The sequence below is a fragment of the Azospirillum thiophilum genome (assembly GCF_001305595.1).
GTDB classification, from domain to species: Bacteria; Pseudomonadota; Alphaproteobacteria; order Azospirillales; family Azospirillaceae; genus Azospirillum; species Azospirillum thiophilum.
The window spans coordinates 1,219,576-1,274,890 of sequence record NZ_CP012401.1 but is presented as its reverse complement, the minus strand read 5'-3'; the positions used below and the strand labels follow the sequence as shown (position 1 = coordinate 1,274,890).

The following is a 55,315-nucleotide window of genomic DNA, read 5'->3' as shown; positions in this document are numbered from 1 at the left end:
CCATCCGCCGCCACACGGGCGCTGAGCGTCATCACACCGTCGGCCGGGGTGAACTTCACCGCATTGGACAGCAGGTTCAGCAGCATCTGGCGCAGCTTGCGTTCGTCCGCCCGCAGCGGCGGCAGATCCAGCGGCACATCGGTGGCGATACGCACGCCATGGCGTGCCGCCCGTTCGGCCAGCAGCCGCGCGGTGCCGATCGCCACCCGCACCACATCCACCACCCCGTCCACCAGTTCCAGCCGGTCGGCGTCAGCCTTGGACAGGTCGAGCAGATCGTTGACCAGTTCCATCAGGTGCCGGCCGCTCTCGGCGATGTCGCGGGCGTATTCGCGGTAGAGCGGAATGGCGTGCGGGCCCAGCACCTCCTGTTCCAGCAATTCGGCAAATCCCATCATCGCGGTCAGCGGCGTGCGGATCTCGTGGCTCATGTTGGCCAGGAAGGCCGTCTTGGCGCGGATCGCCCGTTCGGCCTGCCGGCGCGCCTCCTCCAATTGGCGGGCGCGCAGTTCCGTCTGTTCGGCCGAGCGCGCCATCAGCACGGTCACTGTGCCGACGCCGAGATAACGCCCTCCCTCGACCACCAGGAAACCGGTCACCAGCGCCGCAGGCTTCAGCCGGGCCAGCCGCCGCCCGATCTCCGGCAGCGGAGTCGCCCCCTCCACCAGCAGCGGACTGGCATCCATCAGCGAGGATACCGGCCTCCCGGAAAGCCTCTCCCCACTGTCCGGCTCCCCGCCGGGCAACAGGCTGCTGCGTTCCAGCAGTCCGGCAACGAGCCCGTCCCCGTCGACCACCGGCAAGGCCGGCAGGTCGGGCTGGCGGCCGAAGCGGGCCAGAGCAACCGCACAGTCCTGGCCGGGTGCCAGCGGCGGCACCGGCACGGCGAGCCCGGCGGCGGTGAAGGCAGGCTCCAGCCCGTTAAAGTCCGCGGCGGGACCGGCGGGCCTGAGGGGCGGCGGATCGAATGGCGTCATGGCATCTCCCCCTCCCTGTCCGGCGGTATCATGTCCGATGCGGGCAACCGTCGCCGAATGCGCAGTCCCCGTTTGGCAAAACCTAGCAGTGGATTATGAGCAATTGGTTTCCACCTTGGCGCCCCGCCCCCCGTGACGGACATGGCTGAAATGCCTATGACCTTGGCCGGCAAGGTGTTTGCACGATCGGCCGTCCGAAGGAAAGCTGGGCATTTGTGAATGCATCCGAAACACAGTATGATGCTCGGATATTCGGGGTGCCGCGATCGGCCGGCCCGGTCCGTCCGTGCGGTCGGGAATCGGCGCTGGCTTTCCGAGCATCAGGGAGACCGGAAGGGTGAACCGCCGCCCGCCACAAGAGATAGGATCACAGGGGATGTCCATGCCCTCGCGCCTCGAAGAATTGTGCGTGAAAAAGGGGTTGAAGATGACCGACCAGCGCCGCGTGATCTCGCGCGTGCTGTCGGAGGCGACAGACCACCCCGATGTGGAGGAGGTGCACCGCCGTGCATCGGCCATCGACCCGCGCATCTCCATTGCCACGGTCTACCGCACCATGCGGCTGTTCGAAGAGGCGCATGTCATCGACCGGTTGGATTTCGGCGATGGCCGGGCGCGCTACGAGGAAACAAGAACCGACCACCACCATCATCTGATCGATGTCGATTCCGGTGAAGTCATCGAGTTCACCAACGATGAAATGGAACGGCTGAAGGAAAGCATCGCCCGCGAACTGGGCTATGACCTGATAGGCCATCGGCTGGAGCTGTACGGCGTTCCGCGCAAGCGCCGCCCCGACAAATCTGAGTCTTGACTTTAGAGCGGCCCCACAGGCAATGCGCACAAGGGGTGTCGGCTGAACAGACACCTCTCCGGAATCGTCAAGCCCTCGACGGGCGGGTCAGGCGGACATCGCTTGCGGGGTGCATCGGGTGCCGGTCTGGACCTTGCGGCCCGCTGGCCCAAGGTTAGGCGAGGAGCAAACCTCACTGACCGGAACCGGCCACACCATGGATGACCGCCACGACGACCGCCACGAAAGCCGGCCTGAAAGCGCAACCGGCACACCGGGGTCCGCAATGCCGGGTCCGGATCCCGTTCTCGCCCGTCTGGACCGCCTGTCGGAGTTGCTGATGCGCCGCATCGACCGCTTGGAAGAGCGGGTCCGCAGCCTTGAGCAGGACAATGGCGAGATCATCAATTTGCTGATCGCCGTAAAGGCCGGGCTGGAGGAAGCGTCAGGCGACCTGATCGCCCAACTCGAGGAAGGCGACGGCCATGTCGCCGGCCCCGAGGACGGTACCGGAGACGATCAGGAGGACGGGCCGCTCTTCGAAGTGCCCTGCGGCCCGATGCTGCATTGATCGGAACAGCGGCGGACGGCATGCTGGCGGGTGCCATACCGGCCGCAGGCGAAAAGCCTTGCCCGCCGGAGCGCTACGGTCGGATAAACGCCTCCATGCAGATAACCTCCGCTCCGGCCTCCGGCACCGCTCCCCGGCCAAGCCTCACGCAACCGGCCGCCCCGCCGGCCTTCCCTGCTGATTCGCCGGCTGCCGTGACCGCTGTCCATGGTCCGTCGGGCGTCGCCTTCTTCGATTTCGACGGCACCCTGATCCATGGCGACAGCCTGCCGATGTTCGTCGGCGAAGTGATCGGCCGGCGCCGCGCCGCGCTGGCGCTGGCCGACGCCATCCGGTCGGGGTTGCATCGCCATGTCCGCGGCCGGGGACCCGGCTGCGATTTTCCCGGGTCGGTCAAGGCGATCTTCCTGAAGCGCACGCTTCGCGGCCTGCCGGTGGCCGAGGCGATGGCCGCGGCGGAGCGGATGGTTCCGCGCATCCGCTGGCACCAGCCGATGCTGGAGGTGCTGAAGGACCACTGCCGGCAAGGCCGCCGCGTGGTGGTCGCCACCGGCGCGCTCGACCTCTATATGCCGGCGCTGCTGCGCGGACTGGGGGTGGCCGACCTGCTGGCCACCGGAATGGAGGTGGTGGACGGGACGCTGACCGGGAGGCTCAGCACCGCCAACTGCGTGCGCCGCGACAAGGCGGAACGGGTGACCGCCTGGATCGCCGGTAACGGCCCGGTCGCCGCAACCTGGGGCTACGGCAACCACCCCAGCGACCTGCCGATGCTGGCGCTGATGCACAAGGGCGAGGTGGTCCGTATTCGACGAAGGTCGAACCACAGGTAGCGGCCGTTTACAACCCGGCTGCCCACCCTCATACTCCGTCCGTCCATAACGAAAAGATGATGGACGGAGGAAAAGCGTGGCTTTCAGCATCGATGCCGACATTCGGCCGCCTGGCTATGGCGGACGCCGGGCCGTGGTCGCCGATGCCGACCGGGTGCAGCGCGAGGCCCTGGCCGGCCATCTGTCCGGCCGCGGCTTTCAGGTCTCGCAGACCGCCGATGCGCTGGAGGCGCTGGCCATCATCGGTGCCGAGGCGCCGGTCGTCGCATTGCTGCCGTTCGACCGCGAAGGGGACGAGGGCGATCGCGCCGCGGCACTTGCCGCCATGCTCTATCCGCAGACACGCATCCTGATGACCGGCCGCCGCATGCCGAACGGTCCCTTCCCGGTCCTGCCCTGCCCGGTGGACCTGACCGCGCTGGACCGCTGGCTGGATGAGGTCGCCGCCTGACGGTCAATGGCCGATGCCGTCGGCCCGAACCTCCGCCACATGCCTCAGCTTGTCCGGGTTGGCGATCTGGTAGACGCGCTGGATGCGTCCACCGGCGATGTCGAGCGCCCAGACACTGCGAAACGTCCCGCCCAAATGGGTCAGGAAACCCGGCCCGCCATTCACCCGCACGGGGACGAAGCCGAAGCCGGCATCCCGCTTGCGCTGGACACCCAGCAGGAAACGGGCGATGCGGTCGGCGCCATGCAGTGTGTTCACCGCGGTCAGCACCATCCCCCCGCCGTCGCTCAGCCACTGGGCGTCGTCGGCCAGCAGCGCCACGATGGCCGCATAGTCGCGCCGGGCACTGGCATCGGCGAAGGCGTCGGCCAGCCGGCGGCCTGCTCCGGCATCGGTACGGGCAGCGGCAGGCTCGGCCAACCGCGCCCGCGCGCGCCGCATGATCTGGCGGCAGGCCTCCACCGACTTGCCGAGCGTCGCCGCGATCTCCGCATAGTCCAGGTCCATCGCCTCGCGCAGGACAAAAACCGCCCGCTGTTCCGGCGCCAGCCGTTCCAGCAGCAGGAGCATCGCCATCGGCACCGACCCGGTCCCTGCGGCATCTTCCGCCTCGTCGCACCAAACGGCGACCTCCGGTTCGGGCAGCCACAGCCCGTAATAGCGTTCCCGCACCACCCGGGCGGAGCGCAGGCGGTCGAGCGCCAGCCGCGTCACCAAGGTGGTCAGGAATGCCGGAGCCGACTCGACGCTGCCGGGCGCCACCGCGGACCAGCGCAGCCAAGCGTCCTGCAGCGTATCCTCCGCCTCCGCCACCGACCCGAGCAGCCGGTAGGCCAAGGCGCGCAAGCGCGCCCGCTCTCCCGCGAAGGCGGCGAGCGCACTGCCCGGGCCGGCCTGCACCGTCACGCGGCGACGCCGACGGCGGTGCCCTCGACATGCTGGGCGATGCCCACACGGTTCCAGGCGTTGATCTGCGCCACCGCCACGGTCAGCGCGGCAATCTGCTCCGTACCGAAGTGCCGCTGCATCTCGCGGTGCGCCGCATCGATGCGGTCATGCCGGTTGCGGGTCAGCACCTCGGCCCAGGCGAAGGCCGCGCGTTCGTCAGGCAGGAACAGGTCCAACCGCTCCCAGCCGGACAAGGCGGCGATCCGCTCGTCGGATTGGCCCTCATTGCGGGCTTCCTTGCTGTGCATGTCGATGCAGTAGGCGCAGCCATTGATCTGCGACACGCGCAGGTCAACCAAGTGGATCAGGCCGGCCGGCAGGCCGCTGGACCGGATGGCTTTGGTGGTGGCGTACATCGCCGCATAAAGGGCGGGCGCGCCGGTGGCGACGGTGAGACGGAAAGCCATGGTTCGCATCCTTGTTCGGAGTGTCATCGCCCACTTGACGGGGGCGACGCCTCCGGCGTGACGCATGGCTGGCTTGCTCTGCCGTCACTCCTCTGCAAGCAGGTCCGCCGCCTCGCGCAGGATGGCGATCTTGGACGCGAAACGTCCGTCGGGCGCGCTCTCGCCGATCAGCCCGATCATCACACCCAACGCATGGGCGACCTGTGGCGCCACCCCGGGCTGCACCCGCACCCGGCGGGCAAGCTCGACCAGCGCCGGGCGATAGGGACGTCCTTCGAACCCGTCGGCGGCGATCGCCTCGAAGCGGTTTGCGAAGTCGAGAATGTCACGGTTGTCGCTCATGCCCACCGGCCGTGTCAGACGAACAGCATGGCGCCGCCCTTCGGCGCCTCGTTCAGAAAGGTGACGACGCCACCGGTGGCGACCGGTACGTCGGCGCGCAGCCCGACGCCCGGTGGCAGCCCAAGCGCCCGCAACCCCATCTCGCACGCCATCACCGTGACGCCCAGGGCGACGCAGGCCTCCAGCAGTTCCTCGAAGGTGGCGAGGCCGTGGGTGGCGAAATAGCGGTCCCGCGCCACCGGCGTGCTGCCGTCGTCCGCCGGGTCCAGATCGTGCCAGCCCAGCACCCCCGGCTCCGCCTCGTGCACCAGCGCACGCAGCGCGCGGCCGGTGAAGAACAGCGTGACCTTGCGGTTGGTGGCCGCCGCCGCGCTGGCCATCACCAGCGCATAATGGACGCGGTCGAAGCCGCCGGCAAACAGGACGATGGACAGGGCCGCGGTGCCGTCGACCGCGGATTCGGACATGGTGGTGGACATGTGGGCCGCCTCCCGTCTTTCTCGTGGCGCCCGTCAGTGGGCGGAGAGGTCGTGGATCGTCGGATGATCGCCGCAAAGCGGGCAGTCGGGATCCCGCTTGATGGCGATGCGCTGATAGGACGCATAGAGCGTGTCCATCATCAGCAGGCTGCCCGACAGGCTCTCGCCCAGGCCCAGCAGTTCCTTCAGCACCTCCGTCGCCTGGAGCGAGCCGACGAAGCCGGCCAGCGCCCCCAGCACACCGCCTTCCGAACAGGACGGCACGGTGCCGCGCGGCGGCGGTTCGGGGAAAAGGCAGCGATAGCAGGGATGCGGCGCCCCGAGATGCGCCTTGAAGGTGGTCAACTGCCCGTCGAAGCGCAGGATCGCCGCCGACACCAGCGGCTTGCCGGCCAGGAAGCAGGCGTCGTTCAACAAAAAGCGCGTGGAGAAATTGTCCGAGCCGTCGGCGACCAGATCATAGCCGCCGATCAGATCCATCGCATTATCGCGGGTCAGCCGCACCCGGTGCGCCTCCACCCGGACGTCGGGGTTCAGCATATGGATGCGGGCAGCGGCGCTGTCCACCTTGGGCAGGCCCAGGGTCGACTCGTCGTGGATCACCTGCCGCTGCAGGTTCGACAGATCGACCGTGTCGTCATCGACGATGCCGATGGTTCCGACGCCGGCCGCTGCCAGATAGAGCAGCAGGGGCGCGCCCAGGCCGCCGGCACCGACGACCAGCACCTTGGAGCGCAAGAGCTTTTCCTGCCCGATGCCGCCGACTTCCGGCAACACGATGTGACGGGAATAGCGGTGAAGCTGGGTATCCGTGAAGTCCATGGCCCGCAGCATACCCCATGGCCAAGCCGGTGCAGCAACATTCCGCAGGAAGGTTTCCGATCCGCGGCATGGACCGGCCAAAGATAAGGCGGCGTGGGCTCGCGCTGCCCAAGACCGTTCAGGCGGACGTCTTGGTCGTCTTGGCTTCCGACGCCCATTGTTGCAGGCGGGCCTGCCGTTCGCGCAAGGTCTTGGAAATGGCGCTTTCCTGGCTCGTGCCGGTTTCGGACAGGCTCGGGTCGCGGGGCACGAAACTCATCTGGAAGTCGGTGGGCGTCTTCAGCTTCGATGGCGGGACCAGCACCATGCTGTATTGGCCGGGCTCGAGCTTGTAGGTCGGCTTCTGCAGGAAATTCTCCTGTTCGTCGGGCTTGAGCGAGTCGCTTGAGGCGACGACCTTGCCATCCTTGTCCATCATCGCCCAGCGCGTGTCGGGCAGCGTCAGGTTGGCGGTGAAGGTGCCGCCTTGGACCACGTTGAAGGTATGCTTCTGAACGCCGGTATCGCCATTTCCCGGCGGCTGGGCCGTGCCCTTCAGCATGGCCCCGGCGCCGGTCACCAGGATGTTCTGCTTTTCCGAGATGTCCAGCGAATAGTCGCGCGCGCCGGCCGCACGGTTGGCCTGCGAGATGGTCGCCGTGTAGGTTCCCGGCCCCAGCCGCGCGCTGGCGTCCGTCGCCTCCGCCTGCGACTTGAGGATGGTCACCACCTCGTTGCGGTCGTTGCGGATCTCGACGTTGGTGAAGGTGTCGTTGACCTTGAAATTGTATTCACCGGCCTTGCTGACCGTGAAACTGCGGTAATCGGCGTTGGCCCCGTCGGCCCCGACGCGGGTCGTCGTCCCCTTCAACTGCGAAAAGGCGCTGCTCGACAGGTTGGGAACGGAAACGGTCAGGTCCGCCATGGCGGTCACTCCCCCTTCGGCGCGGACAAAAACGGCGCGATGGTCACGCGGAAAGAGTAGCGGAAAAGAGGAATTCGGTCAAATTTCGGGATGGAATTTCGCGGGAAGGATGCGGAAGACGGGGGGGCGCCCGCCCGATCGGGAAGACGCCCCCGGTGCCAAGCCGTTACTCCGGCACCGTTATTCCAGCCCCTCGAACAGCGCGGTCGACAGGTAGCGTTCGGCGAAGGACGGCAGGATCACGACGATCTGCTTGCCCTCATTCTCCGGACGGGCGCCGATCTCCAGCGCGGCGGCAAGCGCCGCGCCCGACGAAATACCCACCGGCACGCCTTCCAGGCGGGCGACGGTGCGGGCGGTCTCGAAGGCACGCTGGTTGGAGATGCGGACCACCTCGTCGATCAGATCCTTCTTCAGGATGTCGGGCACGAAGCCGGCGCCGATGCCCTGGATCTTGTGCGGGCCGGGCATGCCGCCGGACAGGACCGGGCTGTCCTCCGGTTCGACCGCCACCGCCCTGAAGGACGGCTTGCGGGCCTTGAGGACCTCGGCGGTACCGGTCAGCGTGCCGCCGGTGCCGACGCCGGAGATCAGGAAATCGGCCTGCCCGTCGGTATCCTTCCAGATTTCCTCCGCGGTGGTGGCGCGGTGGACGGCCGGGTTGGCCGTGTTCTTGAACTGCTGGAGCAGATAGGTGTTCGGATCGGCAGCCAGGATCTCCTCGGCCTTGCGGATGGCGCCCTTCATGCCTTCCTGCGCCGGGGTCAGCACCAGCTCGGCACCCAGCAGCTTCAGCATCTTGCGCCGCTCGACCGACATGCTTTCCGGCATGGTGAGGATCAGCTTGTAGCCCTTGGCGGCGGCGACGAAGGCCAGCGCGATGCCGGTGTTGCCGGAGGTGGGCTCGACCAGCGTGGTGCGGCCGGGCGCGATGGTGCCGGCAGCCTCCGCGGCCTCGATCATGGCGCGGCCGATGCGGTCCTTGACGCTGGCCAGCGGATTGAAGAACTCCAGCTTGCCGAGGATCTGCGCCTTGACCCCGGCATCGTCCGCAAGCCGGTTCAGCCGCACCAGCGGCGTGGCGCCGATCGTGTCGAGGATGCTGTCGTAGATCCTGCCGCGGAATTCGGGTGCAGCCATGATTCCACCTCTAAGATTTGTGTTATGCGTGAGTTCAACACCCCGAGCCGAGCTTTATCCAGCTCGGGGAGCCTGTCAAACGGGAAGTGGGGACGCCGGGTCATCCGAACGACCCCACCGGCGGTCTCGTGCCGTCCGGTCGGCATCAGATGGTGAAATCGATCCGGTCCTCGGTCTCGCTCTCCACCCCGGCGCGGCGGGCACGCATGCACAGATCCTCGATGGTGATGGTATCGAGCTTGGCCATGCACTCCTCCTGCAATTCGCCCCACAGCGGGCGCACCACCTGATGGCCGAGGATGGATCCCGCCGGCTCTTCGATCGGATCCGTGGCGGTCTCCATCGAACGGACGACCTTCACGATCTCGCCCAGAGTGATCCGCCGCCGTTCGCGCGCCAGCCGATAGCCGCCGCGCGGCCCCCTCACCCCGGCCAGCACGCCGTCGCGGACCAGTTGTTGCAACACCTGTTCCAGGTAGCGCTTCGGGATGCCCTGGCGCCGGGTGATCTCTCCGGATTGCACCGGCTCGGTGCCCGCGTTGTAGGCGATGTCGAGGACCGCCTCGATGGCGAACATCAGCTTCTTGGAGATGCGGAGCATCACGAGCGACTCCCGGTGTTCTGACTGTGCGTGTTCTGGCCCCCCAGGTGTCGGTCCCGGACGTTCGGACGGAACGTCCAGGCGTCGGCCGGTCCGAGCCGGTCCGCCGGTGGAAACGCCATCATCTCCCCCAGTTCCACCTGTTGGTTAAGATGTTTTTACACCTTTACTGCGGGAATTCACAACAGGATTTGTCGCAGGCAGACTCGGGAAAACAAACGCACCGCGGCCGCGCCGGCCGCCATCACGGCACCGGCGTCCACACCACCTCCCCCAGATCCTCGCGGAAGGCGAAGCGCTTCAAGTGGTCGATCACCACTTGCTGCATGCGCTCCAACTGCCCGGCATCCTCCACCTCGACGGTCAGGGTCACCCCCTCGGCATCGGCCGCCATCCGGCAGCGGCAGTCCGGAGCAAAGGGAACGAGCCCCTGGTTCTCGTCATGGACGACTTCAAACTTGTGCGCCCAATGCTTGCACAGCTGGATCATGTAGCGACGCCCGTTGGCGGTGGCGACGCGTGCGGTCGATGCGGTCATATCGTTGTCTCCTCAATATGGTCAGATGCGTTCGACGGCGCGGGCGGCATCGTCGATGGCGTCGGCGATGGCCTGGGTCTGTGCGGGCGTCAGGTCGCCGCGCGACAGCCGCAGCCGCAGGGCCAGCTTGAAATTCTCGATGGCGCGGACGATCTGCGGCGACGATTCGCGCTTCTGGCGGGCGTGGGCATGGGCGATGCGCTCGCGGACCGCCGCAACCATCGGCTCCGCCGCCTTCAGCGCGGCCTCGCCCTCCGGCATGATTTCATAGAGCTTCTTGTTGCCCTCGGTGGAGCCGACGCGGATGTGCCCCTGCTCCTCCAGCAGCGTCAGGGTGGGGTAGACGACGCCGGGGCTGGGGCTGTAGGCGCCGCCGACCATCTCCTCGATCGTCTTGATCAGGTCATAGCCGGAGCGCGGCTTTTCCGCGACCAGCCACAGCAGGACGAGCCGCAAATCGCCATGGTCGAAGACGCGACGCTCACCACGCCCCCCCTTGCCATGGCCACCCCAGCCTTCCCAGCCGCCGCGATGACCGTGGCGGCCATGACGGCCGCGCCCCTCAGGAGTCTCGTCGTCGAAATCCGGACGCGAGAAGCGACGGCCGTGGTTGTGAAACAGATGCCGAAACATAAAACCCTCTCTCGATGCAGTTTCGATATAACGAAAACTTAGATATATCGAAACTCGCTCTTTGACAAGAGGGAAGCCGTCCGATTGGTGGAGCGGCGGCGGACGGACCGCATGGCGGTGCGGACACCGGCACGGCTTCCGCAAATCACTGTCGCCCGCGTGGCCGAAGGGGCTATAACCGACGCCCTGGATTTGCTTTCGCGCGTGTGTGCCCAGATGCCCCTTCGGATCGAGACATTTTCCAACGTCACCGGCGGCTCCAGCTTCTTCAAGGCGGCGGGGCACCCGCTGGCGGCCCCCAAGGCCGCGATCCTGATCGCCCGGCTGGCATCCTTCGGACCGGTGGCCGTCTATGACCCGCTTGGCCTGTTGTCGGGGTTGGCCGAGTTCTACGATCTGTCGGCGATCCCGGTCTGCGGCATCTACGTCCAGGACGTGGAGCAGGTCGGCAAGGAGGTCTTCGGCCATGCCGCCCGCCCGGTGACCGACCTGCCATCGAGCGGCGCCCGCACCGTCTTCGTCGTCGCCTTCGATTCGCAGCGCTTGGAAGGACACATCGCCCACCTGATCCCGAAGCAAGCCGGCGTCGTCTCGCTGGACGCCATGCGCGTGCCGGAAGACATGTTGAACGATCCCGGCCATTACCTGTCGAAATTCAACTGGGCGACCAACTTCGCCTGGTTCCGCGACGGCGACGGCCACCACACCCGCGTGGTGTCGGCCAACTACTGGCCGCGCTACGGTGCCAAGGGCACCCGGCTCTGGGCCTGCCTGTTCGACGGCGAGGGCCGTCCGATCGCCGATTGGACGGAGCCGATGCCGCCGACGGACGGCACCGTGGTGATCGACAGCCGGCAGGTGCGCGAGCGCTTCGGCCTCGCCCCCTTCTGCGGCTCGCTGTTCCTGCACATTATCGGCGCTGCCGGCCACGACGTGGTGAAATACGCGCTCGACACCTATGGCGACGACGACACGGTGCTGTCCTGCACCCACGACGCCAATGCCTGGCCGGCCGACCTCTATGCCGGCCTGCCCGCCCCGCGCGAGGGCGAGCGGGTGTCCCTGTGGATCCAGAACAGCCATCCGACCCCGATCCCGGCCGGGGCGGTCGGGCTGAACCTGATGGGATCGCCGGAAATCCGGACGCTCGCCCACCCTGTTCCGGCATTCGCCACCCTCGAACTCGACATCGCCAGCCTGTTTCCCGAAGCGCGCTGGCCGCAGCAGTTCGAGGTTCAGGCCGGCAAGCATTTCGTCCGTCCACGCTATGAGATCGTCGCCGCCGACGGCAGGCGCCGCATGGCCCATGCCAATGTCGAGCGCACCGACCTGAAGCCGGATCCCAGGCTGCCGCTGCTGACCGGCGGGGCCGTCGACAAGGGCATGGTCGGCAAGGGCTTTATCCTGCCGGCGCCGCTGCTGCCCATGAAGCGCTGGCGCACCACACTGCTGCCGACACCGATGAGCACGGCGCAGACCGACTTGCCGGTGAAGGCCGTCGTCTACGACCGCAACGGCGCGGCGGTGGCTGAACACCGCTTCGGCAACCTCAAGCGTTCCGACAGTGTGGCCCTGGACGTCACCGGTCTGGTCGCCGACAAGACGGTTGCCGACGGCTGGGGCCATGTCGAACTTGTCTATGATTTCGAAGCCGGAACGATTGCCGACGGCTGGCTGCACGCCCTGGTCCGTTACGAGGACGTAAAGACCGGCCATGTGGCCGAGACCAGCTTCGGCAGCCACATGTTCAACATGGCAATGGTCTATCGCAACGAACCGCAGAGCTACCATGGCCACCCACCCGGCCTGTCGACCCGGCTGTTCCTGCGGCTGGGTACCGCCCCGTGGGACACGCTCTGCCATCTCGTCTACCCAGCCTCGACGCCGTGGCATGCCACCTCCGACACCAGCCTCGTCCTGGTGCGCCGCGACGGTGTCGAACTGGCGCGCAAGCGGCTGGCGATCCCCCGCGGCGGTTCACGCTTCTGGCGCCTTCACGAGATGTTTTCGGAGGCGGAACGCATGGCGGCGGGCGATCACGCCTATGTGCTGGTCCGCGATACGACCTGCCGCCTGTTCGGCTACCATGGCTGCCTTGCGGGTGACAGCGCCTTCAGCCTCGACCATATGTTCGGTTTCTAGAAGCCTTCAAATCGCGTCCCCCTTCTGCCGATACACTGCGGGATCACACCCATGGCCACCACGCACCACACCAAGGTCCTCATCATCGGCGCCGGCCCGGCCGGCTACACCGCCGCCATCTATGCAGCGCGCGCCAACCTGGAACCGCTGATGGTCCAGGGCATGCAGCCGGGCGGCCAGCTGATGATCACCACCGATGTGGAGAACTTCCCCGGCTTCGCCGATCCGATCCAGGGCCCCTGGCTGATGGAGCAGATGCAGAAGCAGGCCGAGCATGTCGGCACGAAGATGGTGTTCGACCTGATCACCGACGTCGACTTCACCCGGCGCCCCTTCGTCTGCAAGGGCGACAGCGGCGACACCTACACCGCCGACAGCGTCATCATCGCCACCGGCGCCCAGGCCCGCTGGCTCGGCATCTCGACCGAAGAAATCTATCGCGGCTTCGGCGTGTCGGCCTGCGCCACCTGCGACGGCTTCTTCTTCCGCGGCAAGGAGATCGCGGTCATCGGCGGCGGCAACTCCGCGGTCGAGGAGGCGCTGTACCTGACCAACCACGCCACCAAGGTGACGGTCATCCACCGCCGCGACAGCTTCCGCGCTGAACGCATCATGCAGGACCGCCTGTTCCGCCACCCGAAGATCGAGGTGGTGTGGGACAGCACGGTCGAGGAGATCGTCGGCGAGGGCGACGGCACGATGGGCAACCCGCGCGCCGTCACCGGCGTGCGGATCAGGAACGTCAAGTCGGGCGAGGAGCGCGTGATCCCGGTGGCCGGCGTCTTCGTCGCCATCGGCCACGAGCCGGCGACCGGCATCTTCAAGGGCAAGGTGAAGATGGACGAGTCGGGCTACATCGTCACCATCCCCGATTCGACCGCCACCGACATCCCCGGCGTCTTCGCCGCCGGCGACGTGAAGGACAAGGTCTATCGTCAGGCGGTCACCGCCGCCGGCATGGGCTGCATGGCCGCGCTGGAGGCGGAACGCTGGCTCGCCCACCACGAGCCGGCGGCCGGCGCCCACGGCGACCCGAGCCCAGCCGGAACCTGGTGAACTGAGGGTTCAGTCCAAGCAACGGATGCCCCCTCCCTAACCCTCCCCCACCTTCGGTGGGAGAGGGAACTCCGTTGTTTGTTTACAGAGTGTCACGCCAACAAACGTCCAATCCCCTCTCCCGCAAAGCGGGGGAGGGATAGGGAGGGGGCAACCGCAGCATCCACTTCCCATCCCCCTATGCCCTCGACAGGCTTTGCACAATGCCCCGACTGTGATTCCCTTTGGCGTCCAAGCGCGAGGGAGTCCTCTTGCCTATGCTGAAACGCGGCCTGACCTTGCTGGTCACAGTCGCCGCCACCCTGCTGGGCCTGCTGCTGGTCACCTTCCTGATCGGCCGCGTGGTGCCGATCGATCCGGTGCTGTCGGCGCTGGGCGACCGCGCCAGCGCGGAAAGCTATGCGCAGATGCGTAGCCAGCTCGGGCTCGACCTGCCGCTGTGGCAGCAGTTCATCCGCTATGTCGGCGACGTGGCACAGGGCGACCTCGGCACCTCGGTGCTGACCTCCCGCCCGGTGCTGGAGGATGTGCTGCGCGTCTTCCCGGCGACGCTGGAACTGGCGACCGTCGCGGCGGTCATCGGCGCGGTGCTGGGCATCCCCGCGGGGGTGTTCGCCGCCACCAACCGCGGACGCTGGCCCGACCATGCCATCCGCCTCCTCGGCCTGATCGGCCATTCGCTGCCGATCTTCTGGCTCGGGCTGATGGCGCTGCTGCTGTTCTATGCCCGGCTGGACTGGGTGCCGGGTCCGGGCCGGGTCGACGTCTTCCATGAGGGGATGGTCGACGCCGTGACCGGCATCGTCACGGTGGACGCCCTGCTGGCCGGCGAGGCTGACATCTTCTGGAACGCGGTGCATCATCTGGTGCTGCCGTCCACCATCCTGGGCCTCTACAGCGTCGCCTACATCGCGCGGATGACGCGCGGCTTCATGCTCGACCAGCTGCGCCAGGAATACATCACCACCGCAAGGGTGAAGGGGCTGTCGGAGGCTCGCGTGGTCTGGCGCCATGCGCTGGGCAACATCGCCGTGCCGCTGATCACCGTCATCGCCCTATCCTATGCCAGCCTGCTGGAAGGGTCGGTCCTGACCGAGACGGTGTTCGCCTGGCCGGGGCTGGGACTCTACATCACCAATTCGCTGCTCAGTGCCGACATGAACGCGGTACTGGGCGGGACGCTGGTGGTCGGCGCGGTCTTCATCGCGCTGAACCTGCTGTCCGACCTGCTCTACCGCCTTCTTGATCCCCGGGCCCGATGACCCTGCGCACCGATCATTCCTCCCCCGGCTGGCGGGACTGGCTGACCACCGACACGCCGCGGTCGCGCGGGCAGGCCCGGCTGGGCCGCGCCTGGGCCGGCTGGACCGCGTTTCGCTGCAACCGGCTGGCGGTGGCCGGGCTGCTGATCGTGCTGGCGCTGGTCGTGGTGGCGGCGCTGGCCCCGGTGCTGGCGCCACATCAGCCCTATGCCCAGGATCTGGGCAACCGGCTGCAACCGCCCAACGCCGCCCACTGGCTGGGCACCGACTCCTTCGGGCGCGACATCCTGTCCCGCCTGATCCATGGCGCACGGCTGACGCTGATGATCGTGGCGCTGGTAGCGGCGACGGCACCACTGGCCGGACTGGTGATCGGCACCGCCGCCGGCTATTTCGGCGGCTGGGTCGACAGCGTGCTGATGCGCATCACCGACATCGCACTGGCATTCCCCAAGCTGATCCTGGCGCTGGCCTTCGTCGCGGCGCTCGGCCCCGGCATCGAGAATGCGGTGATCGCCATCGCCATCACCTCCTGGCCGCCCTATGCCCGCATCGCGCGGGCGGAGACGCTGACCGTGCGCCGCGCCGACTTCATCAGCGCCGCCCGGCTGCAGGGCGCATCGAGCCTGCGCATCATCCTGGGCCATGTCATGCCGCTCTGCGTCGCCTCGCTGATCGTACGGACGACGCTGGACATGGCGGGCGTGATCCTGACCGCCGCCGGGCTGGGCTTCCTCGGGCTCGGCGCCCAGCCGCCGCTGCCGGAATGGGGGGCGATGATCGCCAGCGGCCGGCAATATGTGCTGGAGCAATGGTGGGTCGCCGCCATGCCCGGTTTCGCCATCTTCATCGTCAGCCTGGGCTTCAACCTGCTGGGCGACGGGCTGCGCGACGTGCTGGACCCGAAGGGGGACTGAGGCATGACGGACGACACCCCCCTGCTGGAGGTCGCCAACCTCCGGGTCGCCTTCCCCACCCGCACCGGCATGGCCGAGGCGGTGCGTGGCGTCTCCTTCACGCTGGGACGCGAGAAGCTGGGCATCGTCGGCGAGTCGGGTTCCGGCAAGTCGATGACCGGCAGGTCGATCCTGCGCCTCGTGCCACCCCCGGGCCGGGTCACCGCCGACCGGCTGGCCTTCCGCGGCGAGGATCTGCTGGCGGCGTCGGAGAAGCGGCTGCGCGGCATCCGCGGCCGGCGCATCGCCATGGTGATGCAGGATCCGAAATACTCGCTCAACCCGGTGATGACCGTCGGCAGCCAGATCGCCGAAGCCTACCGCGTCCACAGCAAGGCGGGTGCGGCGGAGGCGAAGCGACGGGCGCTGGAGATGCTGGCCGCCGTGCGCATCCGCGATCCCGAGCGGGTCTATGACCGCTACCCGCACGAGGTGTCGGGCGGCATGGGCCAGCGCATCATGATCGCGATGATGCTGATCCCCGACCCCGACCTGCTGATCGCCGACGAGCCGACCTCGGCGCTCGACGTCACCGTGCAGATGCAGGTGCTGGCGATCCTGGACGATCTCTGTTCCCAACGCGGGATGGGGATGATCTTCGTCAGCCACGACCTGAACCTCGTCGCCTCCTTCTGCGACCGCATCCTGATCATGTATGCCGGCCGGGTGGTGGAAAGCTGCCGCGCGTCGGAACTGCAGGCGGCGACGCACCCCTATACCCGTGGCCTGCTGGCCAGCCTGCCCAGGATCGACGAGCCGCCGGACGACCTGCCGGTGTTGAGCCGCGACCCCGCCTGGTTGGAGGGTTGAGGATGATGATCGACATCCAGGATCTGCGGGTCGCCTTCGGCAAGGGCGCCGACGCCATCGCCGCGGTGGACGGCGTCACCCTGTCGGTGCGCGAGGGGGAGAGTTTCGGTCTCGTCGGCGAGTCGGGATCGGGCAAATCCACGGTCCTGCGCGCGGTCAGCGGCCTGAACGACGACTGGACCGGCCGCATCGCCGTCGACGGGACGGTGCAACGGCCGAAACGGCCGAAAGGTTTCTTCAAGCTCTGCCAGATGGTGTTCCAGGACCCCTACGGGTCGCTGCATCCGCGCCACACCGTCGACCGCATCCTCTCCGAACCCGTCGCCATCCATGGGCTGGGCGAGGCCGATGCCCGCATCGACCGGGTGTTGCGTGATGTCGGGCTGGATCCGGCCTTCCGCTTCCGCTACCCGCACCAGTTGTCGGGCGGCCAGCGCCAGCGCGTCGCCATTGCCCGCGCCCTGGTTCTGGAGCCGCGCGTGCTGCTGCTGGACGAGCCGACCTCGGCGCTCGACGTCTCGGTCCAGGCGGAGATCCTGAACCTGCTGCGCCGGCTGCGGGCCGAGCATGGGCTGACGATGGTGCTGGTCACCCACAACCTCGCCGTCGTCGCCAACCTGTGCGACCGGCTGGCGGTGATGAACCGCGGCCGGCTGGTCGAGGAGATGACGGTGGAGGAGTTGCGCCGGGGGGCGGCGCGCGAGCCCTACACGCTCCAACTCCTGCGCGCCAGCCGCGGCTACGACCGGGCGGCGGCGGAAGGGTTCCGCGACTACGCCTGAGGCGCAGGAGCGTCGCGGCCGGTCGCCGTCAGCAGCAGCGACAGCCCGGCCGCCACCGCACCGGCCAGGAAGACCGGCGCATAGCTCCCCTCCGCCACCAGCAGGCCGGCGGCGGGAGCCGACAGGGCGAGCGACAGGTCGAAGAAGGCGACATAGGCGCCGAGCGCCGCACCGCGGCTTTGCGGCGGCACCCGCTTCACCGCCTCCACCCCCAGCGCCGGGAAGACCAGCGAGAAGCCGAGCCCGGTCACCGCGGCGCCCGCGACCGCCAGCGCCGGGGAAGAGGCGCTCCAGATCAGCAGCTGACCGGCGGCCTCGACCGTCAGCGACAGCACGGCGACCCGGCGGCCGCCCAGCCGGTCGGGCAGCCCGCCGGCCACCAGCCGGGCCAGGATATAGGCACCGCCGAAGGCGGTCAGCGCCGCCCAGGCCCCCGGCCAGCCGCGCGCCGCGAACAGCAGCGGCGCGAAGGAGGCCAGCACCGCGAAGCCGACGCTGCCGAGTGCCAGCCCGAAGCCGGGACGCATCACCCGGCCGATCACCGCGGTGAAGGGCATGCGCACCCCGCCCGGGACCGGCACCGCCGGCACCAGCGCCGCGACCAGCAGCCCGGCCAACGGCGCCAGCGTGGCGGCCACGGCCACCGCGCCAAAGCCGCCGGCCTGCAGCAGGGCCAGCCCCACCGGTGCGCCGGCCGCCATGGCGCCATACATGGCGATGCCGTTCCAGGCCATCACCTTGCCGGCATTGTGCGGCCCGACGACCGTGATGGCCCAGCTGAGCGCCCCGGTCAGGAACAGGCTTTCGCCGAAGCCCAGCACGAGACGGCCGAGCAGGATCGCCGCCAGCCCGAGGGCCGGATCGGTGATGGCCAGCGACAGCGCGTAGCAGACGCCGGCCAGCGCCGAGGCGGCAAGGCCGCCCAGCACGGCACGTTTCGGCCCGCGCGTGTCGCACAGCACGCCGGCATGACGGCGGGTCAGCACCGTCGCCAACGATTGCAGCCCCACCACCGCACCGACCATCGCCGCTCCCCAGCCGAGCGTGCCGTGGACATGCAGCGGCAGCACCGCCAGCGGCAAGCCGATGGCCGAGAAACCGAGAAAGACGATGGCGACTAAGGGCAGCAGCCGCGGCAGTACGGCAGCATGTCCTGCCGGGGATCGGGAAGCGACGGTGTCGCTCATGACGGAAACCTCGCGACTGGAATGGATCGCCCAATCCTTCGCCCGGCCCAGCCATGATTTACAGTGCAACGACCGGACTTTATAAGTGCATAGAACGCACGCAACCGCCCGGGCATGCAGCCATGGACATCGGCCTTCTGGTCGCGCTCGACGCGCTGTTGAGCGAAGGCAGCGTCGCCCGTGCGGCCGAACGCATGAATCTCAGCGCCCCGGCGATGAGCCGGACCCTGGCCCGCCTTCGCCTTGCGGTCGGCGACCCGCTGCTGGTGCGGGCCGGGCGCCGGATGGTGCCGACCCCGCGGGCAGAGGCGATGCGCGAGCGGGTCCGCGCCCTGGTGGCTGACGCCCAGGGGCTGCTGCGACCCGACAGCCTGGATCCGGCGACGCTGGACCGCCGCTTTACCCTGCGCACCGGCTTCGCCGGGAGCATCGCCGCCGACCTGCTGGCGGCCCTGCGCCAGCAGGCGCCCAACGTCACGCTGCGTTTCGTCGGCGAGGGGGAAGAGACCGCCGACGCCCTGCGCGACGGTCTGGTCGACCTCGACATCGGCGTCATCGGCGCCATGGGGCCGGAGGTGCGGGTGCAGACGCTCTACCGCGAGACCTTCGCCGGCGTCGTCCGCCGCGGCCATCCTCTGCTATCCGAAGGCTCCCCGGACGCGGCCTCCTATGCCGCCGCCGCCCATGTCACAGCCTCACGCCGCGGCCGGACGCGCGGACCGGTGGACGACGCGCTGGAGCGGATGGGGCTGGCACGGCGGGTCGATCTGGTGGTGCCGGACGTCCACGCCGCCCTGTTCGCCGCCGCGCAGACCGATCTGGTCGCCACCGTCCCGCCGACCGCGGCACGCCACGCCATCGAACTGGGACTGGCTCTGGAGATTTTTCCCCTGCCGGTCGCGGTGCCGGAGGTCGCCGTCGCCCAGGCCTGGCACCCGCGCCACGATGCCGACCCGGCACACCGCATCCTGCGTGACTGCGTACTGGCAGTCGCCAGGCGGCTGACGCAGCAGCGCACAAACAGCGCCTGAAACCAGAAGCTCAGCAGGGGCTCAGGCCAGCCGCACGACGCAGAGCTTGTCCTCCGCCCCCTTGGCGGCGGCCTTGTGGTCGGCGATGGCGGCGTTGACCGCATCGGGGGTCAGGCTGCCGCCCTTGCCATCGAGGGGACGGCCCGGAGGGATCACCACGGCGACGCCGCTGGCGGCCAGCAGGGGGAATCGGCGGACGGCGCCATAGCGGTCCTTGGCAAGGAAACCGCCGCTCACCCGCGTTTCCGCGTCATAGAGGCTTTCGGCGTCGGACCGGAACAGCGCCAGCAATTCGGCCAGCCGGGCCAGCACCTCGACCTCCTCGCCGCCGCTGACGCCCAGGAAGAAATCGTCGCCGCCGATATGGCCGGCGAAGGCGTCGGCATCGATGGCGGCCCCGGCGCTGCCGGCCCAGGCCTTCAGCCGCTCGCTGAACATCAGGATGGCGCGGTCGCCCTGGCGGAAGCCGAAATTGTCGTTGAACGGCTTGAAGTTGTCGAAGTCGAGATAGGCCAGCACATGGCCGCGCCCGTCATCGGCCAGCGCCGCTTCGATATGGCGCTGGATGGCGGCATTGCCGGGCAGCCGGGTCAGCGGGTTCTGGTCGGTCGCCATCGCCAGGTTGCGTTCATGCACCAGCCGCAGCAGCGCGCCGCCCGACAGCACGCCGGCATAGGCCCCGCCCTCCACGATCACGATGCCGTCAGCGGCGGATTCGGCGGAGAAGGCCTCGATCACCCGGTCCAGCGGGGTGGAGATGTCGCAGACCGGCGAGCGGATGACCAGATCGTCCAGCCGGTCGCCCAGGCCGCGGTTGCGCAGCAGCTCGCCGCCGAAGCGCGAATAGACGAAGCGCTTCAGGTCGCGCTCGCGGATCAGGCCCAACGGCCGGTCATGCTCGTCGACAATGGGGACGATGGACGCGCTGCCGTCGCCGCGGAAATAATCCAGCAACTCGGTCTTGCGCGAATCGCCGCGCAGCGGCGGCAGCCGCTCGATCACCTCCGACAGGCGGCGGTGCGACTCGCTTGGTTGGCGGCGGTCGCGGCGGTTGAGTTCCTCGACGATGGGATAGCGGTTGGGCAACCCGGTCAAATCCACCCGCGGCCGGGCGATCAGGAAGCCCTGGGCGAAGTCGCAGCCGAGATCGCGGCAGGTGTAGAATTCAGTAACGGTCTCCACCCCCTCCGCCACGATCTGGATGCCCAGCGCATGGGCGTGGCCGGCCAGCGCCGACACCAGCGCCCGCTTGCGCGCATCGGCATCGATGCCGGCGATGAAGAAGCGGTCGATCTTCACATAGTCCGGCCGCGCTTCGTACAGGGTGCGCAGGCCGGAATGGCCGACGCCGAAATCGTCGATGGCGATGCAGGCCCCGCTCTGCCGGTAACGCTCCACCGCCGCATCCATCGCGACGCCGGCGGCAACAGGGCGGTTTTCCGACAGTTCCAGCACGATGCCGCTGTTGCGGGACGTCGCCGGATCGCGTCCGATCCAGGGCGAGTCGGCCCGGCCGATCAGCCTTGCATCCAGGTTCAGGAACAGCTTCGCCTCGCTCCAGCCGGCCAGCGCGCGATAGGCGGCGACCGCCTTGGCGTGCAGCGCGGTTTCCACCGTCGCCAGCATGCCGGCGGTCTCGGCCTCGTCCAGCAGTTCGGCTGCGGTGGTGAAACCGGTGCGCTCGAACCCGCGCAACAACGCCTCGTAGCCATGGCAACGGCCGGACCGCAACTGGACGATGGGCTGGAAGGCATAGCGCAGGGCGGCGACCGCCGAGGCCCAGTCGAATTCCGCACCGATGCCGGCCCCGGACCGCGCCGCGTCCCGGCTTACGCCATGGGTGTCTGGCCGATCCGTTTCCGGCCGTCCGGCTTTGGTGGTCGTCAGCACAGTCATCGGTCAGTCCGCCAGCGCCGATCCCGCATGAGACCGGCACTCTTTTGTAACAGAGCTTGTTTGCGTTTTCATGACCACACGAGCCACGGTGTCCCGCGCCCCGAATCGAATCCTCGTATCGCCGCGCCCGCCTGAGCTATAGGAAGTCCCCCCTTGTGGGAATTGGAAGCGGTTCGGGTCAGCGGGAGACAGGCGGAATGAAGGTCGGCATCGACATGGGGGCGACCAATGCGGGCGGCGCCGCGACGCTCGACCTGGAGGAGTTGCTGGCGACCCGCCTGCTGGTGCAGGGCAATTCCGGCTCCGGCAAGTCGCACCTGCTGCGCCGGCTGATCGAACAGAGCGCCCAATGGGTGCAGCAGGCGATCATCGACCCGGAAGGCGACTTCGTGACACTGGCCCAGCGGTTCGGCCATGTGGTGGTTGAGGCGGACGAACACAGCGAGGCGGCGTTGCAGTCGGTCGCCGCCCGCGTGCGCCAGCACCGCGTCTCCGTCGTCCTGAACCTGGAGGGGCTGGATGCGGAGATGCAGATGCGCCACGCCGCCGCTTTCCTGGGCGGGCTGTTCGATGCCGACCGCGATTTCTGGTATCCGATGCTGGTGGTGGTGGACGAGGCGCAGCTGTTCGCCCCCTCGGCCGCCGGCGAGGTGTCGGACGAGGCGCGCAAGGTCTCGCTCGGCGCCATGACCAACCTGATGTGCCGCGGGCGCAAGCGCGGGCTGGCCGGGGTGATCGCCACCCAGCGGCTGGCCAAGCTGGCCAAGAACGTCGCGGCCGAGGCCTCCAATTTCCTGATGGGCCGTACCTTCCTCGACATCGACATGGCGCGCGCCGCCGACCTGCTGGGCATGGAGCGCCGGCAGGCGGAGATGTTCCGCGACCTGGAGCGCGGGCATTTCATCGCACTCGGCCCCGCCCTGTCGCGCCGGCCGCTGCCGCTGCGCATCGGCGCGGTAGAGACCCAGGGCCGCACCGGCAGCCCCAAGCTGATGCCGCCACCGGCCACCCCGACGGAGGATGCGCGCGACCTGATCTTCACCGCGACCGAGCCGGAGCCGCCGCGCTACCCGGTGCGCCGCCCCTCCACCTCGGCCAGCGCCGACCTGATGGCGCAGCTGGCGCGCGGACGCACCGCCGCTCCGCCGCCGTCCTCCACCGATACCGCCAATATCGCCGCCGAAGCGCCGGTCCTGCCGCCGCCGGAACCAGAGGAAACGCCCGAACAGGAGGCCGAGCGCGAGGCGCACTATGAAGCGGTGCTGGCCGAGGTGCTGGCCGACCCGGAGGCGTCCTACCGCTCGCTGGCCGTGCTGTACCAGGATTTCCTGGTGCGCTGCCGCAGCCATGGGGTGGATGGCGACCGGCTGACCCTCTCCGCCTTCCGCCGCCGGCTGGCCACCGCCCGCGCCGGAACCGGCAGCGGCGACGATCCCGCTTGGCAGCGCGCGACCGAGGTCGCCGCCACGCTGGCGGAGGACATCCAGCCGGTCTTCCTGCTGTTGGCCCGCGCGGCGCTCGACCATGCCCCATGCCCGTCCGACGCCGACGTGGCGCGCACCTGCGGCAGCCGGTCAAAGGGGCGCGGCCGGCGCCTGCTGACCTACATGGAACAGCGCGGCTTCATCGCCAGCCGCAGCGGCCTGGGCAACACCCGCGCCATCGGTCTGCCCGCCTTGGGATGGGAAACCGCGCTGGGCGACCCGAACGCCGACGATGCGGCGGATGCCCCCGAGCCCGGCGGGCTGTTCGCCGCCGGCTGAGCGGCCGTCAGCTTCCGGCGGTGGGGGCGCTCACCGGCTTGCCCCTCCGGCCCCAGCTGTCGACGAACTCGCTCACCCCGGGGACCGCCATCATGTGGGAGTCCTTCACGTAGACGAAGCGCTTCGGACCGAAGCCGTATTCGGTCAATGCGATGCCGCCGCTGCGGCAGCGCTGGTATTCGGCGGCGGCGATCGGACGGTCGGATGCCACCATATCGGGATGGTCCAGCCCCACCCCGGCACAGAAGGCGCGGAAGCCGGCGGCAGTGCCACGGGCGTCGAGATGCGGCTTGCTGTCGGGGCCGCCGTCGAATTTGGCCGCCGCCTGTTCGATGGAGCCTCGCAGGGCCGAACTGCCGACGATCCAGATGCCGCGTGTCTCCGGCGGCGGCTTGGGGAGTGCCGGCGGCGGCAGGGCGGCGGTCTGGGTCGGCGGCGGCGTGAAGCCCGGCATCTGGCAGCCGGCGAGCAGCGCCGCGGCGGCCAATGCAAGGACCAGGTTGCCGGCCGGTGCGAAGGAACGAGTCATCGGGCGTGTCTCTCCAAGGTTCATCCGGCATCCGGGCCGCAAGGCCCGGAGGCGTGACAATGAGAACGCCCTCGCCCCAATTCAACAGTCCGGCCGACGCTTGTCCCAATGGGCCACTGGCCATCCATAACGGTATGCGATAGGATTATGAAAATCAATCGACATCCGGAATGCTTCACCGTGTCATTGCCCGATCTGGAGATCGACGCGCTCCGTGCCTTCGTCACCGTGGCGGATGCCGGCGGCTTCACCGCGGCGGCCGAGCGGTTGGGCCGCACCCAGTCGGCGATCAGCGTGAAGATCAAGAAGCTGGAGGATCTTCTGGGCCGCAGGGTGTTCGAGCGCACCAGCCGGTCGCTGGCGCTCACCCATGACGGCGAGTTGCTGATGGGCTATGCCCGCCGCCTGCTGGACCTGAACGACGAGACGGTGCGCCGCTTCGCCGAGCCGGCGGCGGAAGGCGACTTGCGGCTGGGCGTGGCGGAATATTTCCTGACCGACCATCTGCCCCATGTGCTGGGCCGCTTCGCCAAGCTGCACCCGCGCCTGCACATCGATGTGCGGGTCGGCCTGTGCCGCGATCTGGTGACGGCGCTGGACGGCGGCGAACTCGACCTCGTCATCTCCCGCCGCGATGCCGGGGACAGCCGGGGCCGCGGCATCTGGACCGAGCCGATGCGCTGGGTGGCATCCCCCGGGCTGGAGATCCCCACCGAAGGCTCCCTGCCCTTCTGCACCCTGCCGGCACCCTGCGTCTTCCGCAACCGCGGCCTGGCAGCCCTGGGCGAGGCCGGGCGGGCGTGGCGGGTGGTCTACACCAGCGGCAGCGTCATGGGGGTGCAGGCCGCCGTCCGCGCCGGGCTGGGAGTCGCGGTGCTCAGCGAGTCGTCGGTACCGGAAGGGGTGCGGCGGCTGGGGGTGGAGGACGGGCTGCCCGAACTGGGCGACGTCGAAATGGCGATCTTCGGCGAGACGCCGCGCAACCGCCGCCTCGCCGAACCGCTGGTCGGCTTCATCCTCGACAGCCTGTCGGCGATGCGCCCGCTCCGCCCGCCGCTTGCGCTGGCGGGCGGAACGCGGGACGCGGCCTGACCCAAGCGGTCGAACCGGACGACCGGTCAGAAGCCTTCCAGCACGACCTTGCCGCGGGCCTTGCCCGACTCGATCAGGGCATGGGCCTTGCGCAGGGTGGCGGCGTCGATGCGGCCGAGGGTTTCGGTCAGGGTGGTGCGCAGGATGCCGGCATCGACCAGCCGCGACACCTCGTTCAGCAACTCGTGCTGGGCGATCATGTCGGCGGTCTGGTAGAGCGGCCGGGTGAACATCAGCTCCCAATGGAGCGAAACGCTCTTGCGCTTCAGCACGCGGATGTCGATCGGCTCCGGATCGTCGATCAGGCCGATGCGGCCCTGCGGCGCCACCAGTTCGACCAGATCCAGGAAATGACGGTCGGTCGCGGTGGTGGAGAAGACATAATCGACCCCCGCCACGCCCAGCGCCTTCACCTGATCCGCCATCGGGCGGCTGTGGTCGATCACGTCATGGGCGCCCAGCTCTCGCACCCAATCGGCCGTCTCGGGGCGCGACGCGGTGGCCAGCACGCGGACCCCGGTCAGCCGCCGGGCCAACTGGATGGCGATGGAGCCGACGCCGCCGGCCCCGCCGACGATCAGCAGCGACCTGCCCTCGCCCCCCTTCCGGTCACTGGCATCCAGCGGCAGGCCCAGGCGGTGGAACAGCATCTCCCACGCGGTGATGGCGGTCAGCGGCAGGGCGGCGGCCTCGGCGACGTTGAGGCTGGCCGGGCGGGCGCCGACGATGCGCTCATCCACCAGATGGAACTCGGCATTGGTGCCGGGACGGTCGATGCTGCCGGCATAGAACACCGCGTCGCCGGGACGGAACAGGGTCGCGTCGGGACCGACCGCCTCGACCACGCCGGCGGCGTCGAAGCCCAGGACGCGCAATGCGCCGTCGGCCGGCGCGGCGTTGCGGCGCAGCTTGGTGTCGACCGGGTTGACCGACACAGCCTCCACCCGGACCAGCAGGTCGCGGCCTACGGGGACCGGGCGGTCGATCTCGACGTCGACCAGCGAGTCGATGTCGGCGATGGGCAGGGATTTGCGGTAACCGATGGCTTTCATGATGGCTTCGCCTTCGCGATTTCGAGGAAGTCGAAGCACAGGATGACGCCATCGTCTGGATTTTTGAAATTCATAGTTCTTGTTTCATCCATCCCGATTGATGATGAATCGGCGCGCCGACCAGATGGCACCAAAGGGGTATGGAATAGCCGGGCGGGCTGGGGTGTTTCTACCGATGAGCGTTTCCGCCGTCCGCCAGCCAGGAAGTCGAAGGCCATGAGCACCAGCCGCCCCGCCATTCTGACCGCCCTGCTCCTGGCCGCGGCCGGCGCCGCACTGTCGGGCTGCGTCGCCTATGATCCCTACTATCCCGCTTATGGGGAGCCGGTGCTGGTGCCGCCGCCGACAGTCTATGCGGTGCCGCCGCCGGTGGTGGTGCAGCCGCGCTACCCCTATCGGACATGGCGCGATAACGGGTGGTATGGCAATGGATGGCGGGGCGATGGATGGAGAGGCGACCGCGGCTGGCGCGGCCGAAATCACCACCATGGCTGGGGACATGGCGGCCCCCATGGTCCGCGGGGCTGGCGCTGATCCGAGGTCAACCGGCGGAGGCGGACACGCGGTCGATGCGGTTGCGCAGCACCAGGACGGTATGATCGTCTTCTCGCACCACGCCATCGCGCAGCAGGACGAGCGCCGCCAGCGTCGGCTCGACCTCGTGCAGATCGCGGTGGATGAACAGGGCGGGCAACCGGGCACAGCCGGCGGTATGCAGAACCACATGTTCGCCCGGCCTCCACAACAGATGGACCGAGGCGGGTGCCTGCGGGTTGAAACCGACCATTGCCCAGCGGGCACCGAGCGCCAGGATCTCCTGCCGGCGCACGATGGCGCCGGCCAGGGTGCCGAGCGCGGTATAGTCCACCGCCGTCCCGTCGAACCGCAGGACCGCAAGGGCGCTGCGGCCGATCCGAGTGAGTTCCCGGTCATGGGAAAGCCCGAGTTCCGGTCGCCCCATCAGGTCGCGGCGGATGGCGTTGACCACCATCGGTGCCGGCAGGCCGGGGACCGTCGCGGCGACAACCGCCTCCACCTGCCGGACCACGGCCGGGGTCATCGCCGTGGCCGGTTCCCCGCCGTTCCCGGTCCCGGTTGCGGTCCCTTCGCCGGCAGCCTTGCCGTCGACCGCAGCATCGCCAAGCACCTTATCGCCAGCCACCGCATCGCCATCGATCAGCAGCGCGATTCCGCAGGGACCGTCCTGCCCGCGGGCGGGAGCACAGCCGACGAACCAATGGTCGATGAAGGGGCCGCACCGCGCGGCCTCGCCGCCGGTCCGTTCGATGGTCACCGCACCAACCTGCGCCATGGCATCGGCCGGCGGCGCATCGGTCGCACCGGGCCGCAGCACACGGGCAAGCAGCGCCGACCCTATACCCGGCGTGACGTGGATGTGGAAGCGGTCAGCAAGCGCCCGCACGGCTTCAAGCCCGGTGCCCGGCGTGCTGGGTGTGGCTGCCGGCAGGTCGGTCGTGTCGGGATCGCGGTCGTAGGCCAGGCACTCGATCCCGGCCCCGCTGCGCATGCGGGCAATCAACAGCGTCCCGTCGGGGCGGCCCAGCGCATGACCGGCAAGTGCCGCGACGAGGCCGTCCAACCGGGCCGCCTCATCCGCAGCCAGGACTCCATCGGCCCGTTCCTCCGCAATTCGTCGTGCCGTGGCGATATCACCGGGCGACGCCACGGCAATGCGACGGTGACCATGGTCGGGGAACATCTGGCCGCTCCTGTCCGCGTTCCGGTTGCTCTTTTCCGGAACTTTACAATTCTCTGCCGGCCGAACCCAATGATAAGGACTCGGCCGACGTCACTTTTCAACGAGATAGTCCCTGCAACATCGCATACTGGAAGGTTCCACGTCCCGAGCGATGTCAGGATGCGACGGCTTCCATCATCGCCGGCCGGCGGACCATCGGTGGCCTCGGCATCTCGCGCCCGCGCAGCATCTCCGCAGCTTCCCACAGGCGACCAAGCCCGACGATGGACCGGCTCCCGGTCTTTTCCATGATGCGGGCGCGGTGGACTTCCACCGTCTTGATGCTGATGCCGAGTTCCCAGGCGATGGTCTTGCTCTGCTTGCCTTCGACGATCAGTTCGAGAACCTCCGACTCGCGGCGGCTCAGCAGGGTCAGCCGACGGACGGCATCGCGGCTGCGGTCGCGCTGTTCGGCTTGGGGGCTGCCGTCGGACAGGCAGGCGCGCAGCCGCTCCAGGAAGGCAGGGACGGCGAAGGGAGAGGCGATGCAATCCGTCGCCCCGGCCTTCATCGCGGCCACCGCGGCATCGACGTCACCCTGTTCGGTAACGACCAGCACCGGCAGGTCATGGCCATGCAGCGAGGCTTCGGCCATGAACTCGATGGCGGTCATGTCGGGCAGGTCGTTGCGCACGACGAGACAGGAGGACGCGGTGCCCAGCACGGCCAGCGCATCGGCGCCGGTGCTGTGGACGCGGCAGGCGACGCCAACTGCGCCCAGCGCCCGCGCGAGCGTGCTGCGGGATAGCAGGTCGCCGTCGACGATATGGACGAGGCAGGCGGATTGTGTGGAAACGGGCATGGACATTTGCAGGGGCATCTGGGGACCTCCACCACAGCGGGCCGGCGAACAGCGCCGGCTCCTTATGGCGACCGATCCGTGACCGAACCGCCGCCATGCCACGCATTTTAGCGGTCATTCCCTATTGACCGCCGCAGGCGCGAGGGATAGCGGCGCTGTCTAAAGGGATATCGGGGATAGTATCCGCGCGAAGAACTCCGCAATAAATCAAGCCAGATGACCACCATGCAGCAAATTGCGAAACCATTTGGCGAATTGCAAAAGTATTTTTGCGAATCGAAAACCCTTTAGATCAATTCAATCGACGATGTTTGGCGCTTTGTTCTGGCAGAATGAAAACGATATCTAAGTTGATATATTATTTCACGATCATGGAAAGAAAAAACTCGCTCTTTGGTTTTTCATTCCTCTGCTTTCCGCCATCCCGACTCATGTGCAGAAACCGGCCTGTCAGGCCCGGCGGCGGGTCGCCAGGAGGATACCGGCGGCGATCAGGGCGATGCCGATGCCGTGATAGATGTGCAGTTGTTCGCCCAGGAACAGGATCGCCAGCAAGCTGCCGAAGACCGGCACCAGATGGATGGCGAGGCCCGCCGTGTTGGCTCCGAGCAACTCCACCGCCCGGTTGAAGCAGAGATAGGCGGCGATGGACGGGAACAGCACGGTGTAGCCGACTGCCAGCAGCGTGAGTCCGCTGGCCTGCACCGGATGGCCGCTCAGACTTTCCCATATGTAGAAGGGCAGCAGTTCCACCGCGCCGATGGCGAAGGTGACGACGACGAAGCTCAAGCCATGGATCGCCGGCCGCCGGCCCAACAGCGTGGTGTAGGCGGCGTAGATCACCACCGCCGCCAGCATCCAGACATCGCCCGTGTTCAGTTCGAACCCCAGCAGGGTCGCCGGGTCGCCGTGGGAGATCAGCGTCATCGCCCCCACCAGCGACACGACGATGCCAAGCCCCTGCATCGCCCCGACCTTGTCGCGGAACAGGACGAGGCTCATCAGGACGATCATCACGGGCATCGACGACTGCAGCATCACGCAGTTCAGCGCGGTCGTCGTGTTGAGCGCGATGTATTGGAAGGTGTTGTAGATGCCGATGCCGAGCGTACCCAGCAGCAACACGCTTTTCCAGCGCGCCAGGATCGGCGTCACATCGTGGCGCAGATGCGGCCAGGCGAAGGGAAGCACGATCAGCATGCCCAGGAACCAACGCCAGAACGCCAACCCGATGGGCGGGACAGACCCGGCGACCGCGCGCCCCAGCACCGCGTTGCCTGCCCAGAACAGCGGCGGCAACATCATCAGCAACCAGGCCTGATCGGCGAGGCGGAATCCTTTGGCGGGAGCGGCGCGGTCGGAGGGCATGGTTCGGTGCGTCCTCAGCTGCGACGGCGCGGCGAGGCGAAGACCTCGGCCGCGGCGGCCGCGGCACTGCGCTCGCTGCCGCCGTCATCGGCACGGAAGACGCTGGGCCGGGATTCACGGCGAGGGGGACGCGGCGCGTCCTCGCGACCTTCCCGGCCCTCGCGGGGCGGCTTGGCGGGCTGGCGCAGTTCGGCGTCGAGTTCGGCGATGCGCTTGACCAGCGCTTCACGAATGGCGGGGGCCGCGTGGGCTTTCAGCGTCGCCAGCTGCTCCTTGAGCTGGACCAGCTGACGCTGCTTCTGCTCGCGGGTGCGCTTGATGGCGACGTTGTCGGAATGCTGGCCCTCGAAGGAGCGCATGGAACAGGCCCTCGTTCAAAAAAATACGGAAGACAGAGGCCGGCCCCCAAATGGAGGGAGCCCGGCAAGAGGGGCGGATTATTGGGAGGCGCCCGCCCCAAAGCAAGGCGGAGTTCACCTTGACTTTTCGGGCTCGCCGCGGATGTGCGAACCGTCGCGTCGCCGGCTCCGCCGCTGCGCCCGACCAAAAGAAGAAGGGCGCCTCCCTGCGGAGGCGCCCCTTTCCGAACCGTCAGGCGGCGAACCGCAAGACGGGGGGAACGGACGGGCTATCAGAAGCCCATGTCGTCCATGCCGCCCATGCCGCCCGGCATGCCGCCCGGAGCAGCCTTCTTCTCCGGCTTCTCGGCGATCATCGCCTCGGTGGTGATCAGCAGACCGGCGATCGAGGCCGCATCCTGCAGGGCGGTGCGAACCACCTTCACCGGATCGATGATGCCGGCGGCGACCAGATCGGTGAACTCACCCTTCTGGGCGTCGTAGCCGTAGTTGGGGTCGTTCTGGTCCAGCAGCTTGCCGACCACGATCGAGCCGTCGGTGCCCGCGTTGTAGGCGATCTGACGGACCGGAGCCTGGAGGGCGCGGCGGATGATGTCGATGCCGACGCGCTGCTCGTCGTTGACCGGAACCAGCTTGTCCAGCGCCTTGCCGGCATACAGCAGGGCCGAACCGCCACCGGCGACAACACCCTCTTCCACCGCGGCGCGGGTGGCGTGCATGGCGTCGTCAACGCGGTCCTTGCGCTCCTTCACCTCGACCTCGGTCGCACCGCCGACGCGGATGACCGCGACGCCGCCGGCCAGCTTGGCCAGACGCTCCTGCAGCTTCTCGCGGTCGTAGTCCGAGGTGGTCTCCTCGGCCTGGGCGCGGATCTGGCCGCAACGGGCCTCGATGTCGGCCTTCTCGCCGGCGCCGTCGACGATCGTGGTGGTCTCCTTGGAGATCACGACCTTCTTGGCGGTGCCCAGCATGTCGAGCGTGACGTTCTCGAGCTTGATGCCGAGGTCTTCCGAGATGACCTGGCCGCCGGTCAGGATGGCCATGTCCTCCAGCATCGCCTTGCGGCGATCGCCGAAGCCCGGGGCCTTGACGGCGGCGATCTTCAGGCCGCCGCGCAGCTTGTTGACGACGAGGGTGGCCAGGGCCTCGCCCTCGATGTCCTCGGCGATGATCAGCAGCGGACGCGACGACTGCACGACGGCCTCGAGGACCGGCAGCAGCGGCTGGAGGCCCGACAGCTTCTTCTCGTGCAGCAGGATGAACGGGTTTTCGAGGTCCGCGATCATCTTGTCGGCGTTGGTGATGAAGTACGGCGACAGGTAGCCGCGGTCGAACTGCATGCCCTCGACGACGTCCAGCTCGGTGTCCAGGCTCTTGGCCTCTTCCACCGTGATGACGCCCTCGTTGCCGACGCGCTCCATCGCCTGGGCGATCATCTTGCCGATTTCGACTTCGCCGTTGGCGGAGATGGTGCCGACCTGGGCGATCTCGTCGTTGGTCGTGACCTTCTTGGCGCGGGCCTGGATGTCGGCGACGACAGTGGCGACGGCGATGTCGATGCCGCGCTTCAGGTCCATCGGGTTCAGGCCAGCGGCGACCTTGGTCACGCCTTCGCGGACGATGGCCTGGGCCAGCACGGTCGCGGTGGTGGTGCCGTCACCGGCCAGGTCGTTGGTCTTCGAGGCGACCTCGCGGACCATCTGGGCGCCCATGTTCTCGAACTTGTCGGACAGTTCGATTTCCTTGGCGACCGACACGCCGTCCTTCGTGATGCGCGGAGCGCCGAAGGACTTCTCGATCACGACGTTGCGGCCCTTCGGACCCAGCGTGACCTTCACGGCGTCGGCCAGGATGTCGACGCCACGCAGCAGCTTTTCGCGCGCGGAGGGGCCGAACTTGACGTCTTTGGCAGCCATGTCTCAATTCCTCTGAATATCGAATGTCGAAGGGAAATGGGCGGAGGTCTTCAGGCCTCGACGACGCCCATGATGTCGGATTCCTTCATGATCAGGTAATCGACGCCTTCGATCTTCACTTCGGTGCCCGACCACTTGCCGAACAGGATGCGGTCGCCGGCCTTGACGTCGAGCGCCACGACCTTACCGGACTCGTCACGAGCGCCGGGGCCGACAGCGATGATCTCGCCTTCCTGCGGCTTTTCCTTGGCCGTGTCGGGGATGATGATCCCACCCTTGGTCTTGGTGTCGGACTCCAGACGCTTGACGACGACGCGGTCGTGCAGCGGGCGGAACTTCATGGGAATGCCTCCTTGGATCAAGGCTTGGTTCTGACTGACGAGAATTGGCGCGGGTCGGATGCTTGTTAGCACTCACGCCCGGCGAGTGCCAGACAGCTAATCGAAGCGGTTTTCGGATTCAAGAGGCTCGTTTCGGAATTTGTCGGGGCTGCAGGCGACGTTCACGCAGGATAGCATTTAAATTATTGAAAAATATCATATTTCTTTGGAGTGGCCCGCATCGCTCCTGCGCAGAAATTCATCAAGCGGTCACAAGGGGACGCAGAGCTCCGGCGGCAATTCCGGTGGAAAAGGCCGCTGAACGATACCGCCACCCCTTCCAGCCGCAGTCCTGTGACTGGCGTCACAGCGTCCTCAGGGCGGGATCGCTAAAGTTTTATCGAATACCCCTGAAGGAATGCGAGGAACGCAATGACGGCAAAGCGCGGGGCTGAAAGTTGGAAGAATCAGGGTATCCGGCGCGTATCGGCGCGCCGCCCCATCTGGCGCGGACGCACGGCCAAGCTGGTTGAAGCGTTGTTGGAGTTCACCACCTTGGCCGGGCTGTTGGCGCTGCTGTTCGCGCTGTTCGTCCTGTTCGACGCGGCGCAGAATCCGTCTCCCTGACGTCATCCGCCCGTGCCATGCGCCACCGACGATGACGGTTTTCGTCTGCTTTGGACATTTTGCAACAAAATATTCCCGCATAGGGCGTGCATGACATACTAGCATGCACAAGCAGGGCGGAGACGGTCCGCCCCGCACGTCATCCGGGAGCTTTCGATCCATGACCACCCTGCCGGTCTGCCAAGCCGCGGTCGATCTCGTGAAGCATTTCGAGGGGCTGTACCTCAACGCCTACCTGTGCCCGGCGGGTGTACCGACCATCGGCTACGGTCACACCGCGGGCGTGAAGATGGGCCACACCATCACCGCGGAACAGGCCGATGCCTTCCTCGCCGCCGACCTGACCGAAGCCGCCGGCCATGTCGACGCTCTGGTGACGGTGCCGGTGAATGACGACCAGCGCGGCGCACTATCCTCCTTCGTCTTCAATCTCGGTGCCGGCTCGCTTGCCGGCTCCACCCTGCTGAAGCTGCTGAATGCCGGAGACTACAGTGGCGCCGCCGGTCAGTTCGGCCGCTGGATCTATGCCACCGTCAACGGCAAGAAGACGCAGTTGCCGGGCCTGGTCGCCCGCCGCGCGGCGGAGGAGGCGCTGTTCCAGGGCCAGACCGCGCAGGCGCACGGCGACGTTGGCACCGGCGACGACAGCGCCTGACCCGGTTCCCCGGAGTTTGGCGCCAAGCAGGTTTTCCGAACTCCGACCACCAATGGGCGGGCTCGGAAAACCTGCAAAACCATGAAGTCTGCAGGTTTCTCCAGGCCGGGCCCGTGGTCCGATCTGAAGAAGCCTGCTTAGGCGCAACAGGCGTTTGACGCGGCGGGATGTTCACCCCACATTGGCGAGCATCCTACCGCTGCGCTCCGGAATGCCGCCTTGACCGCCTACGCGACCGACAGCCTCGCCACCGCCGCCCACCCCAACCCGAACCGGCCCATCGCCGTCTGGCTTCTGGTCTGCGCAGCCATGGTGCTGGCGATGGCCGTGATCGGCGCCATCACCCGGCTGACCGAATCCGGTCTGTCGATGGTGGAATGGAAACCGCTGATCGGCATCCTGCCGCCATTGAGCGAGGCGGAGTGGAACCGGGTCTTCGACCTCTACAAGGGCACGCCCGAGTTCCGCATCTACAACAGCCACATGGATCTGGCCGGCTTCCAGTCGATCTTCTGGTGGGAGTGGTTCCATCGGCTGTGGGGCCAGCTGATCGGTGTCGTCTTCCTGGTTCCCTTCCTGCGATTCTGGATGCAGGGACGCATCGCACCCGATCTGTGGCCGAAGCTGGCCGGCCTGTTCCTGCTGGGCGGGCTGCAGGGCGGCATCGGCTGGTTCATGGTGAAGAGCGGTCTGGTCGACGCGCCGAATGTCAGCCATTACCGGCTGGCGCTGCATCTCGGCACCGCTATCGTGATCTACGCCCTGCTGCTGCGCACCGCGCTGGGGCTGCTCGACCCGTTGCCGCTGGCCGGCTGGCGGCCGGAGGCGGCGGCGTTTCGCCGTCATGCCCGCTGGTCGCTGGCCCTGGTCGGCCTCACCATCGTCTGGGGCGCCTTCGTCGCCGGATCGGATGCCGGCTTGGCCTACAACACCTTCCCGCTGATGGCCGGCCACTGGATTCCGCCGGAGGTGGGCACGCTGATTCCCTGGTGGGTCAACCCGTTCGAGAACACCGCGGCGATCCAACTGATCCACCGCGCGCTGGCAATGCTGACCGGTCTGGTGGTGCTGGTCCTGGCAGGCCGCGTCCTGCACGCCCGGCTGCCCGGTCGTGCCGGCCGTGCCGCCTTGGCCTCCGCCGCCATGATGCTGGCGCAGATCGCCCTGGGCATCGCCACCCTGCTGAGCGTGGTGTGGATTCCCGTCGCCGCCGCCCATCAGGCCGGCGCCATCCTGGTGGTATCGATGCTGGTGTGGCTGATGTTCGAGCTGCGGCCGGTGGGGCGGGAGTAGGCAAGCGGGCGTAGCCCGCTTGCCGCCTTCGCTCAGGCGCCTTCGGCCAGATCGTACATCGCGTCGAGGTCGGCAATCATGACCTTGTTGCCTTCTTGGAGCGAGATCACGCCGACCGTCTTCAACTGGGTGAAGGTCCGGCTGACGGTTTCGGTGGTCAGGCCGAGATAATCGGCGATGTCGGCACGGCTCATCGGCACGAAGACCGGGTTTTCCTTGTGCCCGCGCCGGGCGGCACGCTGAGACAGCATCAGCAGGAAGGAGCAGATCTTCTCCTTCGCCGTCTTGCGCCCCAGCAGCAGCATCTGGTCCTGCGCGGCCGCCAGCTCGTTCGACGCCATCGAGAACAGGCGCCGCTGCATCTTGGGAAACTCCTCCAGCAGCGCATCGATCTTCTTGCGTGGGAACCGGCAGAGCGAGGCGCTGGTGACGGTCTCCGCGGTGTAGGCGTAGCTGTCGTTGACGGCCAGCCCCAGGAAGTCGCCGGTGACCAGGAAGCCCGTGATCTGCCGGCGCCCGTCGGGCAGCAGCTTGTACAGCTTCACGGTGCCGGAGGTGACGTTGTAGAGCGCATCCGCCGCATCGCCCTCGGCGAACAGGGTGTGCCCCGAATCGACACGAACATTCTGCAGAATGTCGGCAAGACGGCGCAACTCCTCCGGCTCCAGCGCCGCGCACACCGTCAGGCTGCGCACGGGACAGGCCCCGCAGGGATTCAGTTCCGTCATAGCGCTCTTATCGCGAGCGCGAACCATATCGAAGGGTGGCATGGACGAACCCAGCCTTTCATTCCGCATGGGCTCATATTGGTGGCAATCGCCGAGAATCGCAACCTCGCACGCATACAACCTTTTCTTTGCCCATACGGCATTTGGCACTATTGTCGCCGACCACCCTCCGGCGCGGCGACCGCGTCAGTGCCAGGGCGGACGGGCTGGGCCGGATCGTCGTCGAACAGGACGCGATGGGCCGCTCCGTCCAGATCGTCAAACTGGCCGGATTTCAGCGCCCACAGAAAGGCCGCCAGCCCCAGACCGCCCAGGCTGAGAGCAATCGCGATCAGATAGAGAAGTTCGTCCATCACCCGAATCCTTGCTCGGCAAGTCCCGGACCGGCGTATCCCGGACGGGAAGATCCTTGATCACGGCGCCGCGGGCCAGCCGCAGCGCGTTCAGAATGACGATCAGCGACGACGACGACATGGCCAGCGCGGCCAGCAGCGGCGTCAGCATCCCGCCCATCGCGAGCGGCACGGCGCAGAGATTATAGACCAGCGCGATACCGAAATTCTGCTTCACCAGACGGCCGGACCGGCGGGAGACCTCGACCGTCTCGACGATCGGGCGCAGCAGCCGGCCCTGGAACACCACGTCGGCCGCGGTCTGGCTGACATCCATCGCGGTCGACGGCGACATCGACACCGCGGCGGCGGCCAGCGCCGGCGCATCGTTCAGCCCGTCGCCGACCATCAGGACGGTGCGGCCCTGCGCCGCCAGCTCGGCCAGTGCCGCGGTCTTGTCGGCCGGAGTCTGCTCGGCCCGCCATTCGGCAATGCCCAGCCGCTCGGCCACCGCCGCCACGGCCCCCTTGCGGTCGCCCGACAGCAGCCGCACCTCCAGCCCACGCGCCTTCAATGCCGACACCACCACGGCGGCATCCGGACGGGGCGCGTCGAGGAAGGTGAGTCGCAGCGGCTCCGCACCCGGGCGGGCCAGCCACAGCTCCGGCCCTGCCACATCCTCCGCCTCCAATGGGGCGCCGGTGAAGCGGCGGCTGCCCAGCCGAACCTCGCCGTCCGGCGTCTCCAGCATCAGGCCGGCGCCGGCGATCTCGCGCACGCCGGCGGCAACCGGCACCGCCGGCACGGCGGCGGCAAGCGCACGGGCCAGCGGGTGGCGGCTTGCCGCCACCAGCGAGGCTGCAAGCGCCAGATCCTCCGTCGCCACCCCGTCCAACTGCGGCACGGGCCGCCCTTCGGTCAGGGTGCCGGTCTTGTCGAACACCACGGTGTCGATGGTGGCGAGCCGTTCCAGCGCGGTCGGGCTTTTCAACAGGGTGCCCTGGCGCATCAGCCGCCCGCTGGCGATCACCTGCACCACCGGCACCGCCAGCGCCAGCGCGCAGGGACAGGTGATGATCAGCACGGCGATGGCGTTCATCAGCGCATCCTGCCACACCGCCCCGCCCAGCAGCATCCAACCGGCGAAGGTGGTCAGCGCGGTCAGATGCACCACCGGGGCGTAGAGGCGCGACACCCGGTCGGCGACGGCGACATATTTGGCGCGGCCCTGCTCCGCCACCTCCATCAGCCGGACGATCTCGGCCAGCAGCGTGCCCTCCCCCACCGCGGTGACGGTCAGGCGCAGGGGAGCCGTCAGGTTGAGGGTGCCGGCGAAGACCTGATCGCCCGGCCGCGCGGTCCCCGGCACCGTCTCGCCGGTGATCAGCCCGGTGTCGAGGTCGGATACGCCGTCGGACACCCGACCGTCGACCGGAATGCGTTCCCCCGCCGCGACCAGGATGGTGTTGCCGGCGGCGACCTGTTCCGGCGCCACCACGGCGCTGGTCCCGTCCTCGCGCAGCACGGTGACGGCGTTGGCGCGCAGCCCCAGAAGCTGCTCGGCCGCGGAGCGTGCCCGGCCGCGCGCCCGCTGGTCGAGGTAACGGCCGATCAGCAGGAAGAACAGCAGCATCACGCCGCCGTCGAAATAGGCGTGCTCGCCACTGTTGATCGTCTCGAACAGGCTCATGCCGGTGGCGAGCAGGACGCCGATGGTGATCGGCACATCCATGTTGGTACGGCCATGGCGCAGCGCGCCGAATGCCGAGCGCGCGAAGGGACGCAGCGCATAGGCGATTGCCGGCATGCAGATCAGCGCCGATACCCAATGCATCAGGTCGCGGGTCGCGGTGCCCATGCCCTGGCTGTGGCCGGCCCACACCGACACCGACAGCAGCATGACGTTGCCCATGGCGAAGCCCGCGACCGCCATGGCGCGCAGCAGTTCCTTCTCGCTCTTGGCCTGTTCGCCGCCCAGCCGGTCCGGATCGAACGGGACGGCGCGGTAGCCGAGCTGCGCCACGGTGCCGACCACGGCGTTGGCGTCGGTCGACTTCGGATCCCAGCGCACCGTCAGCCGGCGCGTGGTCATGTTCATGCGCGCCTGCCCGATCCCCGCCTGCCGGCTGAGCGCCGATTCGATCAGCCAGACGCAGGCCGCGCACTGCATGCCGTCGACCATCAGGTGCAGGCTGCGGGTGCCGTCGGCCTCGTCGCGCGCATGCGGCTCGTAATCCACCGCCGGAGCATCGTCGGGGCGTAGCGGACGCGCGGTGGGATCGACGCTGCGGCGCTCGTAATAGCGCTCCAGCCCCAGCCCGCGGACAAGGTCGTAGGCGGCGGCACAGCCGGTGCAGCAGAAAGGGCCCGCGCCATCCGTGGAGACGGTCGCAGCAGAGGTTTGCCCGCTTTCGCCCAGGTCTTGTCCGCAATGGAGGCAGGCGGTCATCTCACATCACCCCGGAGGTCTCGATCCGCAACCCGCGCCCGGTCACTGGATCCAGACGCGCTTCTGGTCCTGATAGTCGCCGGTGGCATGGGTGATGACGAACCGCATGTCCCACTGGCCTTCCAGGTCCAGCTCCACCGGAGCGCCAAAGCGGCCTTCGCCCAGATAAGGCAGTGACAGGGTCTTGTCGTGCCCTTCGGCGGTTGGGCGGATCATCCTGACGGTGACGGCGGCGTCGTTCAGGACTCGGCCTTCCTTGTCGCGGGCGGTGATGGCGATCACGGCCTTGCGCGGTTCGGTGCTGGTGAAGTCGGCCTGCACCTGCCAGCCACGTTCGGCCTGGGCACGGGCGCCGGCGAGATCCCGATTGTAACTGATGCCCTTGAGGAAGTGATTCTCGGTCTCCACCCCGGTCCAGCTCGACACCGCGAAATGGACCATGATCGCGTTCACCGTCAGCACGACCATGAAGAGGCCGACGAAGATCCAGGGAATGTACCATCCCTTCTGGCGGGGCTGCCTGGCGCGCTTCGGAGCGGCGTGGCGGTTTCCGGTGGTGGAACTGATCGTCATGGTCGGCGGCTGCCCTTTGGCTGGTCGGCGGCAGGAGACGCGTGCGGAACGGCCGGCAGCCGGTCGCGCGTTCCCCGGGCCGGGAACGGGGGTGAAGGTAAATCGGTGCGGCTCGCGGTGCAAAGCATTGCGGGGCGCGGCCGAATATCTGCCGGCGGAGGCCACTATGGCGACCGATTGCCGCAGGCACATTGCGCTAAATCAAATGACAGGAAGTTCACGAACCGACACCGGAGCCGCAATTCCTCAAAAGAAAAAGGCCTAAAAAGACAAGGGCGCCGGGGAGTTTCCTCCCCGGCGCCCCATCCGGCCGGTTCCCGTATCAGGCTTCCGGGTCGAAGGCTTACTTGCCGCCGCCCAGATTGTGGACGTAGACCGCCAGCGACTTGATCGTCGCGTCGTCCAGACGCTTCGACCAGGCGGGCATCACGCCGGCGCGGCCGTTGGTCACGGTCTCCACCAGCGTGGCCTTGTCGCCGCCATAGAGCCAGTTGGCCTGTTTCAGCGGCGGAGCGCCGACACCGTCGAGACCGGCAGCGACCGACCCCTGGCCCACGTCGCCATGGCAGGCGGCGCAGTTCTCCTCATAGACGGTCTTGCCCTTGGCGACCTTGCCGGCATCGGCCGGCTTGGCGTTCAGCGACAGCACATACTCCGCCACCTGATCGATCTGGTCGCGGTTGAGGATGCCGTCCTTGCCGAAGGCGGTCATGCCGGTGCCCGGCGTGCCGCGGGTATCGCCGTCGTCGGATCGGATGCCGTGCTGGATGGTCGTGTAGATGTCGGCCGAGGAACCGCCCCACAGCCACACGTCGTCGGCCAGCGTCGGGAAGCCCTTGGCACCCTGGCCGCCGGCGCCGTGGCAGGCGGCGCAGTTCTCGTTAAAGTAGGAGCGGCCGCCGGCCATGGCGAAGCCCAGCAGGTCCTTGTCCTTCTGGATTTCGTCGACCGACTTGGCGGCGATGGCGGTCAGGTACTTGGCCTGACCGGCCTTGGCCTCCGCCATCCTGATGTCCAGTTCTTCGCGCTGGGAATATCCCAGGATGCCCTTCGTGTAGGTCTTGCCCAGCGGCCAGGCCGGGTAGAACACGTAGTACACCATCGCCCAGGCGATGCAGACGTAGAAGAGGTACAGCCACCATTTCGGCAGCGGATTGTTCAGCTCGCGCAGTCCATCCCACTCGTGGCCGGTGGTCTCGACGCCGGACAACTCGTCCTTATAATTCTGTGCCATGGCCTAAAGCTCCTGACCATCATCCTTGAGCGGGATCTGGGCGGCGTCGTCGAATGAGCGGCGGTTGCCGGGCCACATGGCGTAAACCAGGATGCCCGTCAGCAGCAGCATCAACCACACCGTCCAGAACGACCGAAGCATCACCGTGATCGAATCCAAGTCCATGGATTCCTCCCCCGATTACTGCTGAAGCTGCTTCGGCGACTGGTACTTGGTGAAATCCACCATGGTGCCCAGTACCTGCAGGTAGGCCACGAGAGCGTCCATTTCGGTGACGGTCTTGTTGCCGGTGAAGTTCGCGACCACGGCCTTCGGATAGCGCTTGGCCAGGCCGGCGGTATCGCCGTCCGGGTTCTTCTGCGCTTCGAGGTCGGCCTTGGCGTTGGCGATCTGCTCGTCGGTATAGGGAACGCCGACGATCTTCAGGGTCTTCAGGTGATCGGCGATGTCGGCGTAGTTCAGCGGACGGTCCTTCATCCAGGCATAGCCCGGCATGATCGACTCCGGCACGACCGCACGCGGGTTCACCAGATGGGCGACCTGCCAGTCGTTGGAGTATTTGCCGCCGACACGGGCCAGATCGGGACCGGTGCGCTTGGAGCCCCACTGGAACGGATGGTCGTACATCGACTCCGCGGCCAACGAGTAGTGACCATAGCGTTCGACCTCGTCACGGAACGGACGGATCTGCTGGCTGTGGCAGTTGTAGCAGCCTTCGCGGAAGTAAATATTCTGACCGGCCAGCTCGAGCGGCGAATAGGGACGGACCCCCTCCACCTTCTCGATGGTCGATTCGATCGTGAAGAGCGGAACGATCTGCACCAGACCGCCGATCGACACGGTGATCAGCACGAGCACGATCAGCAGAAGGGTGTTCCGCTCGATCAGGTCGTGGCTGAAGCCCTTTTTATCCTGAGCCATTTCTCGCATCCTTCCCTAGCGTCAGGCCGCGCCGACCGTCGCCTTGTGCGGCGTGGTGACATAGGGCTTCTCGATGCGGACATCGCCCTTCGCCGTGCGCCACAGGTTGTAGACCATGATCAGGGCGCCGGTGACGAACAGGACGCCGCCCATCGCGCGGATCACGTAGAACGGGTGCATCGCCGCGACGGTCTCCACGAAGGAGTATTGCAGGAAGCCCAGGTTGTCGTAGGCGCGCCACATCAAGCCCTGCATGATGCCGGACACCCACATGGCGGTGATGTAGAGCACGATGCCGATGGTGGCGGTCCAGAAATGGTAGCTGACCAGACGCAGGCTGTAGAGCTGCGAGCGCTTCCACAGCACCGGCACCAGATAATAGATGGCGCCGAAGGAGATGAAGGCGACCCAGCCGAGAGCGCCGGAATGCACATGGCCGACGGTCCAGTCGGTGTAGTGCGACAGGGCGTTGACCGGCTTCACCGACATCAGCGGACCTTCGAAGGTCGACATGCCGTAGAAGGCGACCGAGGTGACCAGGAAACGCAGGACCGGATCGGTGCGCAGCTTATCCCAGGCGCCCGACAGGGTCATGATGCCGTTGATCATGCCGCCCCAGGACGGCATCCACAGCATGATCGAGAAGGTCATGCCCAGCGTCTGCGCCCAGTCCGGCAGCGAGGTGTAGTGCAGGTGGTGCGGACCGGCCCAGATGTAGAGGAAGATCAGGGTCCAGAAATGGACGATCGACAGGCGGTAGGAATAGACCGGCCGCTCGGCGCGCTTGGGCACGAAATAATACATGATGCCCAGGAAGCCGGCGGTCAGGAAGAAGCCGACCGCGTTGTGGCCGTACCACCACTGCACCATCCCGCTCTGCACGCCCGACACGGCGCTGTAGGACTTCATGCCGAACAGCGACACCGGGACGTTGACGTTGTTGCCGATGTGCAGGATGGCGACGGTCAGGATGAACGCCATGAAGAACCAGTTCGCCACATAGATGTGCGACTCGCGCCGCGTCATCACCGTGCCGATGAACTGGACGGCGTAGAGCACCCAGGTGACCGTCAGGTAGAGATCGAGGATCCACTCGGGCTCGGCGTATTCCTTGCCCTGGGTATAGCCCAGGGCGTAGCTCAGCGCCGCGAGCACGATGAAGACGTTGTAGTTCCAGAAGATGAACTTCGCCAGCCCTTCGCCCCCGAAGAGATGCTGACGGCAAGTCCGTTGAACAGAATAAAGCGAAGTGGCGAACAGCACATTGCCGCCGAACGCGAAAATCACCGCCGAAGTGTGGACCGGGCGCAGGCGCCCGAAGCTCGTCCACTCCAGCCCGAGATTCAGCGCCGGGAAGGCCAGCTGCAGAGCGATGAAGGTACCGGCCAGGAAACCGATCACGCCCCAGAACACTGCAGCGATAACGAAGAGTCGGATGGCGTCCTCATGGTAACGCACGTCTTCCGACACCCGCTGGCTGCCCAGGGTGGCCCCTGAAGTCAGAGTCGCTGATGTCATACAATCTCTCCCGTTTGCCCCGGTCGGCCGTGAGGCCGCGCCGTCTGGGTTGCACCACCACTGGGTACGTACTGTTAAGGAGCGGGACAGGTTGCAGCCGGCAATGCCGAGCGGACGCCGGACGCGCCTGTCTCCAATGCGCACACTATGTGTAGGGGGGGCCGCAGCAACATTGATCTACGTCAACGACCCTTGCGGCCCCGGGCTGCCATCGTTCAGTGTCCTCGCAATCGGCCGGACTGAAATGGACGACTGTTTCATCGCGAAACCCCTTGGTCGACGCCAGATCGACCAGGCCTACCCATTGGTCTGCGCCATCGCTCCCGGTCTGGAGGTGGACCGGTGGCGCGCATTTGCCGCAGCCATGCTGCAGGGTGCAACCGACGGAGGAAGCGCCAGGGGGAGCGCCGTGCCCGCGACCACCGGGATCATGACGGTGCAGAACGCGCAAGGTTACCTGCACGGCCTGTTTTCCTATGCGGTCGAGCCGCATCTGCGCCACGGCCGCATCCTGACCGTGGACAATTTCGTGGTGCTCGACCTGTTCGACATCGCCGGCATCGCCGAAACGCTGCTGCGGGCGATGGAGGGGCTGGCACGCCGGCTCGGCTGCGCCGCCATCCACACCACTCTGCCGGAGCGCTACATTCCCGTCGATTCCCGCCGCAACCCGATTCCGGACTGCTTCCTGAGCGAAGGCCACCGGCAGGAGACGGTCCATTTCTGCAAGAACCTGGCCGTGGTCAACGACAACGCCCCGGCGGCGCCGGAGGGCCGGCGCGAGGCCGAGTAGCCGGGGGCCGCGACGCGATGCCATTGCGCGCCGGCGATTTGCCGCTAGGATGCGGCTCCATGAGCGACACCGGCACCAAACCCGTCAAGAAGTACCCGGCGATCCACCTTCAGGCAGGCCGCCAGCGGCGCGTCATGCTTGGGCATCCCTGGGTCTATTCCAACGAAGTCCAGATGGATGCCACCGCCAAGGCGGTGGAGCCCGGCAGCCCGGTGCGGCTGCTGGATCCCGGCGGCACGCCGCTGGGCATCTACACCTTCAACCCGCACACGCTGATCGCGGCAAGGCTGCTGTCGAACGACCCGGCGACCGTGGTGGAGCACGGCTTCATCGCCGGCCGGCTGCGGCGTGCGGTGGAACTGCGCGAGCGGCTGTTCTCCCGCCCCTTCTACCGCGTCGTCCATGCCGAGGCCGACGGACTGCCCGGCCTGATCGTCGACCGCTTCGGCGACGTGGTGACGGTGCAGGCCAACTCTGTCTTCATGGACCGGCGGATCGACGACATCCTGGCCGCCATCGACGACGTGCTGGCGCCGCGTGCAGTCATCCTGCGCAACGACGGCACCCAGCGCGCGCTGGAAGGGCTGGCGGAGGAGACCCGGCTGGCGAAGGGCGAGATCGACGGGCCGATCCGTCTGGAGGAAAACGGCGCGACCTTCTTCGCCAACCCGCTGGACGGCCAGAAGACCGGCTGGTTCTACGACCAGCGCGACAACCGGGCCTTCATCGCCTCGCTGGCGAAGGGCGGCCGGGCCATCGACTTCTACAGCTACAATGGCGGCTTCGGCATCCAGTGCGCCGTGGCCGGCGCCACCCAGGTCGTCGCCGTCGACCGGTCCGCCCTGGCGCTGGAGAATGCGACCCGCGCCGCCGAAGCCAACGGCGTCGCCGACCGCTTCGAAGCCCGCCGCGCCGACGCGTTCCAGGAGATGGAGCGGCTGAACGCCGCCGGCGAGACCTTCCAGGTCGTGGTCGCCGACCCGCCGGCCTTCGTGAAGTCGAAGAAGGATCTCGCCGCCGGCAGCCGCGCCTACCGCAAGATGGCCCGGCTCGCCGCGAAGATCACGGCACCGGGCGGCTATCTGCTCTGCGGCTCCTGCAGCCACAACGTCGACCCGCCGACCTTCGCCGAGCAGGTCGCCCGCGGCCTGACCGACGCCGGCCGCACCGGCCGCATCCTGCGCAGCGCCGGTGCCGGCCCCGACCACCCGGTGCATCCGCATCTGCCGGAGTCGGCCTATCTCAAGGCGATCGTCTTGCAGCTGGATTGAGACGGGGGGCAAGCGGGAGCCCCTCACCTCACCGCTCGAACAGGCCGACCAGTTCCACATGGGACGACCACAGGAACTGGTCGACCGGCCACAGCTTGACCAGACGATAGCCGCCATCCACCAGCACCCGCGCGTCGCGGGCGAAGCTGGAGGGGTTGCAGGAGACGCCGACCACGCGCGGCACCTTGGCCGCGGCGAGTGCCGCCGCCTGGGCCGCGGCACCGGCGCGCGGCGGGTCGAACACGACCGCGTCATACCGGTTGAGTTCCTTGACGCCCAGAGGGTTTTCGAACAGGTCGCGCCGCTCCACCGTCAGCCGCAGCCCCTGCACCGAGCGGCCGAGCGCTGCCACCGCCGCCTCGTCGCTTTCTACCGCATGAACCGCCGCTTGTTGCGCAAGCGGAATGGAAAAGGTCCCGATGCCTGCAAACAGGTCGGCGATGCGCGTCGCCTGCCCCACCCCGTCCCGGACTGCTGCGAGCAAGGCCGCCTCCCCCTCCCGGCTGGCCTGCAGGAAGGCGCCGGGTGGCGGCTGGATCGGAACGCCGGCAAATCGAACGAAGGCCGGACGGCGGTTCGCCACCGGTTCCGGCCCGGCGCGGTCGGTGGGCTGCCAGGAGATGCGGGCCACGTGGTCCGGCTCGAAACCGACCAGCGTCTCCCGCCCAGTGCGGTCCAGACTGTGCGGCCCGACCAGCAACAGGTCGGCACCGCCTTCGAGGTCGGTCAGCACCACGTCCGCGCCGCCACCCTCGGGCAGCAGGTCGGCCAGAAGGCTGCGCAGAGGCTCGACCAGCGCGAAAAGGCGGGGAGTCAGCACCGGACACTCTTCCAGGTCGACCAGCCGATGGCTCTGGCGCTCGTTGAAGCCGAACCAGACACGGCCACCGCGCTTCAGTGCCGCCAGACGGGCACGTCGGCGGGCGGCGGCGGGTGTCCGCGACAGCGGCTCCAACGGCGTATCGCCCAGCCCGACCCGCTCCAGTGCGGCACGCACCATCCCGACCGTCCAGGCCGCATATGTCCCGTCGTCCATATGCTGGAGCGTACAGCCGCCGCAGCGGCCGAAATGACGGCAGGGCGGCGTTTGCCTTCCGGGGCCGGGCTGAAGGATTTCAAGGATTTCAGCCCGTACGCCCTCGCCTTTGCCGTCGGTGTCGGCGACACGTACACGCAGGCGGTCCCCTGCCACGCCGTAAGGCACGAACACCCGCAAGCCGTCGGCAAGCGCCAGCCCATCGCCACGGGCTCCGACGTCGGTGACGACGACCTCCAACTCCCGTGTTTCGGCAGGTGCATGGGAGTTCTTGCGGCCGGGGGAGTGGCCGGGGTAGCGGACTGGCTGGCGTCCCTTCGGGAAGGGACGTTTGGCGGGGCGCGTCATGACAGGCGTCCAGTGCGGGAGAAAGGCGTTCCCCCTTTACGCCTCCAGCAGCTTGGCGCGCAACGGTTCCGGAATCGGGGTGGGCCGGTGTGCGGCCCTGTCGACGACCACAGCCACCGCCTCCTGCGTGGCGATGCAGCGGCCGTCCAGGAAGATGCCGCATCCCAGCGTCAGCGAACTGGTCCCGACGCGCAGCATGCGCACGCCGATCCGCACGGTGTTGGGGTAAAGCAACTCCGCCTTGAAATCGATGACACTGCGCGCCAGCACGACGGTCCAGGAATCGTCTTCACGGAAACCGCCGGTACCATGCAGCAGGGCGATGCGCGCCTGTTCGAAAAACACGCCGATGGCGTTGTTGTTGACATGGCCCAACGCGTCGAGGTCGTTGAAGCGCACACGCTCCTCCCACCAGAAACGATAGCCGTCGGGGCTGGTCAGGTCGGGCATAGCGGTCATGCCGTGTTCCTTGCCGTATAGGTCAATGCATGTCCGGACTGTGGCGTATGGTCCGGGGCGGCGCAAGCCCGGCCCTGCTTTCCGCGGCCCCTATTTGTAGGCTGGACGGCGAATTCCCGCGCCAATCGCCGATTGGGCATGTTATTGGAGTCGGACCAACCCTCCGCAACGGACCGGACGATGAGCAAGGACACCACCAACCAGACGGCCGAAGCGCTGTTCGAAAAGGCGCTGTCGATCGCCGAGAAGCACCTGGACGAGGCGATCAAGGAAGGTGGCCCGCTCGGCCCCTACATCGCCGTCGCCATGATCGAGGCCGCGGTGAACTCCGCCGTGGATGAGACCAGCCATGAGGATGTGATCGACATGCTGCGCGACCTCGCCGCCCAGATCGAGGCGGACGCGGACGAGGCGGAAGAGGACTGATCTCAGGCCGGTGCGAGACCTGACTGCCGGCGCGCCTCGCGCCGGCGCAGGATCTCGTAGACGACGGCGCCCAGGATGGTCAGTGCGATCAGCACCAGCGACAGGGCGTTGACCGCGGGCGTCAGGCCGGTACGCACCTTGGTCGCGATGTAGACGGTCAAAGTCGTGTCCAGCCCGCGCACGAACAGCGTGGTGTTGTAGTTCTCGAAGCTCTGCAGGAAGGCCAGCAGGGACGCCGACAGGATCGCCGGCATCAGATACGGCAGGGTGATGCGCCGGAACACCTGCCCATGGCTTGCGCCGAGGTCGAGCGCGGCCTCCTCCAGCACCGGGTCGAAGCGCTCCAGCCTTGCAGAGAACAGCAGCATGGCATAGGCGGCGATGAAGCTGGATTGCGCCACCACGGTCAGGAACAGCCCGCCGCTGACCCCGAACCATTCCCGCCAGAACACCAGCGTCGAGATGCCGACGATCACCCCCGGCGTCAGAAGCGGCGACACCATCAGCGCATAGAGGAAGGTCTTCGCCCGGCTGTGCAGCCGGTCGAGCAGCAGGGCCGCCGCCAGCCCCAGCGGCACCGCCAGCGCGATCACACCCGCCCCCACCACCAGGCTGGTGCCGAGCGCCGCCCACATGCGGCCGTCGTCCCACAGGGCCTGGAACCAGTTCAGCGTGAAGCCCATCCAGGGCGTCACGGTGGGAAAGCGGCTGCTGTTGAAGGTCGCCGCCGCCATGATTCCCAGCGGCAGGAACAGATAGGCGAAGAACAGCACCAGATAGGCGCCGGTCAGCAGGCGGCGGAAGCGGGCGGCGGTCATGACGGTCATCATGGGCAACGGCTCATTTCGCTATATCCGTCAGCCCGACGCGGAACAGCCGCATCGCGCCGAGGATGAAGCCGATGCACAGCACCAGCAGGATGAAGGCGTAGGCCGCCCCCTGGTTCCAGTTCCCGCCCTCGAAGAACCAGTTGTAGATGATCTCGGTGAACCAGCGGCTGTTCGGCCCGCCCAGCAGCGCCGGCACCGCATAGCTGCCGGCCGCCAGCATGAAGGTCATGATGCAGCCGACGGCGATGCCGGGCTTGGCATGCGGCAGCACGATGCGGCGATGGATGCGCAGCCAGCCGGCCCCGAGGTCGCGCGCCGCCTCGATCTGGTTGCGGTCCAGCGACTCGATGGCGTTGTAGAGCGGGAAGACCATGAACAGGATGTAGACATAGACCATGCCGACGATCACGCCGGCGTCACCGCCCAGGAAGCGCCGCGGCTCGTCGATGATGCCCAGCCCCAGCAGCAGCGCGTTCAGCGGTCCGTTGAAGGCGAGGATGATGTACCAGGAGAAGGTGCGCAGCAGTTCGTTGATCCAGAACGGCACCACCAGCATCAGCACCAGCAGCGGCAACCGCCGCTTCGGCGCCACCTGCGCCAGATAGAAGGCGACCGGGTAGCAGACGGCCAGCGTGGTCAGCGTGACCAGTGCGCTGGCCCAGATCGTCTTCAGGAAGATCGCCATATGGATCTGGTTGGTCCACAGCGTCAGGTAATTCCTGACGGTGAACACGTCCTCCGGCCCGCCGAGCTTGGACGGCGGCAGCGACGGCCGGAAGGAGAAGCCGATCATCATCACCTGCGGCAGCACCACCAGCAGCGCCAGCCACAGCGCCACCGCCAGCAGGATCACCCCGGTCAGGACCGGGCCGTACCGGCGAAGAACCTCCGTCATGCGGGCACTGCTCCAGCCTGTTGGACCGGTTCGACGCCTATCACGGGGATTCCTGCCGGCGCAAGCGCGGCTGTATGACGATGACCTTCAGGCGGGCCTTCTCAGTCGATTCCTTTCCGGGCCGTCCTGTTCAGCCCAGATTGTGCTTGGCCACCACCGCGGCGAAGTCCTCGCCGAAATGCTCGCCGACGCGGATGACGGAGACGCCGTAGGGAATCTCCTTCAGCGACGGGTGGTCGAGGTTCAGCGAGGTCAGCAGCGCCATCGGCACATGATGGGTCACGCTCATGGCCCGCAGGCCGCGGATCAGGTCCAGGCCCGACAGCCCGTCCATCACCATCGAGGCGATGACCATGTCCGGCGGCACGCGCACGGCAAGGCTGATCGATTCGATGGGGTCGGTCACCGTCATGGTGCGGAAGCCGCAGGCCGCCAGTTCCGCCCCCAGCTTCTTGGCGACGACCTTCGACGGGGTGACCAGCATGATCTCGACGTTGTGGACCTCCACATCGGTGACCTGGAACTCGTAGCGCACCGGAAGCGCGCGGATGATCTTGTTGGTCTCGGCCAGCAGCGGCTGTTCGGCGCGGTCGACCAGCTCGGCGATGCGGTCGATGAAGACCTGGGCGTCGATCAGCTGCTTTTCATCCAGCCGCTTCAGGCCGCTGAGGTAATCCTCGAGCCGGTGGGCGACCAGGCTGACGGTCGGATAGCCGAAGCTGGTGCCCATGCCCTTGAAATTATGCGCTTCCAGCCGCAGGACACCGATGGTCTCGGCATCGGTGCGCAGAGCCTTGACGCGGTCGGCCAGCGTGGCGTTCATCAACTCCAGCCGGTCGCGCGCGTCGTCCACGAACTCCATACGCAGGCGGTCTTCGAGGTCGTCGGTCGACAGATACGAGGCCATGGAGTGGCATCCGGCTGGTGAAAGGGGTACCCCGAACGTACACCAAAACCGAACGCCGAAACAGACGCGGCGCGCCCTTATCGTAAAGGGCGCGCCGCGGGATGAAACCGATTGTGCCGCAGTGCGGTCAGAGGCGGGCCAGCAGCGCCTGGAACCAGGCCAGCCGGTCTTCGGCCTGGGCGATGTCCCGGTCCAGCCAGGAGGCGAAATGGCCGTCACTGCCGACATCGGCCCGCTTCAGGTCGCCCAGCCGGGCCAGTTCGGTTTCGCTGAGCGCCACGAGATTGTCGATCTGCTCCCGCTGCGACTCGGCATCCAGCAGATGCAGGAAGCGCAGCTTCAATGCGGTGACCAGCTTGTTCAGCCCGTCGGCCGACGGCGCGCGGACATTGGCGCGCATCAGCGTGTCGAACTCCACCTGTCCGGCCGCGGTCGGCCCCAGCAGGGCGTTGTCCTCCATGCCGCTGCCATCCAGCGCCTCGATCAGCCCCTCGTACCGCAGCATCTCCAGCGAGGTGCCCATCAGGTCGAGGGACGGTCCCATCATGCGGTCGAGGAAATGACGCACGGCACCGGCCAGTTCGGCATAGCGCAGCGGCCCGCCCTGGATCAGCGTGCCCAGGACGACGAGGCGCACAGCCTCCTTCGGCATCAGCGAGTTGTCACGGTACATGGCGAACCCCCTGGGCGAAGCCCCGGAAAGACGGAAAGGACGGCACAGTCACGGCCGATCCGCAGCATGGAAACTGCGAACCGGTCGCAACAGCCCTCTTAAAGTAGGGGCGCGCACCGCTTCTGTCCAGAGGACAAAATGACCTTATCTAAGAAAGGGCTTTTCCGGGGATTTGCTGTCAGGCGGCAAGCCGCAGATCCAGCCGGCTCCAGACGTCCAGCAGGGCATCGACCAGCATGCCCATCTGCGCGTCGGTGTGCAGCGGGGTCGGGGTGAAGCGCAGCCGTTCCGTTCCGCGCGGGACGGTGGGGTAGTTGATGGGCTGGACATAAATGCCATGCCGTTCCAGCAACTCGTCCGATGCGCGCTTGCAGCGGTGGGCGTCGCCAACCATCAGCGGCACGATGTGGCTGACCGACGGCATCACCGGCAGACCGGCGTCGGCAAACATCCGCTTCAGCGTGGCGGCGCGCTCCTGGTGCCGCGTGCGCTCGGCCTGGCTGGTCTTCAGGTGGCGGATCGAGGCCAGCGCCCCCGCCGCCAGGACCGGAGACAGCGAGGTGGAGAAGATGAATCCGGCGGCGAAGCTGCGGATGCAGTCGATGAGCGCGGCGGATCCGGTGATGTAGCCGCCCTGCACGCCGAAGGCCTTTCCCAGCGTGCCTTCGACGATGGTCAGCCGGTCGACGGCACCGTCGCGCTCGGCCACGCCGGCGCCGTGGGCGCCATACATGCCGACGGCGTGCACCTCGTCGATGTAGGTCATGGCGCCGTGCTTGTCGGCGACGTCGCAGATGTCATGGATGGGGGCGATGTCGCCGTCCATCGAATAGACGCTCTCGAACGCAACCACCTTCGGCCGGCCGGGGGCGATGCCCGACAGCAGCTCGTCCAGGTGCTTGGGATCATTGTGGCGGAAGATGTGCTTTTCGGCGCCGGAGTTGCGGATGCCGGTGATCATCGAGTTGTGGTTCAGCGCGTCCGACAGGATCACGCAGTTGGGCAGGACCTTGCCCAGCGTGGTCAGCGTCGCATCGTTCGAGACATAGCCCGAGGTGAAGAGCAGGGCCGCTTCCTTGCGGTGCAGGTCGGCCAGTTCGCGCTCCAGCAGCACATGGTAGTGGTTGGTGCCGGAGATGTTGCGCGTGCCGCCGGCACCGGCGCCGACCTGGTCGAGCGCAACGTGCATCGCCTTCAGCACGTTCGGGTGCTGGCCCATGCCGAGATAGTCGTTCGAGCACCAGACCGTGACCGGACGTTCATGCCCGTTGGAATCGCGGAAGGTCGCCGTCGGGAAATTGCCCGCATGGCGTTCCAGGTTGGCGAACACCCGGTAACGGCCGTCCTGCTTCAGGGCGGCAATCTGGTTGCGGAAGAAGGTTTCGTAATCCATCGCGCATTCCCGTTCGCGTTCGTCCACACGGTCGGTTGCGCCACCCGGTAACAAATGGGCTAGGCCATTGGAGCGGCGCATCGAGAGAATGGCATGATCCTTACCGGTACGCTACCCGGCATTGATCGAAATCAAGCCATTGCCGCATGGGACCTTCGCATAAATGGCAGGTGCTTGTCCTGCGGACGACGCGTATCGGCTTCGCCCGGTCGATCTTTGGCCGTTCTCCGGACCGCCGTGACTTGGTTCCGATACCATAAATATGGGAAAGACCTCCGGCATGACCATGCGATTTCTCGGGAGATACGAATCACTGCCACGCTGTTCCACCGGCAATCGGAATGGATTGCTGCGCTTCCTCTGCCACACATCCGGATTGCCGGGTTGCCAGGTCGCCAGAGTTTTGAGAAAAATCATTTTATAGGATAAATTTCCTGCACAATCCCCCCTTCACGCATGACCACGACAGGGGGTGGATGATGGCGAAACGGATCGTCCTGTGTTTCGACGGCACCTGGAACAGGCCTGGCAGCGGCGACCGGACGGACGGGAACGAGACGTCGACCAACGTCTGGAAATTCTACAAATCCATCTTGCCCAATAGCCCGGACGGCGCGGCGCAGATCGGCTATCTATGAGTCCGGCGTCGGCACCGACGACAAGGACGGGATAATCCACAACTGGTTCGACAAGATCTTCGGCGGCGCATTCGGCCTGGGACTCGACAAGAAGATCAAGGACGGTTACCGCTTCCTCGCCTCCCGATACAAGGATGGCGACCCTGTCTTCATCCTGGGCTTCTCGCGCGGCGCCTACACCGCCCGCAGCCTCGTGGGGCTGATCCGCAATGCCGGCCTGCTGCCGGCCGCCAAGGCCGACCTGACCGACGAGGCCTATGCGCTGTACCGCAAGCGCGACGACGGCCCGGACGTGGAGGCGGCGAAGCGGTTCCGCGACACCAACGGCTCCAGGCCGATCCCCATCCATTTCCTCGGCGTCTGGGACACGGTGGGTGCCCTTGGCGTGCCGCTCGGCATCTGCAGGCAGCTGGACGAAGAACTCTACGGCTTCCACGACACCGAACTCAGCAGCCTGGTCCGCAACGCCGTCCAAGCACTGGCGATCGACGAGCACCGCAAGATCTTCGCCGCCACCCTCTGGAACCCGAAGGCGAAGCCGGCCCGACGAATGGAACAGCGCTGGTTCGCCGGCTGCCATTCCAATGTCGGCGGCGGCTATGCCGACGACACGCTGTCGAACATCGCGCTGAAATGGATGATGGACCATGCCGCGTTCTGCGGGTTGGCCCTCGACCCGATCCGGGTGCCGGAGGTGACGCCCGCCGACGCGCTGGGCACCATTGTCGATTCCTACGCCCGGTTCCTGGACGGTCTGGGCAGGCTGGCGGAGCCGCGCCATTACCGCCCGGTCTGCGTGCTGCCCTACAGCGGGGAGAACCTGCACGACTCGGTGCCGTACCGCGCGGCCAGCGATGCGCGCTATGCCCCGCCCAACATCGGCTACCGCAAGGCGCTTGCCCGGTCCGGAGCGGTGCGCGAGGAGGAGCCGGCTGCCCGCCACGGGCGGGTGACGGCAAATATGTGATTGCAAGCGGGGCTGGCACCGGCCATGCGGCACCCGCCCCGCCTCCATGAACAGGCGCCCCTACTTGGTGCCGAACATGCGGTCGCCGGCATCGCCCAGACCGGGAACGATGTAGGCGTCCTCGTTCAGATGGCTGTCGAGCGCCGCGGTGAAGACCTTGACGTCGGGATGCGACTGGTGGAACCGGAGCACGCCCTCGGGTGCGGCGACCAGCGCCATGAAGCGGATGTTCTGGTCCTCCACGCCGTGGCGGTTCAGCACGTCGCAGGCATGGGCGGCCGAATTGCCGGTCGCCAGCATCGGGTCGACGACGATGAACAGGCGCCCTTCGGCCGGCGGCAGCTTCACCAGATATTCGTGCGGCTGCTTGGTCTCATGGTCGCGGTAGAGACCGATATGTCCCTCGCGCGCCGACGGCACCAGCTCCAGCAGCCCGGCCGACATGCCGAGCCCGGCGCGCAGCACCGGCACCACCGCCAGCTTCTTGCCCAGGATCACCGGGGCGTCCATCGGCTGCAGCGGCGTCTCGATCCGCTCGGTGGTCAGCGGGATGTCGCGCGTCAGCTCGTATCCCATCAACAGCGAGATCTCGCGCAGCAGGGTGCGGAAACCGCCGGTCGACCGCTCCTTGTTCCGCATGTGGGTCAGCTTGTGCTGGATCAGCGGATGGTCGAGGATGAACAGGTTGGGAAATTCGGGCTGGGTGCGCATGGAATCCGGATCGCGGCTGACGGTTGGGTTGGCCGATCCTACCCCGCCCGGGGTGCCGGGGCCAAGGGCGCTGACCGGAGCGGGATGGAAGCGCTCCCCGCTATCCCCGCACAGCCGTTTTCGGCACGGGCTTCTCTTCCGGCCGGTCGACGCCGTAGCGGATCACGCGGTTGCGGCCCGAGTTCTTGGCCTGATAGAGAGCGCGGTCGGCGCAGACCACCAGATCGTCGACGGTCAGGTCGGGCACCGCCTCCACCAGCCCGAAGGATGCGGTGACGGGAACCATCCGGCCGTCGGGCAACACCACCGGCGAGCGCATCAGGTCGACGCGCAGCCGTTCGATCACCGCATAGCCCTCGTCCAGGCCGGTTTCCTTCAGACAGACCAGGAATTCCTCGCCGCCCATGCGGAAGGCCTCGTCGAAGCTGCGGACGCCGCGGCTGATGACAGCAGCGGTGGCGGCCAGCACGCGGTCGCCGATGTCGTGGCCGTAGCTGTCGTTGATGCCCTTGAACTTGTCGATGTCGCACAGCGCGACACAGAAGGGCTCGCCGGCGCGGCGATAGCGGTTGTGCTCGCGCTCCAGCGCCTCGGTCATGCCGCGGCGGGTGCGCAGGCCGGTCAGCGGGTCCAGGCCGGAAGCGGCGGCGGCGAAGGCACGCTCCATCCGGCGCAGATGCAGCATGAACTCCTCGAAACGGCCGACCACTCCCTCATACTCGGCCTCCGTCGGCAGCTCGCCGCCCGACGCCTTCAGCAGGATCAGCCGTGCCTGGCGGTGCATCTGCTCGTGCAGGTTCGCCAGCTTCTGCACCGCCGGCTGCTGCAGCAGGTCGTCGTGGCTGGCCGCCCGGCACCAGGTGGCGAAGGAGGCGGGCGCGGATGCCCGTTCCCCGCCGCGGCCGTCGCGGTAGAAGACGGCGCGCTGCCACTGGCCGATCCAGCGCAGATGCTCGTCGAGCACGGCGCCGAGCGCCTCGGTCGTGGACGGGGTGGACGAATCGCTCATCAGCGCATCCTAACCGATGGCGCGGGTTCCCGCCATGCGACCAAGATAAGCCGAAGCATTCGCCTAAAACAGTCCGCTTTCACATGGCCCCGCGCATCCGTGGCCCTA

The 55,315-nt window shown here is 67.4% G+C and carries 61 protein-coding genes (2 of these 61 running past the window's edge); 22 read left to right on the top strand and 39 right to left on the bottom strand.

The window, feature by feature from the left end; all coding sequences use genetic code 11:
- Positions 1–977: the 5' portion of an ATP-binding protein gene (locus AL072_RS05900; RefSeq protein ID WP_045581118.1), read on the bottom strand. Its footprint begins 247 nt before the window's first position; 977 of the gene's 1,224 nt are visible here — the first part of the coding sequence; the start codon lies at positions 975–977; its stop codon lies off the left edge, out of view.
- Positions 978–1,359: 382 nt separating this feature from the next.
- Here AL072_RS05900 and AL072_RS05895 point away from each other — a divergent pair, with 382 nt between their 5' ends.
- From AL072_RS05895 to AL072_RS05880, 4 genes are all read left to right on the top strand, one after another.
- Positions 1,360–1,791, top strand: coding sequence for a Fur family transcriptional regulator (locus tag AL072_RS05895; protein ID WP_045582456.1), 432 nt, complete (start codon positions 1,360–1,362; stop codon positions 1,789–1,791).
- 196 nt (positions 1,792–1,987) lie between these two features.
- Positions 1,988–2,341 carry a hypothetical protein gene (locus AL072_RS05890; RefSeq protein ID WP_082108842.1) on the top strand — a complete coding sequence of 118 codons (354 nt, stop codon included), beginning with the start codon at positions 1,988–1,990 and terminating at the stop codon, positions 2,339–2,341.
- Between the two features lie 194 nt (positions 2,342–2,535).
- The gene (locus AL072_RS05885; RefSeq protein WP_245636780.1) at positions 2,536–3,174 is read left to right on the top strand and encodes an HAD family hydrolase; all 639 of its coding nucleotides are present in this window, start codon (positions 2,536–2,538) and stop codon (positions 3,172–3,174) included.
- A gap of 76 nt (positions 3,175–3,250) precedes the next feature.
- A complete protein-coding gene (locus AL072_RS05880; protein WP_045581119.1) occupies positions 3,251–3,625 on the top strand; it encodes a response regulator in 375 nt (124 codons plus the stop codon).
- A 3-nt stretch (positions 3,626–3,628) separates the two neighbouring features.
- On the opposite strand, the gene sigJ is transcribed toward AL072_RS05880, so the two are convergent.
- From sigJ to AL072_RS05830, 10 genes are all read right to left on the bottom strand, one after another.
- On the bottom strand, positions 3,629–4,531 hold the full coding sequence (gene sigJ, locus AL072_RS05875) for an RNA polymerase sigma factor SigJ (RefSeq protein WP_045581120.1): 903 nt from the start codon (positions 4,529–4,531) through the stop codon (positions 3,629–3,631).
- Positions 4,528–4,980: a carboxymuconolactone decarboxylase family protein gene (locus AL072_RS05870; protein WP_052709929.1), complete on the bottom strand. Its 453-nt coding sequence runs from the start codon at positions 4,978–4,980 to the stop codon at positions 4,528–4,530. The genes sigJ and AL072_RS05870 overlap by 4 nt, the downstream gene beginning before the upstream one ends.
- Positions 4,981–5,064: 84 nt before the next feature.
- Positions 5,065–5,322 (bottom strand): hypothetical protein, encoded by a 258-nt coding sequence (locus AL072_RS05865; protein WP_045582459.1) that lies wholly within the window; start codon positions 5,320–5,322, stop codon positions 5,065–5,067.
- A 14-nt stretch (positions 5,323–5,336) separates the two neighbouring features.
- Complete coding sequence (locus AL072_RS05860; protein WP_144428155.1) at positions 5,337–5,801, bottom strand: DsrE family protein; 465 nt, start codon at positions 5,799–5,801, stop codon at positions 5,337–5,339.
- A 33-nt stretch (positions 5,802–5,834) separates the two neighbouring features.
- Entirely contained in the window at positions 5,835–6,623 is a 789-nt protein-coding gene (locus tag AL072_RS05855) for a HesA/MoeB/ThiF family protein (RefSeq protein WP_045582461.1), read from the bottom strand.
- Positions 6,624–6,741: 118 nt separating this feature from the next.
- Positions 6,742–7,527, bottom strand: a complete 786-nt coding sequence (locus AL072_RS05850) for a hypothetical protein (protein WP_045581122.1) — start codon at positions 7,525–7,527, stop codon at positions 6,742–6,744.
- Positions 7,528–7,707: 180 nt separating this feature from the next.
- Entirely contained in the window at positions 7,708–8,667 is a 960-nt protein-coding gene (cysK, locus tag AL072_RS05845; RefSeq protein WP_045581123.1) for a cysteine synthase A, read from the bottom strand.
- A gap of 145 nt (positions 8,668–8,812) precedes the next feature.
- Positions 8,813–9,268, bottom strand: a complete 456-nt coding sequence (locus AL072_RS05840; RefSeq protein ID WP_045581124.1) for an RrF2 family transcriptional regulator — start codon at positions 9,266–9,268, stop codon at positions 8,813–8,815.
- Between the two features lie 244 nt (positions 9,269–9,512).
- Positions 9,513–9,806 carry a DUF2218 domain-containing protein gene (locus AL072_RS05835; protein WP_045581125.1) on the bottom strand — a complete coding sequence of 98 codons (294 nt, stop codon included), beginning with the start codon at positions 9,804–9,806 and terminating at the stop codon, positions 9,513–9,515.
- 21 nt (positions 9,807–9,827) lie between these two features.
- Positions 9,828–10,439, bottom strand: a complete 612-nt coding sequence (locus AL072_RS05830; protein WP_045581126.1) for a PadR family transcriptional regulator — start codon at positions 10,437–10,439, stop codon at positions 9,828–9,830.
- A gap of 216 nt (positions 10,440–10,655) precedes the next feature.
- On the opposite strand from AL072_RS05830, the gene AL072_RS05825 reads away from it, so the two are divergent.
- The 6 genes from AL072_RS05825 (at position 10,656) to AL072_RS05800 (ending at position 17,447) form a co-directional block, all read left to right on the top strand.
- A complete protein-coding gene (locus AL072_RS05825) occupies positions 10,656–12,581 on the top strand; it encodes a hypothetical protein (protein WP_045581127.1) in 1,926 nt (641 codons plus the stop codon).
- Positions 12,582–12,632: 51 nt separating this feature from the next.
- Positions 12,633–13,637, top strand: coding sequence for a thioredoxin-disulfide reductase (gene trxB, locus AL072_RS05820; RefSeq protein ID WP_144428153.1), 1,005 nt, complete (start codon positions 12,633–12,635; stop codon positions 13,635–13,637).
- A gap of 257 nt (positions 13,638–13,894) precedes the next feature.
- Positions 13,895–14,899: an ABC transporter permease gene (locus AL072_RS05815; protein ID WP_245636779.1), complete on the top strand. Its 1,005-nt coding sequence runs from the start codon at positions 13,895–13,897 to the stop codon at positions 14,897–14,899.
- Complete coding sequence (gene nikC / locus AL072_RS05810) at positions 14,896–15,816, top strand: nickel transporter permease (protein WP_045581130.1); 921 nt, start codon at positions 14,896–14,898, stop codon at positions 15,814–15,816. Before AL072_RS05815 ends, nikC begins: the two co-directional genes overlap by 4 nt.
- Positions 15,817–15,819: 3 nt before the next feature.
- Complete coding sequence (locus tag AL072_RS05805) at positions 15,820–16,665, top strand: ABC transporter ATP-binding protein (protein ID WP_045581131.1); 846 nt, start codon at positions 15,820–15,822, stop codon at positions 16,663–16,665.
- Between the two features lie 2 nt (positions 16,666–16,667).
- Positions 16,668–17,447 carry an ABC transporter ATP-binding protein gene (locus AL072_RS05800; RefSeq protein ID WP_045581132.1) on the top strand — a complete coding sequence of 260 codons (780 nt, stop codon included), beginning with the start codon at positions 16,668–16,670 and terminating at the stop codon, positions 17,445–17,447.
- On the opposite strand, the gene AL072_RS05795 is transcribed toward AL072_RS05800, so the two are convergent.
- Positions 17,438–18,634, bottom strand: coding sequence for an MFS transporter (locus AL072_RS05795; RefSeq protein ID WP_045581133.1), 1,197 nt, complete (start codon positions 18,632–18,634; stop codon positions 17,438–17,440). The two genes, AL072_RS05800 and AL072_RS05795, sit on opposite strands and share 10 nt — an antisense overlap.
- Before the next feature lie 122 nt (positions 18,635–18,756).
- Here AL072_RS05795 and AL072_RS05790 point away from each other — a divergent pair, with 122 nt between their 5' ends.
- A complete protein-coding gene (locus AL072_RS05790; protein WP_045581134.1) occupies positions 18,757–19,665 on the top strand; it encodes a LysR family transcriptional regulator in 909 nt (302 codons plus the stop codon).
- A gap of 21 nt (positions 19,666–19,686) precedes the next feature.
- Here AL072_RS05790 and AL072_RS05785 read toward each other — a convergent pair whose 3' ends face one another.
- On the bottom strand, positions 19,687–21,561 hold the full coding sequence (locus tag AL072_RS05785; protein WP_045581135.1) for a GGDEF domain-containing protein: 1,875 nt from the start codon (positions 21,559–21,561) through the stop codon (positions 19,687–19,689).
- A 197-nt stretch (positions 21,562–21,758) separates the two neighbouring features.
- Between AL072_RS05785 and AL072_RS05780 the strand changes: the two genes are divergently transcribed.
- Entirely contained in the window at positions 21,759–23,324 is a 1,566-nt protein-coding gene (locus tag AL072_RS05780; protein ID WP_045581136.1) for a helicase HerA domain-containing protein, read from the top strand.
- A gap of 7 nt (positions 23,325–23,331) precedes the next feature.
- Here the strand turns inward: AL072_RS05780 and AL072_RS05775 are convergent, their stop codons facing one another.
- Positions 23,332–23,853: a substrate-binding domain-containing protein gene (locus tag AL072_RS05775; RefSeq protein WP_045581137.1), complete on the bottom strand. Its 522-nt coding sequence runs from the start codon at positions 23,851–23,853 to the stop codon at positions 23,332–23,334.
- Positions 23,854–24,033: 180 nt separating this feature from the next.
- Between AL072_RS05775 and AL072_RS05770 the strand changes: the two genes are divergently transcribed.
- Entirely contained in the window at positions 24,034–24,945 is a 912-nt protein-coding gene (locus AL072_RS05770; protein ID WP_052710032.1) for a LysR substrate-binding domain-containing protein, read from the top strand.
- A 26-nt stretch (positions 24,946–24,971) separates the two neighbouring features.
- Here the strand turns inward: AL072_RS05770 and AL072_RS05765 are convergent, their stop codons facing one another.
- Complete coding sequence (locus AL072_RS05765) at positions 24,972–25,997, bottom strand: zinc-binding alcohol dehydrogenase family protein (RefSeq protein WP_045581139.1); 1,026 nt, start codon at positions 25,995–25,997, stop codon at positions 24,972–24,974.
- A 216-nt stretch (positions 25,998–26,213) separates the two neighbouring features.
- Here AL072_RS05765 and AL072_RS35275 point away from each other — a divergent pair, with 216 nt between their 5' ends.
- A complete protein-coding gene (locus tag AL072_RS35275) occupies positions 26,214–26,531 on the top strand; it encodes a hypothetical protein (RefSeq protein WP_045581140.1) in 318 nt (105 codons plus the stop codon).
- A 7-nt stretch (positions 26,532–26,538) separates the two neighbouring features.
- Here AL072_RS35275 and AL072_RS05755 read toward each other — a convergent pair whose 3' ends face one another.
- The 6 genes from AL072_RS05755 to groES form a co-directional block, all read right to left on the bottom strand.
- Complete coding sequence (locus AL072_RS05755; RefSeq protein WP_045581141.1) at positions 26,539–27,717, bottom strand: ATP-binding protein; 1,179 nt, start codon at positions 27,715–27,717, stop codon at positions 26,539–26,541.
- A 154-nt stretch (positions 27,718–27,871) separates the two neighbouring features.
- Positions 27,872–28,558, bottom strand: coding sequence for a response regulator transcription factor (locus AL072_RS05750; RefSeq protein ID WP_245636778.1), 687 nt, complete (start codon positions 28,556–28,558; stop codon positions 27,872–27,874).
- 450 nt (positions 28,559–29,008) lie between these two features.
- A complete protein-coding gene (locus tag AL072_RS05745; RefSeq protein ID WP_045581143.1) occupies positions 29,009–29,926 on the bottom strand; it encodes a DMT family transporter in 918 nt (305 codons plus the stop codon).
- 14 nt (positions 29,927–29,940) lie between these two features.
- Positions 29,941–30,285: a hypothetical protein gene (locus AL072_RS05740; protein ID WP_045581144.1), complete on the bottom strand. Its 345-nt coding sequence runs from the start codon at positions 30,283–30,285 to the stop codon at positions 29,941–29,943.
- Positions 30,286–30,557: 272 nt separating this feature from the next.
- A complete protein-coding gene (groL, locus tag AL072_RS05735) occupies positions 30,558–32,201 on the bottom strand; it encodes a chaperonin GroEL (protein WP_045581145.1) in 1,644 nt (547 codons plus the stop codon).
- Between the two features lie 50 nt (positions 32,202–32,251).
- Entirely contained in the window at positions 32,252–32,542 is a 291-nt protein-coding gene (groES, locus tag AL072_RS05730; RefSeq protein WP_045581146.1) for a co-chaperone GroES, read from the bottom strand.
- Between the two features lie 411 nt (positions 32,543–32,953).
- Here groES and AL072_RS05725 point away from each other — a divergent pair, with 411 nt between their 5' ends.
- From AL072_RS05725 to AL072_RS05715, 3 genes are all read left to right on the top strand, one after another.
- Complete coding sequence (locus AL072_RS05725) at positions 32,954–33,148, top strand: hypothetical protein (protein WP_045581147.1); 195 nt, start codon at positions 32,954–32,956, stop codon at positions 33,146–33,148.
- 160 nt (positions 33,149–33,308) lie between these two features.
- Entirely contained in the window at positions 33,309–33,803 is a 495-nt protein-coding gene (locus AL072_RS05720) for a lysozyme (RefSeq protein ID WP_045581148.1), read from the top strand.
- A 219-nt stretch (positions 33,804–34,022) separates the two neighbouring features.
- Complete coding sequence (locus tag AL072_RS05715; protein WP_045581149.1) at positions 34,023–35,096, top strand: COX15/CtaA family protein; 1,074 nt, start codon at positions 34,023–34,025, stop codon at positions 35,094–35,096.
- 32 nt (positions 35,097–35,128) lie between these two features.
- Here AL072_RS05715 and AL072_RS05710 read toward each other — a convergent pair whose 3' ends face one another.
- The 8 genes from AL072_RS05710 to ccoN form a co-directional block, all read right to left on the bottom strand.
- Positions 35,129–35,824, bottom strand: a complete 696-nt coding sequence (locus AL072_RS05710) for a Crp/Fnr family transcriptional regulator (protein ID WP_245636777.1) — start codon at positions 35,822–35,824, stop codon at positions 35,129–35,131.
- Positions 35,825–35,973: 149 nt separating this feature from the next.
- A complete protein-coding gene (gene ccoS, locus AL072_RS35505) occupies positions 35,974–36,177 on the bottom strand; it encodes a cbb3-type cytochrome oxidase assembly protein CcoS (protein ID WP_082108843.1) in 204 nt (67 codons plus the stop codon).
- Positions 36,083–38,605 (bottom strand): heavy metal translocating P-type ATPase, encoded by a 2,523-nt coding sequence (locus AL072_RS05705; RefSeq protein WP_045581151.1) that lies wholly within the window; start codon positions 38,603–38,605, stop codon positions 36,083–36,085. The genes ccoS and AL072_RS05705 overlap by 95 nt, the downstream gene beginning before the upstream one ends.
- A gap of 42 nt (positions 38,606–38,647) precedes the next feature.
- Positions 38,648–39,178, bottom strand: coding sequence for a FixH family protein (locus AL072_RS05700; RefSeq protein WP_045581152.1), 531 nt, complete (start codon positions 39,176–39,178; stop codon positions 38,648–38,650).
- A 343-nt stretch (positions 39,179–39,521) separates the two neighbouring features.
- Entirely contained in the window at positions 39,522–40,412 is an 891-nt protein-coding gene (gene ccoP / locus AL072_RS05695) for a cytochrome-c oxidase, cbb3-type subunit III (RefSeq protein WP_045581153.1), read from the bottom strand.
- Positions 40,413–40,415: 3 nt separating this feature from the next.
- The gene (locus AL072_RS05690; RefSeq protein WP_045581154.1) at positions 40,416–40,577 is read right to left on the bottom strand and encodes a cbb3-type cytochrome c oxidase subunit 3; all 162 of its coding nucleotides are present in this window, start codon (positions 40,575–40,577) and stop codon (positions 40,416–40,418) included.
- 15 nt (positions 40,578–40,592) lie between these two features.
- Positions 40,593–41,333: a cytochrome-c oxidase, cbb3-type subunit II gene (gene ccoO, locus AL072_RS05685; RefSeq protein WP_045581155.1), complete on the bottom strand. Its 741-nt coding sequence runs from the start codon at positions 41,331–41,333 to the stop codon at positions 40,593–40,595.
- Between the two features lie 21 nt (positions 41,334–41,354).
- Entirely contained in the window at positions 41,355–42,851 is a 1,497-nt protein-coding gene (gene ccoN / locus AL072_RS05680; RefSeq protein ID WP_045581156.1) for a cytochrome-c oxidase, cbb3-type subunit I, read from the bottom strand.
- A 409-nt stretch (positions 42,852–43,260) separates the two neighbouring features.
- Here ccoN and AL072_RS05675 point away from each other — a divergent pair, with 409 nt between their 5' ends.
- Together AL072_RS05675 and AL072_RS05670 are read left to right on the top strand one after the other, a co-directional pair.
- On the top strand, positions 43,261–43,644 hold the full coding sequence (locus tag AL072_RS05675) for a hypothetical protein (RefSeq protein WP_245636776.1): 384 nt from the start codon (positions 43,261–43,263) through the stop codon (positions 43,642–43,644).
- A 59-nt stretch (positions 43,645–43,703) separates the two neighbouring features.
- Entirely contained in the window at positions 43,704–44,915 is a 1,212-nt protein-coding gene (locus tag AL072_RS05670; protein ID WP_045581158.1) for a class I SAM-dependent rRNA methyltransferase, read from the top strand.
- A gap of 28 nt (positions 44,916–44,943) precedes the next feature.
- Here AL072_RS05670 and AL072_RS05665 read toward each other — a convergent pair whose 3' ends face one another.
- Together AL072_RS05665 and AL072_RS05660 are read right to left on the bottom strand one after the other, a co-directional pair.
- Positions 44,944–46,299 carry a class I SAM-dependent RNA methyltransferase gene (locus AL072_RS05665; RefSeq protein WP_045581159.1) on the bottom strand — a complete coding sequence of 452 codons (1,356 nt, stop codon included), beginning with the start codon at positions 46,297–46,299 and terminating at the stop codon, positions 44,944–44,946.
- A 36-nt stretch (positions 46,300–46,335) separates the two neighbouring features.
- Positions 46,336–46,758 (bottom strand): acyl-CoA thioesterase, encoded by a 423-nt coding sequence (locus AL072_RS05660; RefSeq protein ID WP_045581160.1) that lies wholly within the window; start codon positions 46,756–46,758, stop codon positions 46,336–46,338.
- 180 nt (positions 46,759–46,938) lie between these two features.
- Here AL072_RS05660 and AL072_RS05655 point away from each other — a divergent pair, with 180 nt between their 5' ends.
- Positions 46,939–47,184: a hypothetical protein gene (locus AL072_RS05655; protein WP_045581161.1), complete on the top strand. Its 246-nt coding sequence runs from the start codon at positions 46,939–46,941 to the stop codon at positions 47,182–47,184.
- Positions 47,185–47,186: 2 nt separating this feature from the next.
- Here the strand turns inward: AL072_RS05655 and AL072_RS05650 are convergent, their stop codons facing one another.
- The 5 genes from AL072_RS05650 to hemA form a co-directional block, all read right to left on the bottom strand.
- Positions 47,187–48,014, bottom strand: a complete 828-nt coding sequence (locus tag AL072_RS05650; RefSeq protein ID WP_342669595.1) for an ABC transporter permease — start codon at positions 48,012–48,014, stop codon at positions 47,187–47,189.
- A gap of 10 nt (positions 48,015–48,024) precedes the next feature.
- Positions 48,025–48,909, bottom strand: a complete 885-nt coding sequence (locus AL072_RS05645; RefSeq protein ID WP_045581162.1) for an ABC transporter permease — start codon at positions 48,907–48,909, stop codon at positions 48,025–48,027.
- A gap of 130 nt (positions 48,910–49,039) precedes the next feature.
- Complete coding sequence (locus AL072_RS05640) at positions 49,040–49,816, bottom strand: Hpt domain-containing protein (protein WP_045581163.1); 777 nt, start codon at positions 49,814–49,816, stop codon at positions 49,040–49,042.
- A 127-nt stretch (positions 49,817–49,943) separates the two neighbouring features.
- Positions 49,944–50,489, bottom strand: coding sequence for a transcriptional regulator (locus AL072_RS05635; RefSeq protein WP_045581164.1), 546 nt, complete (start codon positions 50,487–50,489; stop codon positions 49,944–49,946).
- A gap of 178 nt (positions 50,490–50,667) precedes the next feature.
- Positions 50,668–51,882 (bottom strand): 5-aminolevulinate synthase, encoded by a 1,215-nt coding sequence (gene hemA, locus AL072_RS05630; protein WP_045581165.1) that lies wholly within the window; start codon positions 51,880–51,882, stop codon positions 50,668–50,670.
- Between the two features lie 476 nt (positions 51,883–52,358).
- On the opposite strand from hemA, the gene AL072_RS35500 reads away from it, so the two are divergent.
- On the top strand, positions 52,359–52,520 hold the full coding sequence (locus tag AL072_RS35500; RefSeq protein ID WP_245636775.1) for a phospholipase effector Tle1 domain-containing protein: 162 nt from the start codon (positions 52,359–52,361) through the stop codon (positions 52,518–52,520).
- Positions 52,483–53,487: a DUF2235 domain-containing protein gene (locus AL072_RS05625; RefSeq protein ID WP_342669599.1), complete on the top strand. Its 1,005-nt coding sequence runs from the start codon at positions 52,483–52,485 to the stop codon at positions 53,485–53,487. Before AL072_RS35500 ends, AL072_RS05625 begins: the two co-directional genes overlap by 38 nt.
- A 60-nt stretch (positions 53,488–53,547) precedes the next feature.
- On the opposite strand, the gene upp is transcribed toward AL072_RS05625, so the two are convergent.
- From upp to AL072_RS05610, 3 genes are all read right to left on the bottom strand, one after another.
- Complete coding sequence (upp, locus tag AL072_RS05620) at positions 53,548–54,198, bottom strand: uracil phosphoribosyltransferase (RefSeq protein ID WP_045581166.1); 651 nt, start codon at positions 54,196–54,198, stop codon at positions 53,548–53,550.
- 100 nt (positions 54,199–54,298) lie between these two features.
- Positions 54,299–55,207 carry a diguanylate cyclase gene (locus AL072_RS05615; RefSeq protein ID WP_045581167.1) on the bottom strand — a complete coding sequence of 303 codons (909 nt, stop codon included), beginning with the start codon at positions 55,205–55,207 and terminating at the stop codon, positions 54,299–54,301.
- Positions 55,208–55,312: 105 nt separating this feature from the next.
- Positions 55,313–55,315, bottom strand: the 3' portion of a protein-coding gene (locus AL072_RS05610) for a phosphoribosylanthranilate isomerase (protein WP_045581168.1). 642 nt of this gene lie beyond the right edge of the window; the window shows 3 of its 645 coding nt (coding positions 643–645); its start codon lies beyond the right edge, outside the window — the gene reads right to left on this strand; it ends in the stop codon at positions 55,313–55,315.

Coding starts and splice junctions, on each gene's coding strand:
- AL072_RS05640 (WP_045581163.1), bottom strand. CDS start 49,816: ATGGCCTCGTATCTGTCGACCGACGACCTCGAAGACCGCCTGCGTATG.
- AL072_RS05850 (WP_045581122.1), bottom strand. CDS start 7,527: ATGGCGGACCTGACCGTTTCCGTTCCCAACCTGTCGAGCAGCGCCTTT.
- nikC (WP_045581130.1), top strand. CDS start 14,896: ATGACCCTGCGCACCGATCATTCCTCCCCCGGCTGGCGGGACTGGCTG.
- AL072_RS05865 (WP_045582459.1), bottom strand. CDS start 5,322: ATGAGCGACAACCGTGACATTCTCGACTTCGCAAACCGCTTCGAGGCG.
- AL072_RS05780 (WP_045581136.1), top strand. CDS start 21,759: ATGAAGGTCGGCATCGACATGGGGGCGACCAATGCGGGCGGCGCCGCG.
- groL (WP_045581145.1), bottom strand. CDS start 32,201: ATGGCTGCCAAAGACGTCAAGTTCGGCCCCTCCGCGCGCGAAAAGCTG.
- ccoP (WP_045581153.1), bottom strand. CDS start 40,412: ATGGCACAGAATTATAAGGACGAGTTGTCCGGCGTCGAGACCACCGGC.
- AL072_RS05660 (WP_045581160.1), bottom strand. CDS start 46,758: ATGACCGCTATGCCCGACCTGACCAGCCCCGACGGCTATCGTTTCTGG.
- AL072_RS05655 (WP_045581161.1), top strand. CDS start 46,939: ATGAGCAAGGACACCACCAACCAGACGGCCGAAGCGCTGTTCGAAAAG.
- upp (WP_045581166.1), bottom strand. CDS start 54,198: ATGCGCACCCAGCCCGAATTTCCCAACCTGTTCATCCTCGACCATCCG.
- AL072_RS05645 (WP_045581162.1), bottom strand. CDS start 48,909: ATGACGGAGGTTCTTCGCCGGTACGGCCCGGTCCTGACCGGGGTGATC.
- ccoN (WP_045581156.1), bottom strand. CDS start 42,851: ATGACATCAGCGACTCTGACTTCAGGGGCCACCCTGGGCAGCCAGCGG.
- AL072_RS05895 (WP_045582456.1), top strand. CDS start 1,360: ATGCCCTCGCGCCTCGAAGAATTGTGCGTGAAAAAGGGGTTGAAGATG.
- AL072_RS05815 (WP_245636779.1), top strand. CDS start 13,895: ATGCTGAAACGCGGCCTGACCTTGCTGGTCACAGTCGCCGCCACCCTG.
- AL072_RS05755 (WP_045581141.1), bottom strand. CDS start 27,717: ATGTTCCCCGACCATGGTCACCGTCGCATTGCCGTGGCGTCGCCCGGT.
- AL072_RS05775 (WP_045581137.1), bottom strand. CDS start 23,853: ATGACTCGTTCCTTCGCACCGGCCGGCAACCTGGTCCTTGCATTGGCC.
- AL072_RS05720 (WP_045581148.1), top strand. CDS start 33,309: ATGACCACCCTGCCGGTCTGCCAAGCCGCGGTCGATCTCGTGAAGCAT.
- AL072_RS05825 (WP_045581127.1), top strand. CDS start 10,656: ATGCCCCTTCGGATCGAGACATTTTCCAACGTCACCGGCGGCTCCAGC.
- AL072_RS05795 (WP_045581133.1), bottom strand. CDS start 18,634: ATGAGCGACACCGTCGCTTCCCGATCCCCGGCAGGACATGCTGCCGTA.
- AL072_RS05830 (WP_045581126.1), bottom strand. CDS start 10,439: ATGTTTCGGCATCTGTTTCACAACCACGGCCGTCGCTTCTCGCGTCCG.
- AL072_RS05790 (WP_045581134.1), top strand. CDS start 18,757: ATGGACATCGGCCTTCTGGTCGCGCTCGACGCGCTGTTGAGCGAAGGC.
- AL072_RS05765 (WP_045581139.1), bottom strand. CDS start 25,997: ATGAAAGCCATCGGTTACCGCAAATCCCTGCCCATCGCCGACATCGAC.
- AL072_RS05635 (WP_045581164.1), bottom strand. CDS start 50,489: ATGTACCGTGACAACTCGCTGATGCCGAAGGAGGCTGTGCGCCTCGTC.
- AL072_RS05835 (WP_045581125.1), bottom strand. CDS start 9,806: ATGACCGCATCGACCGCACGCGTCGCCACCGCCAACGGGCGTCGCTAC.
- AL072_RS05805 (WP_045581131.1), top strand. CDS start 15,820: ATGACGGACGACACCCCCCTGCTGGAGGTCGCCAACCTCCGGGTCGCC.
- groES (WP_045581146.1), bottom strand. CDS start 32,542: ATGAAGTTCCGCCCGCTGCACGACCGCGTCGTCGTCAAGCGTCTGGAG.
- AL072_RS05855 (WP_045582461.1), bottom strand. CDS start 6,623: ATGGACTTCACGGATACCCAGCTTCACCGCTATTCCCGTCACATCGTG.
- AL072_RS35500 (WP_245636775.1), top strand. CDS start 52,359: ATGATGGCGAAACGGATCGTCCTGTGTTTCGACGGCACCTGGAACAGG.
- ccoS (WP_082108843.1), bottom strand. CDS start 36,177: ATGGACGAACTTCTCTATCTGATCGCGATTGCTCTCAGCCTGGGCGGT.
- AL072_RS05665 (WP_045581159.1), bottom strand. CDS start 46,299: ATGACGCGCCCCGCCAAACGTCCCTTCCCGAAGGGACGCCAGCCAGTC.
- AL072_RS05870 (WP_052709929.1), bottom strand. CDS start 4,980: ATGGCTTTCCGTCTCACCGTCGCCACCGGCGCGCCCGCCCTTTATGCG.
- ccoO (WP_045581155.1), bottom strand. CDS start 41,333: ATGGCTCAGGATAAAAAGGGCTTCAGCCACGACCTGATCGAGCGGAAC.
- AL072_RS05740 (WP_045581144.1), bottom strand. CDS start 30,285: ATGCGCTCCTTCGAGGGCCAGCATTCCGACAACGTCGCCATCAAGCGC.
- cysK (WP_045581123.1), bottom strand. CDS start 8,667: ATGGCTGCACCCGAATTCCGCGGCAGGATCTACGACAGCATCCTCGAC.
- AL072_RS05840 (WP_045581124.1), bottom strand. CDS start 9,268: ATGCTCCGCATCTCCAAGAAGCTGATGTTCGCCATCGAGGCGGTCCTC.
- hemA (WP_045581165.1), bottom strand. CDS start 51,882: ATGGATTACGAAACCTTCTTCCGCAACCAGATTGCCGCCCTGAAGCAG.
- AL072_RS05785 (WP_045581135.1), bottom strand. CDS start 21,561: ATGACTGTGCTGACGACCACCAAAGCCGGACGGCCGGAAACGGATCGG.
- AL072_RS05890 (WP_082108842.1), top strand. CDS start 1,988: ATGGATGACCGCCACGACGACCGCCACGAAAGCCGGCCTGAAAGCGCA.
- AL072_RS05705 (WP_045581151.1), bottom strand. CDS start 38,605: ATGACCGCCTGCCTCCATTGCGGACAAGACCTGGGCGAAAGCGGGCAA.
- AL072_RS05615 (WP_045581167.1), bottom strand. CDS start 55,207: ATGAGCGATTCGTCCACCCCGTCCACGACCGAGGCGCTCGGCGCCGTG.
- AL072_RS05800 (WP_045581132.1), top strand. CDS start 16,668: ATGATGATCGACATCCAGGATCTGCGGGTCGCCTTCGGCAAGGGCGCC.
- AL072_RS05860 (WP_144428155.1), bottom strand. CDS start 5,801: ATGTCCACCACCATGTCCGAATCCGCGGTCGACGGCACCGCGGCCCTG.
- AL072_RS05700 (WP_045581152.1), bottom strand. CDS start 39,178: ATGACGATCAGTTCCACCACCGGAAACCGCCACGCCGCTCCGAAGCGC.
- AL072_RS05745 (WP_045581143.1), bottom strand. CDS start 29,926: ATGCCCTCCGACCGCGCCGCTCCCGCCAAAGGATTCCGCCTCGCCGAT.
- trxB (WP_144428153.1), top strand. CDS start 12,633: ATGGCCACCACGCACCACACCAAGGTCCTCATCATCGGCGCCGGCCCG.
- AL072_RS05650 (WP_342669595.1), bottom strand. CDS start 48,014: ATGATGACCGTCATGACCGCCGCCCGCTTCCGCCGCCTGCTGACCGGC.
- AL072_RS05750 (WP_245636778.1), bottom strand. CDS start 28,558: ATGCCCGTTTCCACACAATCCGCCTGCCTCGTCCATATCGTCGACGGC.
- AL072_RS05725 (WP_045581147.1), top strand. CDS start 32,954: ATGACGGCAAAGCGCGGGGCTGAAAGTTGGAAGAATCAGGGTATCCGG.
- AL072_RS05670 (WP_045581158.1), top strand. CDS start 43,704: ATGAGCGACACCGGCACCAAACCCGTCAAGAAGTACCCGGCGATCCAC.
- AL072_RS35275 (WP_045581140.1), top strand. CDS start 26,214: ATGAGCACCAGCCGCCCCGCCATTCTGACCGCCCTGCTCCTGGCCGCG.
- AL072_RS05690 (WP_045581154.1), bottom strand. CDS start 40,577: ATGGACTTGGATTCGATCACGGTGATGCTTCGGTCGTTCTGGACGGTG.
- AL072_RS05710 (WP_245636777.1), bottom strand. CDS start 35,824: ATGACGGAACTGAATCCCTGCGGGGCCTGTCCCGTGCGCAGCCTGACG.